Below are 57,671 nucleotides of genomic sequence, written 5' to 3'. Positions count from 1 at the left end.
AAAAAGCAATTATAATAGAAACTATATACATAACTAAGGATATAAATAATAATAGTAGTATTTTTTGTATCATTTTATTATCAAAGTTAATCTGCATAGAACTAATTATCATAGATGGTAAAAAAATAGTCATTGTCAAATTTGAAAGTTTAGATGTACAGTGTTCATCTAATAAGTTGAATTTTCTGACAAAGTATCCTACTAAAATAATTATAAATAAAACTGCAACTTGAACAAAAATATTGCTGAAATTCATAAAATGTCCCCCCTATATATACATTATATACCAACTCAATAATAAAATCTAATGATTATAAAATTTAAAATTCAATATTACAATATAGTGACAAAAGGTAAAAATTCAATATTATAGCATTAATTATGGTTTATAATGTATAATAATGTTTGAGAGAATATATTTTATAAAATGGGTAGGTAGCGAATAATGAAAAACACAAAATTTTCTATAAGAAAAATAAAAAATATATCTAGTGACCCCAAAGTTATACATACTAAGGGAGCTCTTTTTGAAAAAATGGGAAAGACAGAAAGTGCAATAGAATTATATAAAAGTGCAGCATTAGATAATTATGTAAAATCTCAATATACTTTGGGAAATATATATGAAAATAAAAAGCAATTTAAAGAAGCAGAAAAATGGTATTCAATGGCATATAAGAATGGAAGTGAAGATGCTGCATTTGATTTGGGTAATATGTATTATAGATTAGATGGATATGAGTATGCTATATACTGGTATGAGAAAATAGCTACTATAGGATATTTACAAGCACAAAATAATTTAGGTGTATGCCATTTTAAAATGAAAGATTTTATAAGATGCGAAAAGTGGTTAAAAGAAGCAGCAGATAATAATCTAGGTAAGGCTTGTTTTAATCTAGGAGTATTGTATACATTTTTAGAAAAAGAAGATGAGGCATATGAATATTATAAAAAAGGTTCTGTACTTTTAGATGATGATGCGAAGTATAATCTAGCAATACTAAATGGAAAGAAGAAGGACAATAAATCTACAGTAAGTCTATATAAGCAATTGTATAAGTCTGGTCATATGAAAGGTTGTTTTAACTTGGGTATGATTATGGAAATCAATGATAATTTGGAAGAAGCAGAGAGATATTATAAAAAGAGCGCAGATAGAGAAGATGTAAAATCTGAGTATAGACTTGCATATGTATATGATAGAAAAGAAGAATTAGGAGACGCAATTTATTATTATGAAAAAGCAATAGAAAAAAATCACACACTTTCTAAATATAGACTTGCAAATTTATATAATAGAGAGAATGAGATAGAAAAAGCAAAGACTTATTATAAAATGGCAGCAGAAGATGATATAACAGAAGCTAAAAACAATCTAGCAGGTATATATTTTGAAGAAAAAGATTATGAAAATGCTATAAAGTACTATGAAGATGCTATAGCTGTTGGATGTAAAAGTTCTCTTGAGAATCTTGGAGACTTATATTATCAAAATCAAGATATAGAAAAAGCAGTTTCATATTATTCTAGAATTCCAAATAATGTATCGTGTCAAATAAAATTAGGGAATATATATGAAGATTTAAATAACATAGAAGAAGCTATAAGTTGGTATAAAAAAGCATCTGAAAATGGAGATACCAAATCTAGCTATAGATTGGGATGTATATATGAGAATTTAGGAAATACAAAAAATGCTAGAAAGTATTTTGAGATGGCAAGTAGTAAAAATCATATGAATGCGCGTATACATTTAGGTAGAATTTATTTTAGAGAAGGAAAACTAGAAGAATCTAAAATGATGCTTGACACACCTGCTAATGAAAATAATATATATGCTCAACACATGGTAGGACTTATTTATGATATGTTTTACAAAGATTATGTTAATTCCAAATACTGGTATGAGAAGGCTAGAGCACAAGGTTGTGTTGAATCAATATATAATTTAGGGCAAATTTATTTAAAATTAAATGATGATGCAGAAGCTGAAAAATATTATAAAGAAGGTATTAAATTTGGGAGTAAGAAGTGTGAATATATGCTTGCAGGACTTTACTACAAAAAAAGTTTAGATATGTATATTTCTCTAGCAGATGAAGAATATGATAACTGTGGAGAAATAGTAGAAGATTTCCCTAAACTAAATATAAACTTTGATGAAATATTAATTCCACCATTTAAATTACAGGAAGAAATACTTGATGAAGAAGAGTATGTTCCAATTTATATATTGAACATAAAAGAAAGTTTAGACTCAATGTTGGAAGGTCTTGAAACTGAAATGAGTATAGATGAAGAATATGATAATTAAAAAACCTGATAAAAAGAGTATTTTTAAACTAAATAAAAGCCATTGGAGTAAATGTAAATTAATTAACTCTAATGGCTTTTTCTTATTAATATTTTATAATAGCTTGTTTCTTGACATAAAAAATGTAATTATTATGCATATTATAGAAGTAATGAGCATAATTATCCAAAATCCATTTGGGTTATCAGAAAATGGCATATTGATAACATTCATACCAAAGAATCCTGATATTATTGTAGGTATTGAGAAAATTAGTGTAACTACTGTTAAAAATTGCATAACATTATTTTGATTATTACTTATAATTGCACTGAAAGCATCCATAATTCTACTCAATATATCTCCATAGATTTTAGCCATATCAAGAGCCTGTCTATTTTCGACTATAACATCTTCTAAGAGGTCTTCATCATCTGGATATTTCTTTATACCAGCAGTTCTAACCATCTTGTTTAAGACCAATTCATTGGACTTTAAAGAGGTAGAGAAGTATACCAAAGACTTTTCTAATTCCAATAGTTGTACTAGTTCTTTATTTTTCATAGATTTGTAAATTTCTCGCTCTATTATGATTGTCATTTTATTTATTTTTCTTAAGTAATGCAAGTAATAAGCTGCATTTTTATGAAGAATTTGAAGCAAGAAGCGAGTTTTTTTAAATGTAAAAAAATCTTTAATATGACCAACTATAAAGTCATTTAAAATCTTAGTTTGTGCATTACAAACTGTTATAATAGCTTCTTGAGTTATTATAATACCTAAGGGTATTGTAGTATAATGAGAAGAATTAGAGTCACTTTCGTCTACTGGTATATCTATAAGTATAAGAGTATGATTGTCTTCAACATCTATTCTTGAGCGCTCTTCTTCATCTAGTGCAGATTCTATGCTTTCTACATCTATATTTAATAAATTAGAAATTTCGTTGATTTCACTATGATTAGGTTCAACAAGATTTATCCAACAGCCATCTTCAAAAAAACTAAGTTTCTCTAATTTTGAATCTATAGTTTTGTAATATCTTATCATGGCAACACATCCTTTATTCAGTTTTATATAAATCTCATCATTTAATAGTATCTATTAATTAACTAATTTATATAACTGAATATCTGTATTAGTTTTAAAGTTAGATATTATTAAGTGATGAAATTGTAAAAAATTCTCTCCGCAACGGACTAGTATCCATTGCTCATCACTCTCCTTATTTATTATTTTATACATGCCTATATACAAAAGAAGTATTTTAAGCACTCTTTAATATAATACCTTTTCCAGGTATATAAATCAAGTTTTGATTTAGTCAAATGATATTTTTGCCATAATTTACATGTAAAACATAACAGTCATATTTAACTTAGATAAAGTATATATATACTCTGAGTGAAAATATTAAATATATTAGAAAATGAATAGGTATCTATATCCTTACTCCTTTATAATATGTTTAATAAAAAATACTTTGTTTTTCAAAGTAAATTCTAGTAATAATTTATGATGAAAATAAAAGTATTATCAATATAATAGAATGAGAGGTTATTAGAGGTATGAGTGAATTTAAAGAGATTATGTCAGAAGAAATTAAAAGTAATCCATTTAAGTTGATAGGTAAAGACTGGACATTGATAACAGCTGAAAAAGAAGGTAAAGTAAATACAATGACTGCTAGTTGGGGTGGACTTGGAGTTATGTGGGGAAAAAATGTTGCTTTTGTAGTAATAAGACCACAACGTTATACTAAAGAATTTATAGATAATACAGATACATTTTCTCTTACTTTTTTTGATGAAGATTTTCGTGAAGAACTTTCTTATTGTGGTAAAGTATCTGGTAGGGGAGAGGATAAAATATCTAAAATAGGATTTAATATAGAATATTTGAATGATACACCTTATTTTAAAGAGGCAAAGTTGGCTATTATATGTAAAAAAATGCACTGCCAAAAAATTGACCCACAATGTTTTATTGATGAAGAGATAGATGGAAGATGGTATCCACAAAAAGATTATCACACTCTATATGTAGCTGAGATAACAAATGTACTTGTAAAAGAAGATTAAATAATATGCAATGATAGGGTTATATCAGTAAGCAGTATTATAGAAAGCAAAGAAAATTTAATTATGATATATAAGTGATTGAGTTTTTATACATGAAATTTTCTACAATTGATTGGAAAATAAATTAAGTAAGAGCAAGTGAAATTTTGAAATATACTATTAATAATGGTGTAAATTATATTTATATAGTATCTTAATAAAAATAAAGATGAGAATATAAATAAGCTAAGGATATAAATATGTTAATATAGATTGATTAGTAACATATTTAAAAATCCTTAGCTTAATAAAAATTTAATTTGTAAATTTTCAAATTATAATTCAGAAATTAATTCATTGATAACATCTTCAACAGAACTTAACTTATCAATTTTATACGCATTATTGCCACAGAATAAAAGTGAATTTTCCACATCTCCTTTAACAGCATTAATTAATGCTTGAGAAATACAGTATGGTGTTTCTTTTGGATTGCAAGGAATCAAACAGTTGTAACATTTTTTTATCTCTGGACGATTAGTTTTAACATCTTCTATAAATTTATTTCTTATAGCACGTCCAGGAAGACCTACAGGGCTTTTAACTATGTGTACATCTTCTTCTGTAGCATTTATATACGCCATTTTAAAGTTTTCATGTGCATCACACTCATAAGTAGCAACAAATCTCGTACCAACTTGTACACCACTTGCTCCCATATCAATATATTTTTTTACATCACTACTAGAAGTTATGCCACCAGCAGCAACAACTGGAATGTTCTTGCCAAATTTTTCTCCATAATTATTTGCAACTTTTAATATCTCAACAAATTCTTTATCATAGTCTATAGAATCTATGTTATCAAGCTCCTCATTAGAGTATCCAAGATGACCACCAGCTTTTGGACCTTCAACAACTATTAAGTCAGCAGTAGTTTTCTCTTTTCTATCCCACATTTTTAAGATTACACTAGCAGCTTTTGCAGTAGAAACTATAGGTGCTATTTTTACATTACTTCCTTTTACTAAAGATGGTAGTTTATTAGGAAGTCCAGCCCCTGATATTATAAGGTCTACACCAGCTTTAACAGCTTCTTTTACATATGTTTCATATTCTTTCATAGCGACCATGAAATTAATGCCAATAATGCCACCATTTGAAATTTCTTTTGCTCTGGAAATATGTTTTTTTATAGCTCTTAAATTTGCATTTATAGTGTTAGTCTCAAAATCTTCCTCATCATAACCAATTTGAACTCCAGAAACTACACCAACACCACCAAGCTTAGCAACAGCACCAGCAAGTGATGATCTAGATATACCAACGCCCATTCCACCTTGAATTATAGGAACTTTTGCAACTAAATCTCCAATTATTAACTCTTTTATGATAATCCCTCCTCAATGTAAACATGTTTAAAGAACTAGATTATAATACTTAATATTATTACCTAGTCCTAATTATTATACTACAAATTATAATAAAAGAGTAGTTATATTTTATATGTGAGACAATAATTATAGAATATTTAAAACTGCTCCTTTAGAATCACAACACAACTCTTTTATTTCCCAATTAGATTTTAAGTTTGATAGATAATCTCTCATATTATGCACGAAATTATCATCATTTTCTTTTATTAAAGCCATTATAGTAGGCCCAGCTCCACTTAAGAATACGCCAATACTATTTAATTGTTCAGATTTTTTAACAATATCACTGTAGTTTTCAATTAAAGTACCCCTATAATCTTGATGCAATTTATCTTGACAAGCTACTTTAAGAAGCTCAAAGTTTTTGTTTAACAGTGCAGACACAAGTAAAGCGACTCTACTAACATTAAACACTCCATCAGAATATGGTATTTCTTTTGGTAAAACACCTCTAGCTTTTTCAGTTGACAGTTTGAAATTAGGTATCATTGCACAAAATTTGAGTTCATTAGGGATTTCTATAATATCGTAGTGTATATTGTCATTATCAGTAACAGAAACAACCATATTACCTAAAATAGCAGGAGCAACATTATCTGGATGTCCCTCTATTTCTGAAGCTATATTTAACAACTGGCATTTATCTAAATTAGCATTTGATAGAGCATTTGCAGCTATAACGCCAGCAACTATACAAGAGGCACTACTACCAAGACCTCTACATATAGGGACATCACTTTGGATTTTTATTTTGATACCAGTAGGTATTTTAGCTGGCTTAACTCTATCAAAGAAGTATTTCATAGATGTATAAACTAAATTATTTTCATTTTTGTAGGCATCTTCGCAACCTTCTATTTCAAGACCATTTTCAATTTCTTCAACATAAAATTTATTATATATATTTAAAGCAATTCCAAGACAATCAAATCCTGGACCTATATTTGCACTTGTTGCAGGAACTATAATTTCTAACATAATAATCACCTATACCTTTAAGAATTTTTCTATAGCTATTTTTAATTCATCCTTTTCATAAATATCTTTATGTAGTATTTCTGCATTTTGAAGATTTCTAATAGGTTTTGGTATATCTACCTTAGCAATATTTGATAATCTATCTATTATGGCAAAATCATCAAGATTTCCAAAATTGGAGTCTATAGATTTTAAAACATCTTCAGAAAACTTAAATGGGCTTGCAGTACTTACAACAACAGTTTTTGTATCATCAGAAGTTTCTTTTTTGTATTTTTCATAACAATTATATGCAACAGCAGTATGAGTATCGATTAAATAATTGTAATTTTTAAAAATATTATTTATCGTGTTTTTAACTTCTTCCTCATTAGAATATTCACCATAGAATGAAGCCAGATTCTTTTTCATATCTTCATTTATTTTATAAACTCCATCTTCACTAAGATTAGATAGAAGTCTGCTTACAGTTTCAGTATTTCTATTTGATATTTCAAATAATAATCTTTCTAAATTACTTGAAATTAATATATCCATAGAAGGTGAAGAAGTCAATTTCAATGCTCTATTTTTATCATATATACCAGTTTTAAAGAAGTCATAAAGTACATTGTTGTCATTTGATGCACATATCAATTTATTTATTGGAAGTCCCATTTGTTTAGCATAATATCCAGCTAAAATATTACCAAAGTTACCAGTTGGGACTACAAAATTTATTTTGTCATTTAACTTTATTTCATCACTATCTACCAATTTCATATATGAATAAAAATAGTATGCAACTTGAGGAAGAAGTCTTCCTATGTTAATTGAATTAGCAGAAGATAAGATATAATTACTATCTAATAGTTTTTCATTAAATTCCTTATTAGAGAAAATTTTCTTTACACCAGATTGTGCATCGTCAAAATTTCCTTTTATACCAACTACATATGTATTTTTTCCAGTTTGAGTCTTCATCTGAAGTTTTTGCACTGCACTTACACCATCTTCTGGAAAGAATACAATTATTTTTATCTTGTCTATATCTTTAAAACCTTCAAGTGCTGCTTTTCCTGTATCTCCAGATGTAGCAGTAAGAATTACAACATCTTTTTCTAAATTATCTTTTTTAATAGATGTTTTAAGAAGGTGAGGCATTATAGTAAGTGCCATATCCTTAAATGCTAAAGTTGGACCATGATATAATTCTAAGAAATAAGCATCATTTACTTTATTTAATGGAGCTATACTAGTGCAATCAAATTTTTCGTCATATGCATTTGTTATACAATCTTTAATCTCAGATTCAGTAAAATCGCATAAAAATTTACTAAGTACAAAAAATGCTATTTGGGAATACGTTAAATTTACTAAATCTATAAGTTCATTTTTTACATTTGGAAATTCACTTGGAACATAAAGACCACCATCGTTTGAAATTCCTTTTATTATTGCTTGTGATGCAGTTACTTTTTCTTTGGTGCCTCTTGTACTTGAATAATACATTTCTATAATCCTCCATATATTTTAAATTTTTAATTAGCTAATTAAACTAGATACAGAATATTTTAAAAACTGAATTTAGGTAATAAAAAAAGACCCTCATCCCTAAAAAAGGGACGAGAATCTGTTTCCCGCGGTTCCACCCAAATTGATTTTAAAAAATCCACTTGATACTTTAACGTAAGTAGTAAAACGTCTATTCTTACTAAAATCATAAGATAACTTCAGATAGAAGCTCATAGGTAGTTTTCAATCTTTCTAGTTAAAGAAACTTTTCAGCTAATAGTTTCCTTCTCTGGTAACCGATTCAGATTTACTCTTCCTAATCAAAGCCTTTCAATATTCTTAATATTATTAATTATTCTAGAATATAAAACAGACAAAGTCAAGTATTAATATAAAAATTTGGAAAAAATATTTTTTGAAATGTAAAAAAACTGTAATCAAATTGACTTATATACAGAATATTTTTTTAACCTTTTTAAATCTATAAAAACTTGAATTTTCATAGAAATGAAGTGGATTTTAATAAAAATTAATTAGAAGATAAGAGTTACATATCTGTAATATTAAAATTTTATGTTACACCATATTACAAAAAAAGTTTACAAAACTTTAATTTGAAAAATGTAATTATATGGTATATCATATAAATATAGATAAATAGCGTTAATATTTAAACGATTAATTGTACTTGAATTAATAAAAGTATATAATTTTTAATTTGAAAAAAAATACTATTGTAAAATTACAAATATGTTCAAATTAAATTCACAAGTATTTCACATAATAAGAGTATACTGTAAACAAAAGGAGGTATTAAATATGGGAATAGTACTTATAACAGCAGCATTAGTTTTGGTTATGTATGGACTTTCAATTCTATCATATATATCAGAAAGCAATATATTAGAAGACACTGTAAATGATAACCAATAAGGTTTTAAATTATATAAATAAGTAGAACTGTAAGTAAAAATTACTTTTTATTTACAGTTTTTTTATATATTTATTAAATAAAGTTAACATATAAATAAATAAAGTTAAAATGTAAAAAATAATACTTTATTTATAGCTATCAGTTTTTAAATTAATCCTTTCTATAAACTAACAAAAATAATGTTTTGTTTATAGTATATATGGATAATAATAGTAAAGTATAAGAATAATGAGAATAATATATAAGAAATAATAATATAAAGAGAGGTAAATTGTCATGGTAGATATTATTGTAATTGGTGCTGGACCAGCAGGTTTAACTTCAGCAATTTATGCTATGAGAGCTGGTTTAAGTGTAACAGTCTTTGAAAAAAGTATTTATGGAGGTCAAGTTGCAAGTACATCTGAGGTAGAAAATTATCCAGCAGTTCAAAAAATTTCTGGTATAGAGTTTTCTACTAACATATATAATCAAGCAGTCGATCAGGGTGTTGATATTCAGTTTGATGAAGTAGAAAGGATAAGTTTAGAAGGTAAAGTAAAAATTGTTAAAACAGCATCAGGAGAACATAAAGCAAAGGCTGTTATCCTTGCAAATGGAGTCGAAAGACGTAAATTAGGATGTGTTGGAGAAAAAGAGTTTACAGGTAAAGGAGTATCTTATTGTGCAACATGTGATGGAGCCTTTTTTAAGAATAAAGAAGTTGCAATAGTTGGTGGAGGAAATACTGCATTAGAAGATGCTTTATTTTTAGCTAATAATTGTACAAAAGTGTACTTAATTCACAGAAGAGATGATTTTAGAGGTGAAGAAGTATTAGAAAAGTCAGTAAAGGCAAGAAAAAATATTGAGATACTTTATAGTCATGGTGTAGAAAAAATAGAAGGTGAAAAGACAGTATCAAGAATAGAAGTAAAAGACTTAAAAACTGAGGAGAAAAGAACTATAGATGTAAGTGGTATTTTCATTGCTATAGGACTTAAACCTAACAATAAAATGTTTGAAAATGTACTTGAGTTAGATGAAGGTGGGTATATAGTTTCAGATGAGTCTTGCACAACATCAGTTGAAGGTGTATATGTAGCAGGAGATAATAGAACGAAGTTTTTACGTCAAATAATAACAGCAGCTTCAGATGGTGCTATCGCAGCTGTTCAAGCAGCTAATTATATAAATGTTGAATAAATATAACTCTTAAATAAAAATAGCCATATAACACTATAAAGAAAATATATCTTTAAGTATTATATGGCTATTTAGTAAATAGATATTAGAATTTATTTACCTTGTCTAGACTTATTATATCTTAATCTATCATGTTCATTTAATAATCTTTTTCTAAGTCTTATAGAATCTGGTGTGATTTCAACTAATTCATCATCTTCTATAAATTCTAATGCTTCCTCAAGAGTGAATATTCTAGGAGGTGATAATTTTATAGCATCATCTGAACCAGAAGCACGTACGTTACTCATTTTCTTGTTTTTACAAGGATTAACTACCATGTCATCTTTTCTAGAATTCATACCAATTATCATGCCTTCATAAACTTCTACACCAGGGTCTACAAACATCGTAGCTCTATCACTTAAAGCATTAAGAGAATATCCCATAGTAACACCAGGCCCTTGTGCTATTAAGACACCATTTCCTCTTGAAGGTATTTCACCCTTAAATTCTTCAAATTTTTCAAATGAACGAACTAGAGTACCTTCTCCACGAGTAGCATTTATAAACTCACTTCTATATCCTAAAAGACCACGAGTAGGAGCTAAGAATTCTATTTTTACATAGTCTCCTTCTATTGACATAGACTCCATCATACCTTTTCTCATGTTCAATTCATTTATAATAGTACCTGAATAAACTTCTGGACAGTTTACAATAACTCTTTCTACTGGTTCCATTAATTTTCCATCTTCTTTATGCATTAAAACTTCAGGCTTAGAAACACCAACTTCATAACCTTCACGTCTCATATTTTCAAGAAGTATAGATAAATGAAGTTCTCCACGTCCAGAAACTTTATATCCATCAGTAGTATCAAGAGGTTCAACTTTAAGTCCTACATTTACTTCAAGTTCTTTTTCAAGTCTGTCTTTTAAATGTCTAGTTGTAACGAATTTACCACTTTTTCCAACAAATGGAGAATCATTTACTAAGAAGTTCATAGAAAGAGTAGGCTCTTCTATTTTTATCATTTCCATAGGAAGTGGATTATCTAAATCACATAGAGTTTCTCCTATAGATATATCAGGAATACCAGATATAACAACTATTTCTCCACTAGTAGCTTCATTCACTTCAACTTGTTTTAAACCTTCATATACAGAAAGTCTTGATACTTTTCCTCTAGATACAACAGAACCTTCTCTACAAATAGCAACTTGTTCATTGCTTTTAAGTGTTCCTTTATAGATTCTACCTATACCAAGTCTACCTACATAATCATCATATGCAAGAGCTGATATTTGGAATTGTAGAGATTCATTGTCGTAATCAGGATAAGCTTCAACATGATTTACAATAGTTTTAAATAGTGGAGATAGGTCTTCACTGTCATCATCCATTTCAAGTTTAGCTATCCCTTGTTTAGCTATTCCATATATTATAGGGAACTCACATTGTTCGTCTGTTGCATTTAAGTCTACAAATAAATCGAAAACTTCATTAACTACTTCTTCCGCTCTTTGGTCTTTTTTATCAATTTTATTGATAAATAGTATTGGTTTTAAACCGAACTCTAAAGATTTTTGTAAAACAAATCTAGTTTGAGGCATTGGGCCTTCGCTTGCATCAACTAGTAAAATAACTGTGTCAACAGTTTTCATAACACGTTCAACTTCAGAAGAAAAGTCGCTATGTCCTGGTGTATCAACTATATTTATTTTATAGTCTTGATAGTTTATTGCACAGTTTTTTGAATATATAGTTATGCCTCTTTCTTTCTCAAGGTCGTTACTGTCCATAACGCAGTCTTTAACTACTTCATTTTCTCTAAAAACACCACTTTGAGAAAGGAACGCATCAACTAGTGTTGATTTTCCTGCATCAACGTGGGCAATAACTGCGATATTTATAATTTTATGTTTTTGTGACATTTTTGTTGCTCCCTTCGATTAAAATAACTTATTAATTATATCACAATATATTATTAGGTACAAGGAAAAATAGATTAAAATGCATTAATATAATTTAAATTAGGTAAAAATGTTGATTTCAAATATATAAATTTATTTTGTTTAAAAAAAATTTTTAGACAAATAATAAATTTATAAATGAACATACTAATTTAAAAGTAGAGGATGATATATATTGGAAGTAACTAAAATAATCATTAAATATTTTACAAGTGAAAGTGATACTTTCATAAAAGAGGAAGTAGATAATTTTGAAGAACTTTTAAGATGTTCTAAAAAGTTTATTGAGGGTAAAAAAATAGAAGAAGATGTTTTATATATAAAATCTAAAGAAAACTACAAAGTAAATGTAGTTAAGTTTATAGAAGTTAAAGAGTTGGAGATAGTAAGAAAACAGCAAATACCCCCATACATGTAATAATAGAATTACTATAAAATGGAATGCATGGAAATAATTTATTGTAAAAAAAAAATTACAAAGCTTATATTTGGGTATAACTGTATTAATTAGACATTAATTAGGAGGAACTTAAATATGATAAGAGTATGCCCAAACTGTTCAAATGTGGATGTAAATAAGCTAAAAACTTTAGTTGGAGAAGAAAATGTGAAGACTGGTTGTATAGGTCAATGTAGAGCATTTAAAAAAGAAGCTGTAGGAATAATAGATAATGAGCTTGAAATAAGAGAAACAGAGGAAGAATTTTTTGAAGCATGTAAGAAATAAACTATACATGTAAGAAAAAACTACAGTAGAAAATAAATTATATAAAAGAGAGCATATAAATTGAGTAAGTATTTAGCAATTTATTTGCTCTCTTTTTATGTACATATTTAATTATGAGTATACTTTTTTATTAAATACAAATAAATATAACTAAATTAAATTTATTTATTAAAAAAATATTGATTAAATATACCTATAGGGGGTATAATAAATACTATAGATTTCCAAATAAAGAATTTATCAATATTACATATCAAAATAAAATATACAAATTAATTGAAAATATATTGAAAGAGAGGAAGAGTTTATTATGAGTTCAAATAAAATAGTAGAAAATTATAAAATCACAGGTATGACATGTGCAGCTTGTGCAAAGGCAGTAGAAAGAGTAACTAAGAAATTAGATGGAGTATATGACCAAAGCGTAAACATAGCTACTGAAAAACTTAAGATAGAATATGACAATTCTAAAGTTAGCTTTGATGACATAAAACAGGTTGTAGAAAAAGCTGGATATGGAATTATAAAGGAAGAAAGTAATAAAAAAATTGATATGAAAATTGATGGAATGACATGTGCAGCCTGTGCAAAAGCTGTAGAGAGAGTAGTAAAAAAATTGGATGGAGTAGAAAGTATTAGTGTAAATATTGCAACTGATAAAGCTAATATAGACTATAATCCATCAAAAGTAAAATTAGCTCAGATAAAAGCAGCTATAGAAAAAGCTGGTTATAAACCAATAGAAGAAGTAAAAAATAAAGTTGATGTAGATGAAGATAAATTAAGAAAAGAAAAAGAAATGAATACTTTATTTATTAAATTCATAGTTGCAATAGTATTTGCAGTACCTTTGTTTTATATAGCAATGGGTCCTATGATAATAAAACCTATAGGACCATGGCCTTTACCAGAAATTCTAAATCCTATGACAAATACTTTAAATTATGCATTAGTTCAATTGATTTTAGTAATCCCAGTTATGATAGCTGGATATAAATTTTATATAAATGGGTTTAAAGCACTTTTTTCTTTAAGTCCTAATATGGATTCTTTGGTTGCAATTGGTACCTTGGCAGCATTTTTATATAGTCTATATACAACAGTACAAATAGCAAATGGACAAATTCAGGGTATGCACCATCATCAGTTGTATTATGAAAGTGCAGGAATAATAATAGCACTTATATTACTTGGTAAATATTTAGAATCAAAATCAAAAGGAAAAACATCAGAAGCAATTAAAAAACTTATGGGGCTACAACCTAAAACTGCAATAGTAATAGTTGATGGTAAAGAAATAGAGACTCCTATAGAAGAAGTTGGAATAGGAGATATAATACTAGTAAAACCAGGGACTAAAATACCAGTAGATGGAGTTGTAATAGAGGGATATACATCAGTTGATGAATCTATGCTTACAGGTGAAAGTATACCAGTAGAAAAAAATATTGGAAGTAAAGTTACAGGAGCTAGTATAAATAAAAATGGTGTTATTAAATTTAAAGCTGAAAAAATTGGTGGAGATACAGCTCTTGCTCAAATAATAAAATTAGTTGAAGATGCACAGGGTACAAAAGCACCCATTGCTAAACTTGCTGATACTGTTTCTGGATATTTTGTACCAATAGTAATTGCAATAGCTATAGTATCATCATTATTGTGGTTTTTAGTGGGTGGAAAAGATATAGTATTTGTACTTACTATATTCATATCAATACTTGTAATTGCTTGCCCTTGTGCATTAGGATTGGCTACACCAACTGCTATAATGGTTGGAACTGGAAAAGGTGCAGAAAATGGAATACTGATAAAAGGTGGGGAAGCACTAGAATCTGCTCACAAAGTAAATACAGTAATATTTGATAAAACAGGTACAATAACAGAAGGAAAACCAAAAGTAACAGATATTGTATTAAATAATGTGAAAGAAGAATACCTAATTAAGATTGCTTCAAGTGCAGAGAAAGGTTCAGAACATCCTCTAGGAGAAGCAATAGTTAGATATGGAGAAGAGAAAAATATACAGATTGAAAAAGTTGATAACTTTAAAGCTATACCAGGTGCTGGTATACAAGTCACTATAAATAATGAAAATATATTACTTGGAAATAGAAAGCTTATGAACGACAATAATATTAACCTTAAAGATTTAGAGGAAAAATCTAATATACTAGCAAGTCAAGGTAAGACACCTATGTATATTGCTGTAGATGGAAATTTATCAGGAATAATTGCAGTTGCAGATGTGGTTAAAGAAAGTAGTAAAAAAGCAATAGATATTCTTCATGATATGGGAATAAAAGTTGCAATGGTAACTGGAGATAATGTTAAGACTGCAAATGCTATAGCAAGTCAAGTAGGTATAGATATGGTATTAGCAGAGGTTTTACCAGAAGATAAATCAAAAGAAGTTGAAAAATTACAAAATCAAGGTAAGTTTGTTGCAATGGTAGGAGATGGAATAAATGATGCACCAGCTCTTGCAAAAGCTGATATAGGAATAGCAATAGGAAGTGGAACAGATGTAGCAATTGAGTCTGCAGATATAGTGCTTATGAAGAGTGATTTAATGGATGTTCCAACTGCGATTAAACTTAGTAATGAAACTATAAAAAACATAAAGCAAAACTTATTTTGGGCATTTGGATATAATACAATTGGTATACCTGTAGCAGCAGGATTATTGTATATATTTGGAGGACCTCTTTTAAATCCAATGATTGCAGCAGCAGCCATGAGTTTAAGTTCAGTTTCGGTAGTTTCAAATGCGCTTAGACTTAAAAATTTCAAAGCATATAAAAAAAATTAGAATAATAAATTAAGTAAAAATGTATTTAAAAGAGCTATCTTTAATTAAAAGGATTAATTTACAAATTAAGATAGTTCTTTTTTCATGTAAAATTCACAACAATGAGATAAAATATAAGTAATATAAGAAATTTTAAAATAGAAAGGATTGATAGGATGAACTCGTCAATACTTGTAATCGAAGACGATTCAAACATACAAGAATTAATATCAGAGTTTTTAAGTGCAGAAGGCTATCAGGTTGAGTCAGCAAATGATGGATTAGAAGGTATACAAAAATTTAAGCAAGGAAGTTATGACTTGGTAATATTAGATATAATGATGCCAAACTTAGATGGTTATGGAGTTTGTAAAATGATAAGAAAATCATCAAGTGTTCCAATTATATTTTTGACTGCTTTAAACGATGAAGGAGATCAACTTAAGGGATTTGACTTAGAATGCGATGATTATATAACAAAACCATTTTCATTTAATCTTCTCATTAAAAGAGTAGAAGCTATCTTGAGAAGAAGCAACAAAACGATAAATGATAAGTTTATAGTTTTTGAAAAATTAAAGTTAGATTTAAACACATATATTGCTGAAATAGATGGAGAGCCTATAGAACTTACATTAAAAGAATTTAATATATTGAAAGCTTTGATAGAAAAATATCCACAGGTTATAACTAGGGAAGGTCTTTTAGATAGTATATGGGGTTATGATTATTATGGAGATACTAGAATTGTTGATGCACATATAAAAAATATAAGAAAAAAAATATCATTACCATATATTAAAACTGTAAAAGGAATAGGATATACACTTGAGAAGGATATTTGATAAGTGGGAAAAATTAAGTATAAAGTATAAATTATTTTCCATAACAACATCATTATTAATAGCATTAGCTTTAATAATATACCTAATTTTATATTTTTTATTGCCATCATATTATCATGAGTATAAAATTGAGTCTCTTCAAGAAAGCTTAAAATCTCTAGTAGATAGTTCAATTCACTTTGATACATATACTTTAGAAGAAAGACTCTATTATATGGCTAAAGACCAAAACCTTGCTATTTTACTAAAAGACAACCAAGGAAAAATTGTATATGGTAAAAATGAAGTAGTTATTTTAAGATATAGTAAGTATATGATTAATAGTATTGAAGATGAGTATAGAACATCTATACCTATATATACAAAAGACTCAAAAGACGGGCCATATAGTTTAGAACTTGTTATGCCATTACAGCCAATTGACGAAGCAAATGAAGTCATAAGAAAGTTAATGCCATACATTATATCAATAGCGATATTAATAGCAATTATTGGAGCATATATATATTCAATCGTAATAACAAAGCCTCTTATAAATATAATAGAGAGTGAAAGAGAACAGGAATATAGAAGAAAGGATTTTGTTGCAACGATATCACATGAATTAAAAACTCCAATAACCATAATAAGTGGTCAAATTGAAGGAATGATTTATAGTGTAGGTAAGTATAAAGATAGGGATACTTACTTGAAAAAATCATATGAATGTACACAAGAGCTAAAAGATTTAGTAAATGAGATGATAGAGGTTTCAAAATCAGAAATACTAGAAAAAGATTTAAAATTAGTATCAATAAATATAAGTGAACTTTTAAATAGACTGGTAAAAAGACAAGTATTTTTAATAGAAGAAAAACATATGAAAACTATTCTAAAAATAGAAGAAAACCTAGAAATTAAGGCAGACCAAGAGAGAATAACTAAAGCAATTAATAATATAATAAATAATGCTATAAAATATTCTCCTGAAGGCTCAGACCTTATAATTAGACTTTATGATAAAAACAATCGAATAAACAAAAAAACTTCTAATCAAAGAGTTATTTTAGAAATTGAAAATACTGGTGTAACTATAGAGAAACGTTACTTAGAAGAGATATTTAATCCATTTTATAGAATAGAAAAATCTCGTTCAAGAAAAACTGGAGGAAGTGGTCTTGGTCTTTATATAGTCAGTCAAATTTTTAAAACTCATGGGTTTGAATACAGTATAAAAAATAAGGAAAACTCTGTAGTATTTACGGTTGAATTTAAAAATTAGCTTTAAAACATATATAGAGTATCTTTTCATAAGTTGGAAAATGTCAGCATAGCCTGTATTTACGAGTTTTGATAAGGATGGTAGTAGAAAATTAGCAAAATCAAGGCTTTGCAGACAGCAGGCAGACAGTGTGATTATATAAAACTGAATATTATGATAGAAAAAGGACGCATTTTTGAAATCTGCGTCCTTTTTCTATTGGATTTTGCTTATCCTTGAAAAGTCAGCAGGAAGTAAAGAACATCATTGAATGGGCTTCATTGATGGCTTTTGATTAAATGGGTTTTAGAGCCGTGTTACAGTCATTTTTAGATACCGAAGATACAAGGCATCTTACTTAGAGGATGGGCAAAATCTAGCGCTGGATAAGGTAGATTTTGGTTATCTCATTGAGCATTTATACAGGCAGACTGGAACTGAATATGAGTTATTCCCTGCTGAAGAAGAAATTTGAGAGGGATTTTTTGGATAAATTGCAAGGTTAATGCAAGGTTCTAGCAAGATTAATGTAAGATTAGAGTGTTATAATGGGAATCAGAATAGGGGGAATGTATATGAACAAATACATAATTGAAACGAAAAATCTTACAAAACAGTATGGTTCACAAAAAAGTGTTGCTGACCTGAACATCCATGTACAGAAAGGGAGAATTTACGGTCTGCTTGGTAGAAACGGAGCAGGAAAAACTACCACAATGAAAATGTTGCTTGGATTAACACAGCCTACTTCTGGTGAAGTGAAGATTTTTGGAAAATGCTTAAAAGACAATGAAAAAAAATTGCTGCCACACATAGGAAGTCTGATTGAATCGCCTGGTTTTTATCCGAACCTGACTGCTACGGAAAATCTGTGTATTTTTGCTACTTTACGTGGAATTCAAAACCGGAACGCTATCAAAAATGCTTTGGATTTAGTAGGTCTTCCCTATAAAGACAAAAAGCTGTTTTCTCAATATTCTCTGGGAATGAAACAAAGACTAGCGATTGCTCTTGCTATTATGCACGAGCCAGAATTATTGATTTTGGATGAACCAATTAACGGTCTTGACCCTATTGGAATTGCAGAAATACGCTCATTTATCCATGACCTATGTAAAAAAAGAGGAAAGACCATTTTAATCTCCAGTCACATTTTATCAGAGATAGCTCTGCTGGCTGATGATATAGGAATTATCGACCACGGAGTATTATTGGAATAAGAAAGTCTATCTGAACTGGAACAGAAAAGCAACAAACATATTCATTTTACGATTTCTGATACAGCACAGGCAGGAAGAGTTTTGGAACACATATTCCATGAGCAGCACTTTACAATTCAAGATGACCACAATTTAAGACTGCATAATCTTGATTTATCTGTTGGAAAAATTGTAACTTCGTTTGTAGAGAATGGATTAGAGGTTTTTGAAGCACATACTTGCGAAGAGACCCTTGAAGACTACTTCAAACGAGTAACCAGAGGTGAGGTAATTGCTTAAACTTATAAAATGTGAATTTTGGAAGTTAAAACGCAAAAAGTTATTATACGCACTTTTGTCATTATCATTATTCTTTCCCTTAATTTTAACATATATGGCAAAATCCAGAACAAACACAGATATGACAGAACATTATCTTCAAACAAGATTTGATTATGTCTATACAATGATGTTAGGTTATGGATTGGTTTTTTTACTGCCTTGTTTAATTGGTATTATTGCAGCTATTCTTTTCTTTATAGAAAGAGACTGTAATACTTCAAAAAATATCAGGACAATACCTATTGCAAATACGCAACTTATCATGGCAAAAATCTATATGTTATTTATTTTTGGAATTGCTTTTTGCCTAATAAATACCTTATCAGTTGCATTGTTTTCCAGTTTGTTTCATGCAGGAATGGTTTATGGTATGTCCTATAAGTTAATGATGAGTTTAGTTTTTGCTGTGCTTATTGTAGTGGCTTCTTTACCGATTGTTTTTCTGATTATTTATTTTAACAAAACATTTTTATTGTCCATCTTGCTTGCATTTTTCTATTCTATTTTCAACTGGGGAATATTGGGGACTGTGGGAACCTCCATAAGTGCTTCTAAAATCACTTTTTTAAATTTCTTTCCAGTTATATGTGTTATGAACTGGGCGAGCGGTTCCATGATGAATAATCTGCAAAAAGATAATCTTTTACCAGAAGCATACGATATTGTACCAACCACCAGCCATACAGTTTTACTCATGGTGATTACTGTTACTATCTTCTTATGGCTGATAGTTCGATTCTACAAAAAATGGACGAGGTAATATATATGGAAAATATAGTAAAAGTTGAATTTTTGAAATTAAAACGATATTCTGTAATAAAGGCTGGAATTATTATGACAACACTTTCTCCACTACTGTCATTATTTTATTCAACAGCTAGTGGTGGACAATCATGGACATTTGAATATTTCATGCAACAGGTTATGACTAGTAATTGTACCCTTTTCTTCCCGATTATTATTACATTGATTGCTGTATATATCATAACACGGGAATATACAGACGATACCATAAAAAGCCTATTAACAATTCCTATTCCTTACAAACAACTACTTTCCAGCAAATTACTTGTGCTACTACTCTTAACAATTTATTTCAGTTTTATAGGATGTGTTATAGCGTTAGTAATCAATATAATTGCTGGATTTCCAGGAGTAGGTTTTGGCAATATCATTAATATGTTTATTCATATTATCGGAGCAAACATTTTTGTATACATTGCTGTTTTACCCATTATCTTACTTTTCTGTTGTTCAGTAAATAACTTTTTGGGTGGTGTTGCACTTGCTTTTGTGTATGGATATTTTGGAACTTTTGAAGGAACATTATTAAATTATTATCCAATTAAAGCAAGTATGATTTTAATGGATTCTAATTGTAGTGCGGAGTATGGATATACTTATCGTATTTTTCCTGCTTTAATTGTACTGCTGTTCATTTTATTGATTTCTGGAATTATCCTTGCTGGCAAAAAGAAAGAAACTAGTGTATTAACGATTACTAAAAAGAAAAAAACAGCAAGAAAAAAGGGATGGTAATAATTTAAAAATAAGCCAACAGAAGATTATTCTTCTATCAGTTTATATTGGATAATTTTGTAAATTAAATATTGATGTGCAATACAATATCTTTACATATATAGTATTTTCTACATTAAAAAGTAGAAGTTTCAATAATAGTTCATTGTAAAATCATAAAAAATTCATACTAAAAATGTATTATGTAAATAGAAATAAAAAATTTTAAACCATAAAATAACACCAAGCTATAATGATGATATAACCTAATATCCTCCAATTAAATCATCATTATAGTAATTCCCAACAATTAAATGCAATGAATTTAAGAAATAACATCGAGCATAGAGTATATATGCTTGATGTTATTTTTATTTTAAAACGAAAAATAGGTAATCTTTATTAAAAGTTATATATTCAGATAGTCTTAAATTACATTTAATAACTTAAAAATTATACTTGATAGAGCAAATAAATATATACATTTTGGGAAAAATAACTGTAGGAAGTATTATATTTACAGAGGAGGTAGTTTTGATGGATAGACTTAAAAGAGATATGAAAAACATGAAAGAAGATTTAAAAGAAGGTGCTAAAAAGACAGCTTATGTAATGAAAAATACTGCTGAAGACTTAAAAGATGACGCTCAAGGTGCTATGGTAAATCTAGAAATGAAGAAAGATGAAATGATGGAAAGATATGAGCAAAAGAAATTTGCAAAAGATTTAGAAAAGCAAATGAAAGATGAAATGAAATAAAGTTTTGTCTATAGATTTAGGTACTATTATCAATAATAGTTCTTAGATAAGAAATACTATAAAAGGTTTTACAGAAGAAATAGACTTTCTAAAAATAACTGTATTATATTTAGAAAGTCTATTTCAAGTATGTTATATTTAAATCATATCAATTTTAAAATTTTAAATATTAAATTTGATTATTGCTGTAATCATATAGAATTAAGGTTTTTAAGGATATTTACAAAATAATGGTTTATCTCTTTAATCTATTTGAAAAATATATCATTAAGTTTATAAAACATTCACATTAAATTCTGATAAAGTATTTACTATGTCAGGAGTAGGTGATTTTTCTGTAATTATAGAACTAATGTCTTCTAAATGAGCAAATTTAAAGTTTCCATCAAATTTAAATTTTTTATCTTCCATAACTATAAATACTTTTTTACTTGAATTTATTATAGCTTTTTTTGTAAGTCCATCTTCAATTTCAAATGTTGTAAGAGAAGAATTAAATACATCTATACCACAACTGCCCATAAAAGTTTTATCAAATTTATATCTTGATATAAAGTCTATTGTCGGAGTACCAACAAATCCATCTAAGCTAAGATTTAATAAACCACCAGTAGAAATTACATTTAAATTATTGGGCTTTGAAGTAACTACATTTAGTATATCTAGCATATTTGTGACCAATGTTACTTTCTTATTGCTTTCAGCTAACAGTTTAGCCAACAATATATTGATTGTAGATATATCTAAAAATATAGTTTCTCTATCTGAAATTAGATTAAATGCTTTTTCTGCTATTATTTTTTTTGTTGGTATATTAATTTCTTTTCTATCTTTTGTATCTTGGTTTTCAAGGGTTTCTCTGACTAGTACAGCTCCACCATAAATTCTTCGTATTGAAGAAATTTTTTCTATATTTTTTAAATCTTTTCTTATACAATCTTCAGTAACATTAAATTTTGAACTGAGTTCTTTTACAGTAACTCTTCCTTCTTTTTTTAGGATATTTAATATAGCTTGAATCCTTTCTTCCGCAAACATCTTTTACCTCTTTTCCTGAATATAGTATTATAGTAAATATTATAAGATAAAAGATAAAATATCAACTATTTTAATATGGAATACAACATTAATTTAATATAAAAAGTATATTATTCTTAATAGTTTATTTAAAACTTAATAAATAAAGAAATTATAAAAATATACAACAAAATCAAACAATAAAAAAACATAAAAAACAATAATAAAAAAGTTGAAAATAATACCAAACCAATATATAATAAGAATAAATAAAATAAAAAAATAAAGTTTAAAGGGGGATATTTTAATGCAACTAATCTTAGATACAGGTAACATAGAGGAAATTAAAGAGCTAAGTACTTATTTACCAGTTGATGGTGTAACAACAAATCCAAGTATTATTTCAAAGGAAAAAAAGAATTTTAAGCAACTTATAAGTGAGATTGGTGAAATTATAGGTGAAGATATGCCTATACATGCTCAAGTATTAAGTACAAAGTATGAAGATATATTAGATGAAGCATTATATATAAGTAGTTTGAGAGAAAACATATATGTGAAAATACCTGTAACACAAGATGGTTTAAGAGCTATAAAAGACCTTCATAAAAAAGGAATAAAAATAACTGCCACTGCAATATTTACTGCTCATCAGGGATTTTTAGCTGCAAAAGCTGGAGCAAATTATGTTGCACCTTATGTAAACAGACTTGATAATATATCTGGGGATGGTGTATCTGTGGTTTCAGAGCTTATAAAAATAATAGATACTTATAATATGGATACAAAGGTACTTGCTGCTAGTTTTAAAAATGCACAACAGGTTATAGAATTAATGAAGTGTGGAGTACACAGTGTTACAGTGCCATATGATATTTGTAAATCCATGATGAATCATCCATTGACAGATTGGAGTGTTGATAAGTTTATAGAAGATTGGGAAAATACTTTTGGAAAAGGTAGCAAAACAAATAACATTTAATTTTAGAATAAAAAATTAGTTTTTATGCAATTTTATAAATAGATTTTTATAAAAAAGATGAAAATATGAATTAACTTAAGATAATAATGTTCTAAATTATTAAAAAGAAAATTCATATTTTCATCTTTGTTAAACTTCTAGACCTATAAATCTCCACCAAGGGAAGGTTATACAGATTATTATAAAATAGGTTAAAGGAATTAAAGTCAAACCATACTTAAAAATAACCTTACTATTATATAGATTCTCACCATGTCCAACCATTATTGTTGCATGATGAAAAGGCAATATGTATTGTATACTTACTACAATATAAACAAAAAGGCAAAGAACAATACTATTTTCTTTCAATATATGTAAACTTCCAAGTAATGGTATCACCACAGAGGATGTAGTGACAGCACTTCCAAGGCATATATTCAGTATTATTGTCAGGGTTATTAAAAATAATATTGAAATAGTTTTTGAAGAGTTTGGAATTAATTTTATTAAATAGTTTCCCATTATATCAACAACTCCAGAATACTTTAGTACTCCTCCAATTGAAAACGCTGCTACAAAAAAAATGAGAACTTTCCAATTTATTTCTTTTAAAGTATTGAAACCAATTATTCCTTTTAACAACAAAAGAAGTACACAAATAGACATTATAATTAGTGTATTTAAATTATGAATAAATTGAGTTAAGAACATAAAAAACATTATTCCTAAACATAAAAATACATGTTTTTGTTCATCACTTAATAAACAAAATTCTTTTTTTAGATTAGAATATGAAAATTGAAATTTATTAGAATTAAGATTATCATAAGAAGTAAATTTTATTAAAGATAATTCTTTTTTAAAAACAATTATAAACAAAAAATAAGTTATAAAACAAGTGATTATAGTTGGAACAGACATATAAAAAGCCCACTGCCCCCAGTTTATATTACAATTTCCAAGTTCTAGGACTACATAGTTTAAAAGAGTATCTCCATTTACAAAAAACATTGATGTAAATGTAGATGCTGTAAATATACTAAAGAGAAGTATAGATTTTGAATCATCAGCTAAGTGTTGTTCTTTAAAAAATTCTTTATAAAAAGCTGACACAAGAATGACTCTTGGAAATGGCTGTGGTATGAAAAATATTAATAATACACCTAAAATATATGATAAAAAAATCATTTTTTTAGGGGTATCTACAGTATTTAAAATTAATTTTTCAGAAATAATTTTTGCAACACCTGTCTTTGCAACTGCATTAGTAATTATGTAAGCAAGGATTATTATATAAAAATTTTCTGTAAATAAAAATTGTAAAATGACTTTCAAAGGTGCAATATTAAAAATAAAAGCTAATATTACAAAGACTAGTGCAACTACAGTTTTTTCAACAGAGTCTACAGCCCATATTAAGATAGTTAAAAACGATAAGCATATAGAAAATTTTATATTGAAACTATAATTTAGAAAGAAGTAAAGAATTATAGTAACCATAATAGTCATGCAAAATTGTTTTGGTTTAAGAATAATATCCATTTTTTGTATCCACCTCCATAATTTATTATATCATAATGAAGGTGAATACATTTTATTAAAAGATTATTCATTAATTCTATGATTTACAATAGCTTTAGTTTTCCAATAACCTTTTTTATAATAGATGACTGTAACAATAAGACCTAAAGTCCAACCAAAAGGTATACCCATCCAAATTCCATCTGTTCCAAATAATCTAGAAAATAAATAAGAAGCAGGAATTCTTCCAAGCCATAAAGATACGACTGAACTCATCAAAGCAAACATAGAATCACCAGCACCTTTCATTGCACTTGAAAGTACAAAGGAAGTACCAATAAATAAGAAAAAAGGTCCTATTATAAATAAGTAAGAAGAACCAATTTTAATGACATCTTTGTCTGTATTAAATAGAGAAATTAAGTTTTCTCTAAATAATAAGATTAAGGCAACGACAACAATTGCTAGAATTAAAGCCATTTTTATAGATTCACGAATTCCTTTTCTAACCCTTTCATTTTCTCCAGCACCTATATTTTGAGCAACAAAAGTGGAAACAGCAGAACCAAGGTTCATGATAGGTAAGCTTATAAAGTTTTCTATTCTAAGACCAGCTCCAAAAGCTGCCATGGCAGATGTACCATAACCATTAACTAAAAATTGAAGAGCCATGTTGCCAATTGAAAATAACATCTGTTGAACTCCACTTGGAAGTCCTAATCTAAGACCATCTTTAAATATTTTATTGTCATATACAATTCCTTTAATCTTAAATTTAAGTACTTCATGTTTTTTATTTAAATATATTATGCTAATTATAAATGATACTGCTTGAGCCATTATAGTGGCAAGTGCAACACCTTCAACTCCCATTTTCAAGACAACAATAAAAGTTAAATCTAAAACTATATTTAAAATTGTGGCTATTATTAAAAAATAAAGTGGAGTTACTGAATCTCCAAGTCCTCTAAGTATTGCACTTACTGAATTATATCCAGCAGAAAATAAGATTCCACCAAATATTATAGTAAGATACAGTTTTGATTGATTAAAAACTGATTCTGGAGTATTCATAAGCTTAAGCATAGGACCTCCAAATACTATTCCAATAACACTTATCAATATAGAGCCAATAAATAAAAGTATATATGTAGTATCAATAGTAGCTTTTACTTTTTTTAAATCTCCTGAACCATAAAACTGTGAAATTAAAATAGAAAAACCAAGACTGACACCCATAAGCATTGCTACAAGCAAAAACATTATAGGGTTAGCACCTGAGACTGCTGCCATAGCTTCTTTACCAATAAATCTACCAACTATAATACTGTCAGCAGTATTGTATAGTTGTTGAAATAAACTACCAATAAGCATAGGCATAGCAAAAAAGAATATAGATTTTCCCTCATGACCTGTAGTTAAATCTTTCACCCTTATTCCTCCAAATTTAAAAATTATTAATTATCAATTTGCTATAATAAATATAATATAATCTTAACATAAACTTTATATCTGTACTATAAATAAATTGTATTAAATAATCATATATTTTATAAAAATGTAAAGAATATAAGTATGACGTAGATATAGAAAATTAACATTTAATATAATCGAATATTAATACAAATTTATTCTAATATATACGCATATATTGACAAAATTAACTATATAAATTAAAATAATATTCGTAAAGAAAAATTCATGTTTTATATTGTATAACATATAATTTTGACAATACGGGTCATAAGTTTCTACCGGAATACCGTAAATATTCTGACTATGTATACTATTATTTAGTTAAATAAATATTTATTTAACTAAATTATGAAGGATACGACTCAGCTTATTAGTTACTGCGTCGTTTTTTTGTAAAATTTAATAGGAGGTGTTGTTATGCAAACAACAAACAGTAGTACCATGCAGAAACTTTTTCCAATTTTGACTAATAAAAATGTCGACATGAAGAAAGAAGTAATTGCTGGTGTAACTACTTTTTTAACTATGGCTTATATAATAGCTGTAAATCCAAACATTTTATCAGCAACAGGGATGCCAGCAGGTGCTCTTGTTACAGGGACATGTCTAGCAGCAGCATTTGGATGTATTTTAATGGGAATGGTTGCAAATCTTCCTTTTGCTTTAGCATCAGGTATGGGTCTTAATGCATTTTTTGCATACACAGTAGTCTTACAAATGGGGGTTCCTTGGGAAGTAGCTCTTACAGCGGTATTTGTAGAAGGTATCATTTTTATAATATTATCAGTAAGTGGAGTTCGTGAAGCTGTTGTAAATGCAATACCAAAGAATATGAAGCTTGCTGTTACAGGTGGTATAGGTATATTTATTGCACTTATAGGTTTAGTTAATTGTGGAATCGTAATTGGAGATCAAGCTACTCTTATAAAGATGGGGAAATTTACTCCAGCAGTAATAATAGCTTGCATAGGATTAATAATTGTAGCAGTATTAGATAAAAAAAGAGTTAAAGGTTCTATCCTTTTTGGAATAGTAGTAAGTTCATTACTTGCTTGGGGATTTGCATTTATGAATCCAGAATATGCACAAAAATTAGGTATATACTTACCTAGTGGAATATTCAAGTTTGAAAGTTTAGCACCGATAGCAGGTAAAATAGATTTAGGATATGTATTACATCCAACAAATATAGGTGGTTTCTTTGTAATAGTTTGTACATTCTTATTTGTTGATTTCTTTGATACAGTAGGTACATTAGTAGGGGTTTGCTCTAAAGCAAATATGCTAGATGAAAAAGGAAATGTTCCTAATGTAGGTAGAGCTTTGCTTACAGATGCAGTTGCAACTACAGTAGGTGCAGGGCTTGGAGTATCTACAGTTACAACTTATGTTGAGAGTTCAACAGGAGTTATTGCAGGTGGTAGAACTGGATGGACAGCAGTAACAGTGGGTGTTTTATTCTTAGTTGCAATGTTTTTCTCTCCTGTATTTATAGCAATTCCATCATGTGCTACAGCACCAGCTTTAATTTATGTTGGGTACTTGATGCTTGGTACAGTTAAAGATATTGAGTTTGACAATATAACTGAAGGTGTTCCAGCTTTCGTTACTATTGCTTGTATGGCATTAACTTATAGTATAGGTGATGGTTTAACTCTAGGTATATTAACTTATGTTTTTGTAAATGTATTTTACAACATATTTGGAGCTAAAAAGGCTGAAGATAAGAAACATGTTTCAGTAGTAATGATTGTTCTTGCTATATTATTTATAATAAAACTTTGGCTATTATAATAGATATTGTTTAAAAATTTAATTCAATAAAATAAAGAACTGTAATTTCTAATCTATTTTGAGAAGAAGTTACAGTTCTTATTTTTTTGTATTACTTAGATATATCTACTAATTTTCCCTTTTCTAAGGTTTTAGGCACAATTGTTATATTAAATTCTTTTTGCAATTCTTTTATAATATCTAATTCTTTTTTTGTTATTATTGAAATAGTATCTCCACTTCGGTTTCCTCTAGCAGTTCTACCACATCTATGCAGATATTCATTTTTACTATTTGGAAAATCTAAATTAAAAACATGGCTTATATCTACTATATCAAGTCCACGAGCAGATAAATCTGTTGTAACTAAAATTTTTGCTTTTCCAAGTTTAAATTTATTTATTGCATTTTTTCTATCCTCTTTTGGCATATTTCCAAATATTCCAATTGCTTTATAATTATGATAGTTTAATTTTGATACTATAACATCTATGTTTTTTTCATTGTTTACAAATACAATAGCTCTTTTTGGGTTTGTAGCAGCTAATGTTTTTCTAAGAAAATTAAATTTATCTCTTATTTCCCCTAACATATATGTATGATTTATATTAGGATTTATCTGTGACTTTTCTTTTGTTTTTATTAATTCAAATTCTTTCATAAATTTATCACAAATTTTTATAGTACTATCTGTAAGACTTGCAGAACAACCTATGATTTGTCTATCTCTTAATGTAGTTTTTATTATGTCTTCTACACAAGTTATGTTTTTACCATTCAACAAATTGTCCACTTCATCTAAAACGATAGTTTTTATGTTGTGTGATTTTAACTTCTTCTGCTTTATTAAGTCTAAAACTCTTCCACAAGTTCCTATTACTATATGTGGTTTTATAGCCTTTATATTTTTTATTTGTTTTTGTATATTAACTTCTCCAATTAAGGATAGTGAAGTCAAAGGAGTTTCTGAGTTTTTTGCTAATAATTCAATTTGATTTGTAATTTGCATTACTAATTCATGTGTTGGTGCAAGTATAAGAGCCTGAGTTTCTCTTTTTGATGTATCAATTCTTTCAAATATAGGTAAAACATATGCAAGTGTTTTTCCTGTTCCAGTTTGTGAGTTGATTAATAAATCTTTATTTTGCATTATATTTTCTATAACAAGTGACTGAACTTCTGTTGGAGAAGTTATGTCTTGTTTTTTAAGTCCATTTATTAGAGTAGAACTTATCTTTAATTGTTCAAATGTGTTCATCTTTTGCTCCTTCTATTAAAAACTTATATTATTGTAGTTAACTATTTCTTATTATACATTGTTTAGTCAAATCGAACTATACATTATTTTATAATTATGTGCAATTTAGAAGTAAATATAGATGTTTTTTGTATATTTATATTGAGTTCAGTATTTTTACAATTGTCTAATACTTAAATTTAAAAATTTAGCAAATTGTAGTTGCAATTGTTTAATACTTGTTATATATTATATATAACAAGTATTAAAACTATAATATATAACATGGAGGGAAATTATGTTAAAGATAAGTAATGTATCTAAATCATATAAAAATAAAAAGGTAGTAAATAATATTTCATTTGAGGTAAATGATGGAGAGATTTTTGGCTTTATAGGTCATAATGGTGCAGGAAAAACTACTACTATTAAAGCAATTGTTGGGATACATGATTTTGAGGGAGGAGAAATACTTATAAACTCTAAATCTATAAAAAAACAATCTGTTGAGTGCAAAAAGGAAATGGCGTATATTCCTGATAATCCAGATTTATATGAAGATCTAACTGGAATACAATACCTTAATTTTATAGCAGATATATTTGAGGTAGATAAAAATGAAAGAGAGGAATTAATAAAATACTATTCAAATAAATTTGAAATTAATAGGGCATTAGGAGATTTAATATCTTCGTATTCACATGGAATGAAACAAAAACTAGCTATAATTTCAGCTTTAATCCATAATCCTAAAATTCTAATTCTTGATGAACCTTTTGTAGGTCTTGACCCAAAAGCTTCCTTTATATTAAAGGAAATCATGAAGGAGTTTTGTAAAAAAGATGGTTGTATATTTTTCTCAACGCATGTATTAGAAGTTGCTGAAAAAATCTGTGATAAGATTGCCATAATAAAAGATGGAAATATAATTGCTTATGGAACTACTGAAGAAGTGAAAGGAAACAATTCTCTTGAAAATATTTTTATGGAATTAATAGAAAAATAAAATGCTATTTTTACAGAATATAATGTCTAAAGTGAGGTATGATAAATTATGAGTAATCTAAGTATATTAATAAAAACTAATATAATAAATGAGTTTAAATTGAATGCTTTAAAAAATATAGACAGCAAAGAAAAACAAAAAATAATAGGAATGATGTTTTCAATAGTTGTTGTAGTAGGGCTATTAATATTTTATGTAACAAGTTTAAGCCTTTCTCTAGTTGATATTTTAAAACAAATAAATCAAATGGAAATGTTGCTTGTGTTTGGCTTTGGATTATCAACAGTAATGGCAATTGTTACATCATTATATAAAACTTCATCATATCTATTTCAAGCGAAGGATTTAGAGTTATTAACTAGTTTGCCAATAAAAGAATCTACTATATTGGCTAGTAAAATATTAATGTTAGTTGGAACTAATTATTTGTTTTCTTCAGTGTGTATGATTATACCAGCAGTAGTTTATTTTTTTAATGCCAATGTAAGTATAACCTATTTTCCTTACTTAATATTATTATTTTTGGCTCTGCCATTACTACCAATAGTTGTTTCATCAATAATTTTCTTATTTATAGGACAGTTATCATCAAAGCTAAAATATAAAAATTTAGTGTTAATCATAGGTAATGTAATATTAATTTTGGCTTATATTGTACTTATGTCAAAACTAAACTCTATATCAGTTGAGTTATTAAAAAATAGTGCATCTATTTCAGAAACAATTAATAAAATATATCCACCTATATACTATTTTGTTGATGCTCTTAAAACTGGAAGTATAGTTTCATTTTTAATGTTTATGGCAACATCATTAATACCATTCTTTATCTTTGTGACTCTGTTTGCAAAAGGATTTACAAAGATAAATGCTAGAATGGGTGAAAGTTATAAGACTAAAAACTATAAATTTAAAAGTCAAAAAATTTCAACACCCTCAAAGGCTCTATTGAAAAAAGAATTTAGAAGATATACTTCTTCATTTATTTACTTTTTGAATTCATCTATTGGTCTGTTATTTTTAATAGTGGCTACAATCGGTGTGTTGGCATTTGGAGCTGATAAAATAGGTGAGTTACTAAAAATGAATATAGATTTTAGTATTATAAAAATACAGTTATTAGGTGCGTTTCTATTTATAATAGTAATGAACTGCACAACATATTGTTCAATTTCTTTTGAAGGAAAGAATCTATGGATACTAAAGTCTTCTCCAATAGATGAAAGGGAGATATTTTGGTCAAAAATATTGATGAATTTTTTATTAAATGCACCATTATCTGTTTTATGTCTAATATTAGTGTCTATAAAACTAAACTTTGAAATTCAGTTCGTGATGGTAGCAAGTTGCTTGATTGTAACTATGTCAATGTTTGTAGCTTTAATGGGATTGTTATCAAATTTACTTTATCCAAACCTTGATTGGAAAAATGAAGTGGCGGTAGTAAAAAGAAGTGCAAGTATGATAGTTACAATATTAGTATCATTAATTTATATAGTTATACTTGGAGGCACATATATGTTATTGAAAGTTTCATTTCTAAATATATATTTGATTTTAGCAAGTGTGCTTACACTTATATTAGACTTTATGCTATGGAGAATTATTTCCACTAAAGGAGTAAAAATATTTAAAAATTTATAGATATATTTGTGTTAAAAATAGACTTATTTTTTAAAGTATTGCAAAGAATATGCTAAGTAGTATACTATTGTATAGTGATATGAAAAAATTTAGGAGAAAATAAATGAGAAAATTATCCAAAAAAGAGAAAGATTTTATTCAATATGGATTTCTGATATTTTTGATATGTATTACTACTTATTTAGTATCAACCACTTTAGATGTAAAACTAATACCTAAAATTATAAGTCTAGTAAATAAAACCTATATATTTCTTGGCATACTAATAATGTTAATATATATGATAATTGAATCTATTGTGACACATTTGATAATAAATGCAGTTCAAAAAACAAAAGTAAAATTTATAGGTATCAAAATGGCTACAATGGGATTTTATTATAATTTAGTTACTCCCTTTGCATCTGGGAGTCAGCCAATGCAAATATATGCACTTACAAAGTATGATGTTAGTCTCAGTAAATCTGTAGCCATAGTTACTAATAAGACAGTTGTATTTCAAAGTACAGTTACTATATTTTGTGGAATTTTAATTTTATTGAATAAGTCATTATTAATGGAACAAGTGCATTCAGTTAGAGTTTTAATCGCCGCTGGGATGACCATGAATGTAAGCATGCTATTAGGAGGACTCTTAATAGTATTTAGTCCTAAGCAAGTAAAAATGATAGCAGAGGTTTTGATTAATTTTTTATCTAAATTTAAAGCATTTAAGTTTTTAGATTTAAAAAGAGATAGAATAAATCATTATATTGATGACTACAATTATTCTATAAAAATATTTATCAAAAATGTAAGGATTTTATTTTTAAGCATATTGCTTACTGCACTACAACTTATAGCATACTTTAGTATAGTTTATTGTGTATATAAAGCTTCAAATTTAAAAGGAGTATCATATATACATATAATGACATTGCAAGTATTTTTATACATGGCAATATCACCAGTTCCAACACCAGGAAATGTTGGAGCAAATGAAGTTACATTTTTTACCATGTTCTCAAACATAATTCCAAAAGAATTATTGGGATATTCAGTGCTTTTGTATAGTGGATTTGTATATTATATGTTATTAATAATTTCAGGATTGTTTACATTCAGAACACATTATACATTGAATAACTGGAAACATGATAACAAAAGTAATTCTAGTTTAGGAGAAGTTATTGAAAAAGTTTAATTATTAGAAAATAAAAAGAAATATAAATTACTTAGTTTGTAAAATTTAATCGATAAAATTATTATTAGGGAAATTCTAAATATAAATATACTGCTAAAATAAGCTGTATTGTATTGAGATATTTCCCTTTTTTGATTAAAATTATAGAAATTTGAAATAATAAGTAATAAATACAAACTCTATATTATTTAGAAAAGGAGAAAATATGAAACAAAATAAAGAAAATGAAAAACAAATGAGTAATTCTAATATTAAAAAAAATAGTGATAATAAAATCGAAATTGCTGAAGAACTATATCCAAATAAAAATATAGGTAGTATGCTTGGAGATAGAATAGATAAGAAAAAAATCAATCGTCCAAGTTAATGAAGTAGTTGAAAATGGTGTGTTTTAAAAAAATAATATAATGAGATGTTTTATTGTTAAATTTAAACTTATTTTAATGATAAAAAAAGTCGAAAATCGTCTAAAATGCACCTGTATGGGGGACAACGTTATTTTATAGATGCATAAAACTTGACAAAATCAACCTTTTCTTGGCAAGAAAAAAAAGATAAAATTATATGAGCGTTATTTAATTGTCAAAAATGAAGGTAAAGTTGCAAGTGATAAAAGATATGATTGATAACATTTATTTCTGTGCTATAATTGTATAGTAAAATGAATAAATGAATATGTTGTATACATGCATATTAGGAGGAGAGACTGACATGGAATCATCTATACATACAATTGCCAGCAATAATTTATTGATAATTTTTGCTATTGTGAGTATAACTGGAATAATTTGCAGCAAACTTAGCGAAATCGTAAAAGTTCCAGATGTTGTATTATTTTTACTTGTAGGTATTTTAATAGGACCATCATTTTTGAAATTTATAGATATTCGTGGATTCCAAATAGAGAATCAGCTGATACTTACATTTGGTTCTGCATTTATATTATATTTAGGTGGAAAAGAAATAAGTTTAAAGGTTTTGAGAAATGTAAAGATATCTGTATTTTTACTAGCTACTGTAGGAGTAGTGATATCTGCTTTTATAATGCAACAAGTAATAGGATTTACTTTTGGAGTAAGTGCAATGACTGCTTTATTAGCAGGAACTATAATAGCATCAACAGACCCTGCTACTCTTGTACCTATATTTAATCAAGTAAAGATAAAGGATAGAGTAAAACAAACTGTAATAAGTGAATCAGCTTTTAATGATGCAACAGGAGCTATATTAACATCAGCAGTGTTAGCCGTAATTTTATCAAATAAGTTTTCCTTAAGTGCCAATATTTATGAATTAGGTACAATGGTTGTTGTAGGAATTGTAGTTGGTCTAATTACAGGAATACTGCTTTTGAAATTGGTTAATGATAAGCCATATGGTATATTTAAAGATTTTGCACCAATAATATCTGTTATTTCAGTTGTGGTTGCATATGAATTATCTACAAAATTAGGCGGAAGTGGATATATGTCTTGCTTTATTGTAGGTATAATAACTGGTAACAAGAAAAACTTTAAAATATGGTTAAGCCAAAAATCTTATGATGCAGATTTTTATGTTGCTGAGACTTTAGGAACTATTTGTCGTATGGCGATATTCATAATATTAGGTAGTCAAGTTAATTTGGCTCAGTTAGGTAAATATTTTGTACCATCTGTAATTGCAGTGCTAGTATTAATGTTTATAGCAAGACCAATTTGTGTCTTAGTATGTGCACTTGCAGACAGAGAAGCAAAATGGAGTAAAAATGAAATATTGTTCATGATGTGGGTAAGAGAAACTGGTGTAATCCCAGCTGCACTTTGTGGTATTATTTCAGCAATGAAAGTTCCTGGATATGAAGTAATTTCATCAGTAGTATTTATGTCTATATTAATTACATTAGTAATACAAGGAAGCACTACAAAATTGGTAGCTAAAAAACTTGGATTATTAGAAGAAGAAGTGATAAATATAAGCGAAAAGGTATCAACTTTTTAGTTTTTCACTTTAAAGGATACATAATAATGGCTATTTTAAGGTTATCTAGTGATAATTATTGAAGTAGCTATTTTTTATGTAAAAATGAATTTACATAATTTACATATTGCATATATTTATTATCAAAATTTGTTGAAGCTGTGATATAATTAGTTGTATTTAAAATAAGAATAGCGAATAAGGGAGGAAATTTATGTTTACGGTTATAGATATTGTACAACCAGATACAGTGGAAGAGGCGTACTCAATTTTAAATAAAAGAAAAACTAATCAAGTAATTGGTGGAAGTGCTTTTTTAAGAATGGGGAAAAAAAGAATAGGAACAGGAATAGAGTTATCTAACCTAAACCTAGATTATATAAAAGAAGATAAAGAGTATGTTGAAATTGGTTCTATGACTACTTTTAGAACATTGGAAACAAGTTCAATAATAAAAGATAATTTTGGTAAAATAATAGAAGATTCAGTTAAAGATATAATAGGAATTCAGTTTAGAAATGTAGTAACAGTTGGTGCAACAGTCTTTTCTAAATATGGGTTTTCTGATTTGATAGTGGCATTGCTTTCATTAGATACAGAAGTAGAGTTATATAAGGGTGGGAGAATTAGCCTTGAAGAGTTTTTAGATAGAGATTATGGGAAGGACTTATTGACTAAGGTGTATATAAAGAAGGAAAATAAAAAAGCCTCTTATAAGTCATTGAGAAATGCAAAAAGTGATTACCCTATTTTGAATGTGTCTGTTTCAAAAGATGGTAAGAAGTTTAAGTTATGTGTAGGAGCAAGACCTCAAAAAGCTATGATTGCAAAAAAAGCTAGTGAATTTTTATCTAATAATGAAATTAATAAAGCTAATATAGATAGGGCAATAGAAATAGCTTCAGAGGAATTAACATTTGGTTCTAATATGAGAGCATCTAAAGACTATAGAAAAGCTATGAGTAAAGTACTTTTAAAAAGAGCTATAATGGAGGTTATTTAATGTTAGTAAAGCTTAATATAAATGGAAAAATGAAAAATATTGATATAGAGCCAGAAGAATATTTGGTTGATACCTTAAGAAAAGTTGGCAATTTAAGTGTAAAAAGGGGTTGTGATACAGGTTGTTGTGGTCTCTGTACAGTTTTAATAGATAAGAAACCTACATTATCTTGTGCGACATTAACCTTGAGAGTTTTAAATAAAGAGATAACTACAATTGAAGGTTTAGAAAATGAAGTTAAAGAATTTAGTGAAGTTTTGGTAAAAGAAGGAGCTGAACAATGTGGTTTCTGCTCTCCTGGCTTTATACTTACTGTACTTGCAATGAAAGATGAGCTTAAGAACCCTACAGACGAAGAAATAAAACATTATTTAACAGGAAATTTATGTAGATGTACAGGATATATGGGACAGTTAAGAGCTATCAAAACTTATCTGGAGGTAAAGTAGAATATGAATATAGTTGGAAAAGGAATTGAAAAAATAGATGGAATGAGTATAACAACAGGAAAACCTGTATATACTGATGATTTAGCAGCAAAAGATGCTTTAATAGTAAAGATACTTAGAAGCCCTTATGCTTATGCAAAGATAAAAGATATAGATACATCAAAGGCAGAAATGGTTGATGGTGTTGAATGTATTTTAACATATAAAGATGTACCAAAATCTAGATTTACACTTGCTGGTCAAACCTATCCAGAGCCATCACCTTATGATAGGCTAATTCTTGAAGATGTTGTGAGATATGTTGGTGATGAGGTAGCCATAGTTGCAGCTATAGATGAAAAAAGTGCAGTTAAAGCAATGAATCTTATAAAGGTAAATTATGAAGTACTAACACCTGTTTTGAATTTTGAAGAGGCAATCGGAAATAAAACTATAGTACATGATGAAGATAGACATTGTAATTTTGAAATAGGTATGCAGAGAGAAAAGAATATAGTGTCACATCATGACTATACAAAAGGTGATATAGAAGAAGTATTAAGTAATTGTGACATAGTGATTGAAGAAACATATTATACTCAAGCTCAAGCCCATGCAATGATGGAGACGTATAGATCATATAACTATTTAGATCATGCTGGAAGACTAGTTGTAGTAAGTTCAACTCAAATACCATTTCATGTTAAAAGACATCTATCCCGTGCATTAGAACTACCAGCTAGTAAAATTAGAGTTATAAAACCTAGAATTGGTGGTGGCTTTGGTGGTAAACAAACTGCTTGTGTTGAGATTTTTTCAGCTATTGTAACTTTAAAAACAGGTAAGCCAGCTAAAATAATATATGATAGAAAAGAAACTTTTAATTGTTCGACTAGTAGACATGCAATGAAACTAAAAGTTCGACTAGGTGCTACTAATGATGGAATAATAAAGGCTATCGATATAAATGCACTTTCAGATACAGGAGCATATGGAGAACATGCTTCTACAACTATTGGCTTAGTTGGGGAAAAGACTTTACCAATGTATAATAAGGTTGAGGCAACAAGATTTATCGCAGATGTAGTTTATACTAATAAAATGCCAGCAGGTGCACTTAGAGGGTATGGAGCTTCTCAAGGCTGTTTCGCTGTTGAATCAACTATAAACATGTTAGCTGACAAATTAAAAATGGACCCAACGGACTTGAGATTAAAAAATGTAGTAACACAAGGTGAAACTACCTTTGCATATGGAAAAACTTTAAATAGTGTAGACTTAGTAAAATGTATAAATAAAGGGAAAGAACTTATCGGATGGGATGAAAAATATCCTTGTAAGCATCTTGAAAATGGAAAAGTTAGAAGTGTGGGTATGGCAATTACTATGCAGGGTTCTGGTATACAAGGGCTTGATAAATCTTCAGCTGAAATAAAACTAAATGACTGTGGAGACTATACACTTATGATAGGTTCTACTGATATGGGTACAGGAAGTGACACAATTCTAGCTCAAATGGCTGCTGAAATTCTTGAGACAAGTATTGAAAATATAACAGTTATATCAGCAGATACAGATTTGGTCCCATATGACCCAGGTTCATATGCTTCAAGTACCACTTATGTAACTGGGATGGCAGTAGTTAAGGCAGCTCAGGATTTAAGGGATAAAATAATATCTGCTGGAGCAACTAAACTAGGTGTAGATAAAGACGAATTAGAATTTGATGGTATAAAATTAACTAGTAAAGAATGCAGTACTTCGTTATTTGACATAGCAGTTGACTCTACAATTGGACCAAATACTAATCAATTAATAGGTCTCGCATCTCATGGTAGTCCAGTATCACCACCACCTTTTATAGCTGGTTTTGCAGAAACTGAAATTGATAAAGAAACTGGAAAAGTTGACTTATTAAATTATGTAGCCATAGTGGACTGTGGAACAGTTATAAATAAAAACTTAGCAAAGATACAGGTTGAAGGTGGAATTGTTCAAGGTATTGGAATGGCAATGTTTGAAGAAGTTAGATATACAGAAAAAGGTAACATGGATACAAACACATTTATGCAATATAAGATTCCAGCTAGATGTGATATTGGAAATGTGGAAGTTGATTTTGTTGAAAACTATGAGCCAACAGGACCTTTTGGAGCTAAATCTGTTGGAGAGGTTGTTATAAATACACCTTTACCAGCAATACAAGAAGCTGTTTTTAATGGTGTTGGGGTTAGAGTAAATACACTTCCTATTACACCTGAAAAAGTTTTTATGGAAATGAATAAGTAAGTATTTTATACAGATTTTAGACTAGTTTTACATGTTAAACAACCAGTTATGTCATACCTGTTGAAAGATATTTAATAAGTAGTTATTATAATATTATGAAACTTTACTTGTAAAATATAAAATTAACTAAGGGGATGATGTTTTGGCTGGAAATCTAAATAATATGAGAGCAGTAAATAATTTTAGAGGAGATAATAACATTTTAGAATGTTTAGTCAGCTTTGAGGGTCGTTCAATAAGTCAGAGAAAAGCAAGGGTATTTTTTAAGGAAATGAAGAATCAAATAGAAATCGACTTCGTAGAAGAAGAAATTTCTAAACTTGTTGAAAATGTTGTTTTAAATACATCATATCAAGAAATGTTATATGATGAAATAGAGAAACAGCTGGAAATTGATTGTGTAGGAACTTGGATGATATTATCTAAATTAAAAGATGCTAGAGTTCATTGATTTTAAAATAAATTATTAGAGCCTAATTTTAAGGCTCTTTTTTAATGTTTTTAATTAAGATATAAACTTATTTTAATTTATATATATGATAATTATAACATATATTTAAAATCTAACTATTTAATTTTATATGTATTCTATTGTATAATATAAATTAGATTAATAAAATAGTTCGTTAAAATAATTTATTTATTTTAAATTATTGTTTAAGTTTATAAATTTTGTATAAAATAAAATTATATTATTAATTTTTAGCAATAAAATTTTCACTAGGAGAGATATATGAGAAGAAATAGTACCAATATAGCAGTAACAGCAGTTGTTACATCAATTTATGCAGTTTTAACTTTATCATTAGGATTTATAAGTTATGGACCAATACAATTTAGGATAGCCGAGATTATGATGCTTCTAGCATTTTTAGATAAGGGATATATAGTAGGTCTTACATTAGGTTGTTTTTTAGCCAATGTAATAGGTCCATATGGTGTACCTGATATAATTTTTGGAACATTTGCCACATTTGTAAGTGCAAGTTTAGTGTATATTACTAGAAAGTTAGGCGGTCAAAATAAAAGCACATTAATTATAGCTTCTATATGGCCTACTATCATAAATGCAATTGTAGTTGGATTAATGTTAAATATATTTTTTGGACTTCCTCTAATATTATCGATGATACAAGTAGGTTTTGGAGAATTTGTAGTAGTAACCTTGGTAGGAGTACCATTCTTTTGTTTTTTAATGAAAAAATATAGAAATATCATTGATATTAAGTTTTAGAGTGCAGAAAGTTATTTTGTAGATTAAAAATTAGTGTGAATTAAGAATAGTATTATTATAAGGGGGATTTTATTTGTCAAAGATAAAGAGATTAACTGATGTTTGGACATATATTAATGATAGACAAAAGTTTACAATCAAAGAGTTGTCAGAGAAGTTTAATCTTTCAACTAAAACTATTCAACGATATTTAATAGAATTAAATGAAATGGGGCTTCCAATTAAAGCAGAAAAAGGTAGAAATGGAGGTTATAGGGTATTAAATAATAGCTATATACCTCCTGTTATATTTACAGAAAAAGAAGTTATGTCTATAGTTTTTGCATTTAAGTCACTACAAGTTTACAATTTTTCACACATAAAAAAAGAAATTGATTCTATAATTAAAAAAATAAATTATAATCGTGAAAGTAGTGCAAAAATAGGTATAAACAACATTGAAAAATATATTGAGTTTATAGCTAATTATAAAAATATTGATGCCAATATTGTGACTGAATTTTTCAGGTCTTCATCAAACTCTTGTGTTTTAAATATCAAATATAAATCTGGAAATCAGTTGCTGGAGAAAAAAATATGCCCAATAGGTATATATTTAAATGAAGGATTTTGGTTTTCACCAGTGTATGACTATGAAAGTGATAATATTATACTAATACATATAGACAAAGTACTGGAAATTGAAAAAGTAGGAGAGTCTAAAAAAGCATGTATAAGTTTGAAAAGTTGGCTAGATTCAGTATATAGCAAGTTAAATGAAGAGATGGCAATTACTAAGAAAACTAGTGAAATTGTTCATTTGCATGTATTACTCACAAAAGAAGGTATTTCTAAAATAACTAGAAGTTTTTTAGATTTGGATATAGAATTAAATGAAAATGGAAGTGGAACAATTAGTAAATTTATAAAGTATGAAGAAATAGATTGGTGGATATCTACATTATTTTCAATAGGAAAAGATGCTAAAGTTATAGAACCAAAATTTATGAATAAATTACTTTATGATAGGGCTAAAGAGTTAAAATATTTTTATGAAGAAAATATGATATAATATTTAAAAATGTTAAAATTAAATAATTATTAAGGAGATATATATTATAATGGAAAGTTTTAATAAGAATGCTAAGATAATTGGTATTGGAGCTAAAGGTATTAATATAATAAATGAAATAGAAGAAAAAGTAAAAATAAATATGGATATAGAAAAAATTACTATGAATCAAGAGGTTGAAAAAGAATATGTTAGAAGTCTTTTAGATGGAGTTGACATATTATTTTTAGCATATTCAACTGAAGATAAACAAAGTCGAGAAGTTATAAAAGCTATTTCATACATGTCTAATGAAAGACGAATTTTATCTATAGGTATAAATTCTTCAGAAGAAGAAAATAAAGATGACTTAGGAATTAATAGAGAATTTAAAGTCAATGAAAATAGTATTTTAAAATTTGTTGATTTGATGAATGTTATGATAGAATCTATTTCAGACTCTTGTATGATAAATATAGATATAAGTGATTTAAAAGAAGCTATTATAAGTGATAAAGGGATTAAGTATTCTTTTGAAGAATTTGAAGATTCAAAACAGCACAGTGAAATAGTAGATATTTTATTTGAAAATATGGAACATTTTGGTGAAGAATTTATTGGGAAAAAAGGTATAGTTTTTGTTGAAGGAAATGATAAATTTTCACTAGTTGAATTAAATGATTTGATGAATAATATTCAAAGTAAGGTAGAAGAAGGCTATGAAATAATATTTTCTTTATACTTAAAAGAAAATTTAGATGGAAAGATTAAAGTGGGAATGTTATATAATTAATGTATTTTAGATATTAAGGAGAAGTATATGTCTGAAAATATAAATGTTACAGAGTATTGGCTAATGGAAGAATTTTTTTATCAAGAGACAGATACACCACAAATTTTTAAAGAAGAAAGCATAATTGCATTGGGATTTGATATAAAAATAAATTTAAAAAAAGTGCTTAATATGGGAAAAAAATCTGAAAAATACATTAATGAGAACTGTAATGACAAAGATTTTATAAAAAAATTTATTTCAGTTAAAAAAGGAGATTATTTTCTATATAAGGCATATCAAAATGTAGAAGAAAAAATTAAGTATAGTGTTCTTATTGGTATTGTTGAAGAAAGTTTTGAAAATGGTTATGAATTAAGTCATATCTTGGGTCATACATTACCTATAAAATGGATGTACACATTTGATACAGTTTTAAATTGTAAAATATATACGAGTGAGTTTTATAAATTAAATAATGAAGATATAAATACATATTTAGACATTATTAAATTGCAACATAATAAATCATTAAAAAAAAGAATAGAAGAAAATGACAATAATAAATGGTACCTAAAAAACTATTATTATATAGATGTAGATAAGTGTGTAGAGAATGAAGAACTGTTTATTCAACCCACTAATTTAGAACAATTAGAAAACTTGAAAAATATAAATACAGATGATTATATTCTAGTATATAATAGCGAAAAAGTAAGTTACGAAAATGACCATACAATGAAAAGCTTATTTGGTGTTTGTCAAGTTAAAGAGGGTTTTGATAAAGACAAAATAACTACTTCAGAAGGTGGATGTTTTTTACCTGTAGAATGGATAGAAAATGAAAAAGAGAATATTGATGGAAATGCATGGGTTATCTTTGAAAATAATAATTTAGTTGAAAAATATATAAAAAGATGTATTAATAAAATTCCATTAAATACCATACTTTATGGTCCACCAGGGACGGGTAAAACATATAATGCAAAACAAATAGTTTATAATTTAATAAATGAAACTAGTTTAAAAAATAATGATTGTACAAGTTATGTAGATTATAAAAATAATGTAGAATTTTGTACTTTTCATCAATCATATGGATATGAAGAGTTTATAGAAGGTCTCAAATCCGATGGTGAAGGTAATTTTAAGCCAGAAGATGGTATATTGAAGGAAATATCTATAGAAGCATGTTACGATGGGTTGAAACTTGAAAAGAAGCTAAATCTTGAGTTAGAAAAAGATACTTTAACTATAGAAGATGTAAAGGCAAGAAAAAAGATGTTGGTACTTGATAATATAAAAGATGTTGAGAACTTTAATTTTGAAGAATCAGAAAACTATGTTTTAATAATAGATGAAATCAATAGAGGAAATATATCTAAAATATTTGGGGAATTAATAACATTATTAGAAGATGATAAAAGACTTACTAAATCAAATCAAACTATCGTAAAACTACCATATTCAAAAGAAAGATTTTCTCTACCTCCAAATTTATATATAATTGGTACTATGAATACATCAGATAAATCCATAGCTCTTTTAGATATAGCTTTGAGAAGAAGATTTGCTTTTGAAGAAATTATGCCAGACTATGATTTATTGTCCGTTGTAGATGGAATAGATGTTAAAAATATGCTATATACAATTAATAAGAGAATAGAGTTTTTATATGATAGAGACCATGTTATTGGACAGGCCTACTTACTAAATGTAGAAAATATTGATGATATAGTGGCCGTATTTAGAAAAAAAATAATACCACTTCTTCAAGAATATTTCTATTATGACTCAGAAAAAGTAGGACTTATTTTAGGTGGTATAGGTAAAAATGAAAAGGACAAATATATTGTTTATAAGGAAGAAATCACAGCATCTAAATTATTTAAAAATAATAATTCATCAATAATGGAAAGTAAAGTTAATTATTGTATAAAACGAAATATATCTATTGAGGAGTTAAAAAATATATATGAGTAAAAATATATATGTAAAGGAAACTTATGAATGGATAAAAGTAGGTAATGGTGAAAATGAACTTACAGAAACTGAATATGAAAAATTACTTAAATATCTGGATAATAATAATGATGTGTTAAAGAGTAATATAATAGATATCAGATATAAAAAACTGAGATTCATAAATTATGTAGGTGTTATATATTTTGAAAATGTAATATTGGAGATACTTCCAAAGCTGTCATTAAGTAATGATATTGTAAAAGATAGAGAAATGCTATTACAAATGCTTTCTACATGTAATAAGATTCCAATTATAATAAACGAAAATATAAAATCAAGTTTAAAAAATTATAATCTCATGAATTTTTTTGTTATGTATTTTATTGAAAGTATGCAAATGCAAATTAAGAGAGGGATTTATTTTGAATATATAAATAAGATAGATAATTCGAATGTTGTAAAAGGCAAGATATTAATAAGTAAATATGCAAGAGAAAAAAATATATCTCCAATGAAAATAAAATGTGAATATGATGAGTATAGCGAAAATAATTTTTTGAATCAAGTTTTAAAAAAGGCATGTGTATCTATATTATGTAGAGTAAATGACAATTTAATTCAAAATAAGATAAAAAAAATTTTGAGTTATTTTTATAATGTGGACTTAGTTTATATAAATAGAGAAGAACTATTGGATTACAAATTTTATAAAAATAATGATAGATTTAAAGATTGTTACTCATTGGCGAAACTTATACTTTTAAATTTATCGATGGATAACAGCGAAAATAATCAAGATGCATTTTCTATATTATTTGAAATAAACATTTTATATGAAGAATATATCGGAAACTTAATAAAAAATATATGGAATAATGAATTTAGAGAAACGTATATACAAGATAAAAGTAAATTTCTTTTAAAAAATGAGCAAACAGGAAAGAAAACTTTTAATTTAAGACCAGATATAGTTTTATATGATTCAAAATATGAATCTGAAATCATAATTGATACAAAATGGAAAGCTATTGAATTGGATTCAAATATCTTCTATAGATCAAGTGATATATATCAGATGTATGCATATATAACATCTTATGAAAATGCAAAAAGGTGTATATTATTATATCCTTGTATTAAAAAAGATAAAAATTATAGCTCTTGGAGATTATTGGAGTCGTTTAAAGGTAAATTTATAGAAGCAAAAACTGTAAGATTGGATAATATAAAAAACACCATATCTGATTTGAAAAAAATAATTTTTAATTATAAATTTTAAAAATAAGAATTATAAAAATAATAAAAATACATTGTATAAAGCAATAAACAATTTTATAGCATATAAGAACTATAAAAAAATAATAAATGAAAATTTTTGTAAACTATTTTAGATGTTAAACATGGCACTATAATTGCTTATTTAGCATAGAATGCTTGCAAAATAAAGAAAGTATACCTGCTAAATTGAAATTTAAGTAGGTATATTTTTTCTTAAGCTTCATTTGAAAATTAAAATATTATTGTAAAATTATAACTAAGCTTTTCTGTTATGATATAATTAAATAGATAATTTAAATGATGATTATATATAATACTTATTTGGAGTTGATATTTTATGGATAAACACAGTGATTCAGTAATGTATGGTGGAATGGAAGTATACAATATTTGGGGAACAACAACAGTAGACTCTATAATTGGGGAGTCTGATGTAATGCTTGCTCTTAAAAATAGAATTTGTAAAATTGGAAATAGTGATTCTACTGTAGCGATAACTGGAGAAAGTGGCACTGGAAAAGAGTTAATAGCAAGAGCCATTCATCTCGCAGGAAACAGAGGGAATAAAACATTCGTTGCTATAAACTGTGCTGCTATACCAGAGCCCTTGCTAGAAAGTGAACTTTTTGGGTATACAAAAGGAGCTTTTAGTGGGGCAGATTCAAAAGGCAAAATTGGTAAATTTGAATTAGCTAATGGAGGAGTTGTATTTCTAGATGAGATAGGGGATATGCCAATTCAATTACAATCAAAGCTTTTGAGAGTGTTACAGGAAAAGAAGTTTACAAGAATAGGTTCAAATGAACTAATTGATATAGATGTTAGAATTATATCAGCTACTAATAGAGATTTATTTGAGTTGGTTAAAGAAAATAAATTTAGAGAAGACTTATATTATAGATTAAATGTAATACCTCTAGAAGTACCTCCTCTTAGAGATAGAGGAGATGATATACAAATATTAATAAATAATTTTATAGATAAATATTCAAGGAAGATGAAAAAAAATGTATACCATATAGAGCCAGATGTAGAACATATGCTGCTTAAATATCCGTGGCCAGGAAATATAAGAGAATTAGAAAACACTATAGAATTGGCTTTAAATCTTCTTGAAGAAGATGGGATAATACATAAAGGTATAATAAATAGAAAGATAATTGAATATTTTAAGTTGAACAAAATAAATATAAAATTACTTGAGGAAAGTGACTATGAAATAAATATGGAACAAGATATACTTACCCTTGAAGAATTTGAGAGAGCATATATAAAAAAGGTATTAAAGTTTTATGGAAATGATACTAAATCTAAAAAGTTAGCTGCTAAAAAGCTTGGAATATCGCTAGCAACATTGTATAGAAAGATAGATGTATAGTAATTATTCTTTTAATTCTCAATTCTAAAATTTGAAATTATAAAATTGATAAAAATCACTTGAAAAACTATTTTCTAAGTGATTTTTTTTGTAATAAGATTTTATTATCCAAAAATAAAAAAAATTTGAAAGAATTTAAAAAAAGAAATGCTTTATCAAATTATTAAATACTAACAAATATAATAAAAATTATATATGTAAAACAATTTTGTTAAAATATTGGCATTATAATTGCTTCATATTAAATCAAGATGACAAAATAAAAAAGAAAGGATGTTGAATAATAACTGTCATTAAAAAATAGTTGGGAGTGATAACCTTGAGTAAATATCAAAAAAGTGTATCTATGTTTGATATTGATGGAAGGCCACCAATTTTAAAGTGTTTACCACTATCAATGCAGCATATACTAGCAATGATAGTTGGAACTGTCACAGTACCTATAGTTGTGGGAGGAGCTGTTGGTGCTAGTGCCACACAAATAACACTTTTAGTGCAATATGCATTAATAATAGCTGGAATATCGACACTTATACAACTATATCCAATAGTAAATATTGGTTCAAGATTGCCTATAATTTTTGGAGTCGGTTTTACTTATGTGCCAACACTCGTAGCAGTTGGAGGAAGTTATGGACTAGCGAGCATATTGGGAGCACAATTAATAGGGGGAGTGGCTACAGTATTAATAGGAATATTTATAAAAAAGATAAGAAAATTTTTCCCTAATATAGTTGCAGGAACAGTAGTTTTTACAATTGGATTATCTTTATATCCTATAGCAATAAATTATATGGCAGGTGGTGTAAATAGCCCTACTTATGGCTCTATGCAAAATTGGGCAGTAGCAGCTATAACACTAGTGGTAGTTATAGGTCTTAGTCAATTTGCAAAAGGTTATGCAAAATTGGCAGCAATATTTTTGGGAATTATAGTTGGATATTGTGTATCTTTAGTTTTGGGCATAATAAATTTTGACCCTATTAGAGAGGCAGCTTGGTTTGCTATACCTAAGCCACTTGAATTTGGACTTAAATTTGATATACCAGTAGTAATCTCTGTAGTAATTGTAAGTATAATCAATGCTGTTCAAGCAATTGGAGATTTGTCAGCTACTACAATGGGAGGTATGGATAGAAATATAACAGATAAAGAACTGTCAAGTGGAGTAATAGGAAGTGGAATTTGTACTATGATAGGTGCTTTGTTTGGAGGTTTACCACCATCATCATATAGTCAAAATGTAGGTATGGTAGCTATGAACAAAGTAATAAGCAGATTTGTACTTGGAATAGCTGGTATATTTATGTTATTATCGGGGTTTGTACCTAAGTTTGGTGCATTGATGACAACTATACCATATTCTGTTTTAGGAGGGGCTACAATATCTATATTCAGTATGATAACAATGACAGGTATAAAGTTAATTATTACAGAAGAATTGTCATCAAGGAATATTACTATTGTAGGTTTGGCAATAGCTTTAGGTATGGGAATAACATCAGTTCCGGCAGCACAGGAAGCATTTCCTCCATTTGTAAAGTTAGTATTTGGAGAATCTCCAATAGTAATTGCGACATTGGTTGCATTTGTTTTAAATCTAATAATACCAAATAAAAGTCTAGAAGATGAAGCTAAAGAAAGAGCTGTTATGGAAAAGGCTAATTAAAAAATGATAATTTAAAAGGGTTGTTTAAATTATTTTATTATGAGATTGTTAGATTACTTCAGATAGCTATTCATTTTAATAAGAAATTTAATAAAGAGTATACATCAGACATTTAATGTTTAGTCAAAAAGAAAATCGGGGAGGGTATATTTGCACGTTTGTTAAATTTTTATAAAAATAGCTCAGTTTAGCTGTGGTTATCGGTTGAGCAATAAATTCATGGTCATAAAAATATTTATAGAAAATAATTATAAAATATTTAGTCAAGATATTTATGTATGGGAGGATTTATTTTATGAAAACACGTAATACTTCAAAATATGATGTGGATGGGATACCACCACTAAAGGAATCGGTACCTTTAGCTTTACAACATTTGTTAGCAATGATAGTAGGAAATATGGTGCCTGCAATATTAATAGCAAACGTGGTAGGACTTAACCAGGGGCAAGCGACGATGTTGATTCAAGGCTCTATGTTAGCAGCAGGTTTGGCAACGTTTTTACAATTATATCCAATACCTTTATTTAAAGGATTTAAATTAGGTTCAAGATTACCTGTAATGATGGGAATGAGTTATGTATTTTTAGGGGCCTGTCTTTCTGTAGCAGCTAAAGACGGTTTAGCAGCTCTATTTGGAGCACAAATTGCTGCTGGGGTAATCGTATTCTTTGTAGGATTTGCAGTTAAGAAAATTAGACATATATTCACTTCTATAGTTTCTGGAACTATAATAGCATGTATGGGACTTGGATTATTTGCAACAGCTATAAAGAATTTAGCAGGAGGAGAAGGTGCACAAACATTTGGAAGTCCAATAAATTTTATAGTAGGAGTTATAGTTGCTTTTGTAATAATAATGATAAATAAGTATGGTAAAGGCTTAGTTAAAAACTCTTCAATATTAATTGGAATATTAGTAGGATATGCTATATCTTTAGTTTTAGGATTAGTTGATTTTTCTGCAGTTAAAGGTGCAGCTATAGTATCTTTGCCAACACCAGCAGCTTTTGGATTGGAATTTAGACCAGAGTTAATAGTAATGTTTACTATTATTTACATAATAGGTATAGCTGATATGATGGGTGCGTGTACAATAGCAACAATAGGTGCAATGGACAGAGAGGTAACTGATGAAGAGTTATCATCAGTTGTTTTAGGAAACTCTGTAACTTCTATAATTTCATCACTATTTGCAGCTCTTCCAACTGGAGTATTCAGCCAAAACACAGTAATTGTATCTATGAATAAAGTTACAAGTAGATTTGTAATAGCATTAGGAGCACTTGTATTATTGCTAGCAGGAATATCTCCAGCATTAGGAGCAATAATGACAACTATACCATCTTGTGTTGTTGGTGGAGCAACTTTAGTAGTATTTTCATCAATAGCAATGTCTGGTTTTTCTATTATGAGTATGGATGGTTTTACTGAAGAAAATAATCTTATAGCAGGAGTATCTATAGCAACAAGCATGGGTCTTACAACTGCTCCACAAGTTTTAGACCAATTTCCAGCAACAATTGGAACTGTTCTAGGAGGCTCAAGTATAGTTTCTGGAGCAATAATAGCTATATTACTTCAAACACTATTTAAACTAAAAGGAAGTAAGAAAGCTGAAAACGTTACTTCAAATCTTGAGGAAAATATTGGATAAATGTATTAGATATGATATGAGAAAGCTATGTGATAAAATGTTGTAATGAAAGTATTAAAAGGGGGATTTAAGATGATTGATATACTAATAAAAAATGCAATAGTTGTTACAGTTAATAAAAATAGAGAAGTTATATTTGATGGAGCAATAGCTATTCAAGGTGACAGAATCTTAGATATAGGAAATACAGATGATGTTGAGGTGAAGTATACTGATGTTAAAAAGGTTATAGATGCTAAAGGAAAAGTGATATTCCCTGGATTTATAAACACTCATAATCATCTATTCCAAGTATTATTAAAAGGTCTAGGAGACGACATGGCACTTCATGAATGGTTAAACACAATGATGTTTCCATCAGCAAAGTTCTTGACAGAACAAGATACCTATGATGCTGCAATGCTTGGATGTATGGAAGGTTTAAAAAGTGGTATAACTACAATGGTTGATTATATGCATACACATAATAGACCAGGACTTACAGATGGAATAGTAAAAGCATATAAAGATTTAGGTATAAGAGGAGTAGTTGGTAGGGGCTGTATAGATTTAGGTATTCATAAAGAGCTTATAGAAGACGTGGAAACGGTTGAAAAGGATTTGAGAAGAGTATTTGAAAAATATCATAATTCAGAAAATGGAAGAATAAAAATTTGTGTAGCACCTTCTTCAATGTGGGCTATATCTGAAGAAATGGGTAAAATGCTTTGGAATATAGTCAAAGAGTATGATTCATACTTCACAGTTCATATTTCTGAAACTGAATTTGCAAGAACAGCAACAAAAGATATACATGGGGAAATAGATATAAAATTACTTGAAAAATGGGGAATAGTAGGTCCAGAGGTTGTAGCAGTGCATTGTGTATGTATAACTGATGAGGACATGGAAATGCTTAAAAAGTATGATATAAAAGTTTCTCATAATGTTGCAAGTAATATGTATCTTGCTTCTGGTGTTGCACCTGTTCCAGAAATGTTAAAGAAGGGTATAAATGTAAGCTTAGGTCTTGATGGTGCAGCAAGTAACAATGCACAAGATATGGTAGAACTTATGAAATTAACTGCTTTACAACATAAGGTAAACAATTGTGACCCTCTTGCAATTTCTGCAGAAAAAGTCCTTGAAATGGCTACAATTGAGGGAGCAAGAACTCTTAGAATGGAAGATGAAATAGGTTCTTTAGAGGTTGGAAAAAAAGCTGATTTAGTAATATTTAACTCAATGCTTTCTCCAAAATCAATACCTCTTCACAATCCTGTATCAACTTTGGTATACTCAGCTAGTATGCACAATGTAGAAAGTGTCTTAGTTGATGGAAATATAATACTTGAAAATGGTAGAGTTACTACAATTGAAAGTGAAGAACAAGTCTTATTGAATGCTCAACATGCAGCAGAAGAATTATGTAAGAGAGCTAATGTAACTAATAGAATGGAAGGGCATAAGTGGAATAGCTTATACTAGTATAAAAACAAACTTGTAATAATATTCTATTACAACATTAGTTTATCTGTAGGAGGAGAAAATGGAAAAAATAAAATTAAATATTAATGATTACATGTATGAAGTAGAAGTTGAAAAGAATGAAACTCTTTTGCATGTACTTCGTGAAAAATTAAATCTAACTGGAGCGAAACAAGGTTGTAATAGTGGCAGTTGTGGAGCATGTAAAGTTTTGATAGATGGAGTAGATATAAAATCTTGTAAACTTCTTGCAAGGAACTGTGAAGATAAAGTTATATACACTATAGAAAGTTTTGCTAATGGAGAAAATCTTCATCCAATACAAGAAGCTTTTATAGAAGTTGGAGCTGTACAATGTGGATATTGCACTCCTGGCATGATTATAACTACACAAGCTCTTTTAAATAGAAATTCATCTCCTAGTGAAGATGAGATTAGAGAGGCTTTTAAAGAAAATCTCTGCAGATGCACAGGATATATAAAAATTATAGAAGCTGTAAAATTATCTGCAGCTAGATTAGGAGGTAGATAGTTATGGAAAAAGTCATAGGAAAATCATACCCTCTAAAAGATGCAGCTTTAAAAGTTACTGGTCAAATGAAGTATGTAGCAGACATGAAACCGCAAAATGCACTTCATGCTAAAATGCTTTTAAGCCCAGTAGCACATGCAAAAATAAAAAGTATAGATACAAGTGAAGCCGAGAAAATCGTTGGAGTTAGAGCCATAGCTACACATCTCAATACATCACAGAGAAAATATAATGGTTCTTTACGATTTTATGAACATAATATACCTGAAAATGAAGTTATTTTTTCAGATACAGTTAGATTTGTAGGTGACCGTGTAGCAGCAGTTGCAGCAGAAACACCAGAAATAGCAGAAAAAGCTGTAAAACTTATAAAAGTAGAATATGAAGAATTACCAGCTATATTTACTATACAAGATGCAATAAAAGAAGATGCTATATGTATACACGGAGATTCAAACATGGTTTCTCAAAATAATATAAATGGTGGAGATGTAGAAAAAGGTTTTAAAGAATGTGACTACATCTTTGAAGACGAATACTCTACTCCTGCTATACATCATAGTGCAATAGAAACTCACAGCGTAATTGCACATTATGATTATAATGATAAATTGATTGTACATACACCTTGCCAAAATACATTTGGTTTTAGAATAATATTATCTCAAATTTTTGGGATGTCATTAAATAAGATAAGAGTTATAAGACCTGCTATTGGAGGTTCATTTGGTGGGAAATTAGAAATGACAATTGAGCCAGTAGCAGCAGCATTGTCAAAAATGACGAGAAGACCAGTCAAAATGGTTCTTACAAGAAAAGAGTCTATGATATCAACAAGAACTCGTCATGGGTCTTTTGTAAAACTAAAAACTGGTGTAAATAAAGATGGAGAAGTAATAGCACAGGAGATAAAAATATACACAAATACAGGTGCATATGCATCAAGTGCTTTAAATGTTATAGGAGCACTTAGCCATAAAGTGTTTAAAGTCTATAAAATACCAAATATAAAATTTACTGGAATACCAGTATATACAAATACACCAATAGCAGGTGCCATGAGAGGTTATGGTTCACCTCAAATATTTATGGCTCAACAAGCTCAATTTGCAAAAATAGCTAAGAAAATAGGTATGGATTTAGTAGATTTTCAAAATAAGAATGCTGTAGAGCCAGATGATGTTGATATAATCTTCCACGGTTCTCTTGGCAATCCTAGAGTTCTTGATTGTATTGAACAAGGTAAAAAAATGTTTAAATGGGATGAGAAGAAAGCTCTTCCAAAAGAAGAAGGAAATTATTTAAGAGGTATAGGTATGGCAATAGGTGCACATGGTAATGGAGTTTTTGGTGCACATAGAGATGTTGTCACATTGACTCTTAAATTAAACGAAGATGGTACACTAACACTACTTACGGGAGCACATGATATGGGTAATGGTGTTGTAACTATGCAAACAATGATGGTAGCTGAAGTTTTGGGAATAACTCCTGATAAAGTTGATACTTTTGAAACTGATACTGATGCATGTACATTTAATCTTGGAGATTATGCAAGTAGAGGTGTATTTGTAGAAGGTGGAGGAGCTAAAAAGACAGCAGAAAAATTAAAGACTTTAATACTGGAAGAAGCAGAAAAATTACTCGAAATTTCAAAAGAAGAGCTATATCTAGACAATGGATATGTAATCAGTAAACTTGATGAAAATATTAAAGCATCATTATCTGATGTTGCAGTATATAGTCAAAGTAAGTCTTTGAGAGAATTGACAGTTGTTGAAGATTACTCTTCTCCAGCAGGTATTACTTCTTATGGTGTACATTTTGCTGAAGTTTTAGTAGATAAAGAAACTAAAGATGTAAAAGTAGTTGATTTTGTAGCTGTACATGATGTTGGTAGAGTTATAAATCCTCTAAATTTAGAAGGTCAATTAGAAGGCGGAATTCATATGGGGTTAGGTTATGCGTTAAGTGAAGAGCTAGCCTTTGATGAGCAAGGAAGACCTAAAGCTACTGATTTTAAAAATTATAAATTATTTAGAACTGTCGATATGCCAAAGTGTCAAGTTGCATTTGTAAATAGTTATGAAAAAGCTGGACCTTTTGGTGGCAAGAGTATTGGTGAATGTGCAGTTGTACCAGTTGCACCTGCTGTAGCAAATGCAGTATATGATGCAACTAATGTAGAGATACATTCATTGCCAATAAAATTAAAATAATAATACTTAAACTTAAAATGAAACTTTATTAAAGTTATAGAAAGTAATAAAAATAGATTTATTTGATGAGGAGATATTGTTATGGCAAAGATATTAGGTATTTGTGGAAGTCCACGTAAAGGAGCAACAGAATATGCAGTATTAGAAGCTTTGAAAGAAGCTGAAACTATACCTGGTATAGAGACTGAGTATTGGTCAGTTAGAGGGAAAAAAATAAGTCCTTGTGTGCATTGTGATGCATGTATAAGAAAAGAGACTATGTGTATCATAAAAGATGACATACAAGAATTAGAGCAAAAAATATTAGAAGCAGATGGAATTATAGTGGGTTCTCCAGTGTATGATATGAATATAACTGCTCAACTTACAGCAGTATTTAATAGACTTCGTCCTATGTATTTAGTTCATCCAGGAAAACTTCAAAATAAAGTTGGGGCAGCTATAACTACTGGTGGAACTAGATATGGTGGTCAAGAATTAACAAAACTTCCTATAATAAATTTCTTCTTAATGCATGAAATGTTAGTATCTGGAGGCTTAGGAGGATGCTACATAGGCGGTACAATATGGAGTAAAGATGGAAAAGCAAAAGGGGCTCAAGAAGACGAAACAGGTATGGACACAGTAAAAAGACTTGGAAAAGGTGCTGCAGAAGCAGTTATGGTTTCTAAGTTTGGTCTTGAAAAATGGAATCTTGTAAAAGAAGAATTAGATGTTAAAAAAGATGAAAAATCACCTCTTAGAGACCATTAAAAAGCAATTACTTCTTCAAAAAAAATAAAGACATATGGATATGTGAGATATAAAGTTGACACTCTAAGGGAAAAGGAAATATAGCATTTTACTTTAATCTGACAGATGATAATTACAAATCTGCAATTATTTATGTGAATGCCAAAAGTAGTATTGTTTGTTTCACTTTATCACAAAATTCCATAACTGAAAACTAAGTTGATACAGTTACAAACTTATATACATACGAGTTGAATTTTTACTATTCGCTCAATAAAAAATAGTGATGTAATAAAATATTACATCACTATTTTATGTCTTTTATTAAATATTTTATAGATTTATATGTCAAAAAATACATAAGGAATACGTTTTAAGTATTAATTTTTAAATTTTAAAAATGAGAATTAAAAAGTGAGAAGATGAAAAAGGTTTTTTTATTATCAAATTCTATATACATTAGATAACCTAATAGATAAAAGTAAAAAAAGTTGAAAGTATTGCAAATTCTATGCTAAATAGCCACAGAAAAATATTTGATATATATTAAGTGTTGGCATGTTAATTGCTAATATATAGAGTATAAAAATTTAACAATAATTTGGAGGTATTTTAGATGCTAAAAGAAATTAAATGGAAAGTAAACAATCTGCCAAAGGGCGATAAAGAAAATTGTATCAAATTTTTAAATGAAGAAGAAATAACTAAGGTTAGAAACTTCCATAAAAGCTTTCCTCAATATAAAGAAACTCCATTAGCAAACCTAGAAGGTTTAGCAAAAAAATTAGGTGTTGCAGGAGTATATGTTAAGGATGAATCTTATAGATTTGGATTAAATGCATTTAAAGTTTTGGGTGGTTCTTACTCTATGGGTAAATACTTAGCTCAAAGATTAGATACAGATATATCAGAGTTAGGATATGAAAAATTAACTTCAGATGAAATAAAAGAAAAATTAGGAGAAATAACTTTCTTTACAGCTACAGATGGAAATCATGGTAGAGGAGTTGCTTGGACAGCTAATAAATTAGGTCAAAAATCTGTTGTATTAATGCCAAAAGGTTCTTCTGAATTTAGATTAAATAAAATCAAGGGAGAAGGTGCAGATGCTAGTATAACAGACTTAAATTATGATGACGCAGTAAGATTAGCTAATGATTATGCAGAAGCTGATGACCATGGAGTAATGGTTCAAGATACAGCATGGGATGGATATGAAGAAATACCAGCATGGATAATGCAAGGATATGGAACTATGGCTCAAGAAGCTATAGAACAATTAAAAGAATATGGAGTAGATAGACCAACACATGTATTTGTGCAAGCAGGAGTTGGTTCGCTTGCTGGTGCAGTTCAAGGATATGTTGCTTCAATATATGATGAATGCCCAATAACAGTAGTAGTAGAAGCTGATGAGGCAGATTGTTACTATAAATCAGCAGAAGCAGGAGATGGAAAACCAAGATTTGTAGGTGGAGATATGCCAACTATAATGGCAGGTCTTGCTTGTGGAGAACCAAATACTATAGGATTTGAAGTATTAAAAAATCATGCAGCAGCATTCGTTTCAGCACCAGACTGGGTTTCTGCTAAAGGTATGAGAACATTGGGGAATCCTTTAAATGGTGATGAAAAAGTAATCTCTGGAGAGTCTGGAGCGGTTACAACTGGTCTTTTAATAGCAGCTATGGAAAGAGAAGATTTAGCTGACTTAAGAAGAGATTTAAAGTTAGATGAAAATTCAAGAGTACTTTTAATAAGTACAGAAGGAGATACTGACCCTGATAAATACAGAAGTATAGTTTGGGATGGAGAGTATCCAAGCATATAGATAATTATTAAAATATTATCTTTATCAAATAACCATTTACATATTAAAAAGATTATAAGTTCTAAAATTTAGAAATTATATAAATTATAAAGGCTTAAATTAAAATATACATTTATAAAATCTAGGGGGATAACGAAATGCTAAACGAACAAAGAAAACAAGAAGTAACTGAGATATGTCAAAAACTAATCCAAAATCCTAGTTCTTCTGGAAATGAAGAAGGGGTTGTAAAAGCAATAGAAGAATCTTTTGAAAAATTAGGCTTTGATAGCTGGTCAAGAGATAGATATGGAAATATAGTAGGATGCATAAAGGGAAATAGACCAGGTAAAAAAATATTATTTGATGGTCATATAGATACAGTTCCAGTTCCAGATGCAAGTAAATGGACTGTTCCTCCTTTTGAAGGAAAAATAGTAGATGGAAAGATATATGGTAGAGGAACTTCTGATATGAAAGGTCAGTATACTGCAATGATGTCTGCTGTAGCGTATTTTGCTAAAGACACTAATAAAGACTTTGCTGGTGAATTATATGTAGCAGGAGTTGTTCATGAAGAAATATTTGAAGGAGTTTCAGCTAGAGAAATAAGTAAAGCTGTTAAACCTGATTATGTTGTAATCGGAGAATCTTCAGAACTAAACTTAAAGA

At 28.2% G+C, this 57,671-nt stretch carries 46 protein-coding genes, 1 pseudogene, 1 riboswitch and 1 other annotated feature (1 of these 49 running past the window's edge); of the genes and pseudogenes, 37 read left to right on the top strand and 10 right to left on the bottom strand.

Going from position 1 to position 57,671, the window contains the following annotated elements; genetic code table 11:
• Window positions 1-256, bottom strand: partial view of an AEC family transporter gene (locus IR151_RS12115; RefSeq protein WP_227434776.1) — the 5' portion only. The gene continues 671 nt to the left of window position 1, outside the view; only the first 256 of its 927 coding nucleotides appear in the window; the start codon lies at window positions 254-256; its stop codon lies off the left edge, out of view.
• Window positions 257-445: 189 nt separating this feature from the next.
• Between IR151_RS12115 and IR151_RS12110 the strand changes: the two genes are divergently transcribed.
• On the top strand, window positions 446-2,317 hold the full coding sequence (locus IR151_RS12110) for a tetratricopeptide repeat protein (protein WP_227434775.1): 1,872 nt from the start codon (window positions 446-448) through the stop codon (window positions 2,315-2,317).
• A 93-nt stretch (window positions 2,318-2,410) separates the two neighbouring features.
• Here the strand turns inward: IR151_RS12110 and IR151_RS12105 are convergent, their stop codons facing one another.
• Complete coding sequence (locus tag IR151_RS12105; RefSeq protein ID WP_227434774.1) at window positions 2,411-3,346, bottom strand: magnesium transporter CorA family protein; 936 nt, start codon at window positions 3,344-3,346, stop codon at window positions 2,411-2,413.
• A gap of 518 nt (window positions 3,347-3,864) precedes the next feature.
• Here IR151_RS12105 and IR151_RS12100 point away from each other — a divergent pair.
• Entirely contained in the window at window positions 3,865-4,377 is a 513-nt protein-coding gene (locus IR151_RS12100; protein ID WP_227434773.1) for a flavin reductase family protein, read from the top strand.
• 314 nt (window positions 4,378-4,691) lie between these two features.
• On the opposite strand, the gene IR151_RS12095 is transcribed toward IR151_RS12100, so the two are convergent.
• From IR151_RS12095 to thrC, 3 genes are all read right to left on the bottom strand, one after another.
• Window positions 4,692-5,750: an NAD(P)H-dependent flavin oxidoreductase gene (locus tag IR151_RS12095; RefSeq protein ID WP_255606541.1), complete on the bottom strand. Its 1,059-nt coding sequence runs from the start codon at window positions 5,748-5,750 to the stop codon at window positions 4,692-4,694.
• A 126-nt stretch (window positions 5,751-5,876) separates the two neighbouring features.
• On the bottom strand, window positions 5,877-6,770 hold the full coding sequence (gene thrB, locus IR151_RS12090; protein ID WP_227434772.1) for a homoserine kinase: 894 nt from the start codon (window positions 6,768-6,770) through the stop codon (window positions 5,877-5,879).
• A gap of 9 nt (window positions 6,771-6,779) precedes the next feature.
• Entirely contained in the window at window positions 6,780-8,261 is a 1,482-nt protein-coding gene (gene thrC, locus IR151_RS12085; RefSeq protein WP_227434771.1) for a threonine synthase, read from the bottom strand.
• A gap of 106 nt (window positions 8,262-8,367) precedes the next feature.
• Window positions 8,368-8,597, bottom strand: a binding site (T-box leader).
• A gap of 877 nt (window positions 8,598-9,474) precedes the next feature.
• On the opposite strand from thrC, the gene trxB reads away from it, so the two are divergent.
• Window positions 9,475-10,383, top strand: a complete 909-nt coding sequence (trxB, locus tag IR151_RS12080) for a thioredoxin-disulfide reductase (protein WP_227434770.1) — start codon at window positions 9,475-9,477, stop codon at window positions 10,381-10,383.
• 92 nt (window positions 10,384-10,475) lie between these two features.
• Here the strand turns inward: trxB and typA are convergent, their stop codons facing one another.
• The gene (gene typA, locus IR151_RS12075; RefSeq protein ID WP_227434769.1) at window positions 10,476-12,299 is read right to left on the bottom strand and encodes a translational GTPase TypA; all 1,824 of its coding nucleotides are present in this window, start codon (window positions 12,297-12,299) and stop codon (window positions 10,476-10,478) included.
• A gap of 214 nt (window positions 12,300-12,513) precedes the next feature.
• On the opposite strand from typA, the gene IR151_RS12070 reads away from it, so the two are divergent.
• The 9 genes and pseudogenes from IR151_RS12070 (at window position 12,514) to IR151_RS12030 (ending at window position 21,756) form a co-directional block, all read left to right on the top strand.
• Complete coding sequence (locus IR151_RS12070) at window positions 12,514-12,756, top strand: hypothetical protein (RefSeq protein WP_227434768.1); 243 nt, start codon at window positions 12,514-12,516, stop codon at window positions 12,754-12,756.
• A 117-nt stretch (window positions 12,757-12,873) separates the two neighbouring features.
• The gene (locus tag IR151_RS12065; protein WP_227434767.1) at window positions 12,874-13,065 is read left to right on the top strand and encodes a DUF1450 domain-containing protein; all 192 of its coding nucleotides are present in this window, start codon (window positions 12,874-12,876) and stop codon (window positions 13,063-13,065) included.
• 310 nt (window positions 13,066-13,375) lie between these two features.
• The gene (locus tag IR151_RS12060; protein ID WP_227434766.1) at window positions 13,376-15,874 is read left to right on the top strand and encodes a heavy metal translocating P-type ATPase; all 2,499 of its coding nucleotides are present in this window, start codon (window positions 13,376-13,378) and stop codon (window positions 15,872-15,874) included.
• A 155-nt stretch (window positions 15,875-16,029) separates the two neighbouring features.
• On the top strand, window positions 16,030-16,698 hold the full coding sequence (locus IR151_RS12055) for a response regulator transcription factor (RefSeq protein ID WP_227434765.1): 669 nt from the start codon (window positions 16,030-16,032) through the stop codon (window positions 16,696-16,698).
• A complete protein-coding gene (locus IR151_RS12050) occupies window positions 16,682-17,959 on the top strand; it encodes a sensor histidine kinase (protein WP_227434764.1) in 1,278 nt (425 codons plus the stop codon). The genes IR151_RS12055 and IR151_RS12050 overlap by 17 nt, the downstream gene beginning before the upstream one ends.
• A gap of 554 nt (window positions 17,960-18,513) precedes the next feature.
• Window positions 18,514-19,437 (top strand): annotated as a pseudogene (locus IR151_RS12045) (ABC transporter ATP-binding protein).
• Entirely contained in the window at window positions 19,430-20,239 is an 810-nt protein-coding gene (locus IR151_RS12040) for an ABC transporter permease (RefSeq protein ID WP_227434763.1), read from the top strand. Before IR151_RS12045 ends, IR151_RS12040 begins: the two are co-directional and overlap by 8 nt.
• Before the next feature lie 5 nt (window positions 20,240-20,244).
• Window positions 20,245-21,018 carry an ABC transporter permease gene (locus IR151_RS12035; protein WP_227434762.1) on the top strand — a complete coding sequence of 258 codons (774 nt, stop codon included), beginning with the start codon at window positions 20,245-20,247 and terminating at the stop codon, window positions 21,016-21,018.
• Between the two features lie 516 nt (window positions 21,019-21,534).
• On the top strand, window positions 21,535-21,756 hold the full coding sequence (locus IR151_RS12030; RefSeq protein ID WP_227434761.1) for a hypothetical protein: 222 nt from the start codon (window positions 21,535-21,537) through the stop codon (window positions 21,754-21,756).
• 273 nt (window positions 21,757-22,029) lie between these two features.
• On the opposite strand, the gene IR151_RS12025 is transcribed toward IR151_RS12030, so the two are convergent.
• Window positions 22,030-22,794 carry a DeoR/GlpR family DNA-binding transcription regulator gene (locus IR151_RS12025; RefSeq protein WP_227434760.1) on the bottom strand — a complete coding sequence of 255 codons (765 nt, stop codon included), beginning with the start codon at window positions 22,792-22,794 and terminating at the stop codon, window positions 22,030-22,032.
• 286 nt (window positions 22,795-23,080) lie between these two features.
• Here IR151_RS12025 and fsa point away from each other — a divergent pair, with 286 nt between their 5' ends.
• Window positions 23,081-23,755, top strand: coding sequence for a fructose-6-phosphate aldolase (gene fsa, locus IR151_RS12020; protein ID WP_227434759.1), 675 nt, complete (start codon window positions 23,081-23,083; stop codon window positions 23,753-23,755).
• A gap of 129 nt (window positions 23,756-23,884) precedes the next feature.
• Here the strand turns inward: fsa and IR151_RS12015 are convergent, their stop codons facing one another.
• Together IR151_RS12015 and IR151_RS12010 are read right to left on the bottom strand one after the other, a co-directional pair.
• Window positions 23,885-25,279 carry an SLC13 family permease gene (locus IR151_RS12015; RefSeq protein WP_227434758.1) on the bottom strand — a complete coding sequence of 465 codons (1,395 nt, stop codon included), beginning with the start codon at window positions 25,277-25,279 and terminating at the stop codon, window positions 23,885-23,887.
• Window positions 25,280-25,342: 63 nt separating this feature from the next.
• On the bottom strand, window positions 25,343-26,689 hold the full coding sequence (locus tag IR151_RS12010; protein ID WP_227434757.1) for an MATE family efflux transporter: 1,347 nt from the start codon (window positions 26,687-26,689) through the stop codon (window positions 25,343-25,345).
• Window positions 26,690-26,955: 266 nt separating this feature from the next.
• Window positions 26,956-27,058, top strand: a riboswitch (purine riboswitch).
• Window positions 27,059-27,151: 93 nt separating this feature from the next.
• Here IR151_RS12010 and IR151_RS12005 point away from each other — a divergent pair.
• The gene (locus IR151_RS12005; RefSeq protein WP_227434756.1) at window positions 27,152-28,528 is read left to right on the top strand and encodes an NCS2 family permease; all 1,377 of its coding nucleotides are present in this window, start codon (window positions 27,152-27,154) and stop codon (window positions 28,526-28,528) included.
• A 91-nt stretch (window positions 28,529-28,619) separates the two neighbouring features.
• Here the strand turns inward: IR151_RS12005 and IR151_RS12000 are convergent, their stop codons facing one another.
• Window positions 28,620-29,765 (bottom strand): DEAD/DEAH box helicase, encoded by a 1,146-nt coding sequence (locus tag IR151_RS12000; RefSeq protein WP_227434755.1) that lies wholly within the window; start codon window positions 29,763-29,765, stop codon window positions 28,620-28,622.
• Window positions 29,766-30,042: 277 nt separating this feature from the next.
• Here IR151_RS12000 and IR151_RS11995 point away from each other — a divergent pair, with 277 nt between their 5' ends.
• From IR151_RS11995 to IR151_RS11885, 23 genes are all read left to right on the top strand, one after another.
• Entirely contained in the window at window positions 30,043-30,750 is a 708-nt protein-coding gene (locus tag IR151_RS11995; protein ID WP_227434754.1) for an ABC transporter ATP-binding protein, read from the top strand.
• 48 nt (window positions 30,751-30,798) lie between these two features.
• A complete protein-coding gene (locus IR151_RS11990; RefSeq protein ID WP_227434753.1) occupies window positions 30,799-32,394 on the top strand; it encodes a putative ABC transporter permease subunit in 1,596 nt (531 codons plus the stop codon).
• Between the two features lie 103 nt (window positions 32,395-32,497).
• Window positions 32,498-33,577 (top strand): lysylphosphatidylglycerol synthase transmembrane domain-containing protein, encoded by a 1,080-nt coding sequence (locus tag IR151_RS11985; protein ID WP_227434752.1) that lies wholly within the window; start codon window positions 32,498-32,500, stop codon window positions 33,575-33,577.
• Window positions 33,578-33,782: 205 nt separating this feature from the next.
• A complete protein-coding gene (locus tag IR151_RS11980) occupies window positions 33,783-33,944 on the top strand; it encodes a DNA polymerase III (RefSeq protein ID WP_227434751.1) in 162 nt (53 codons plus the stop codon).
• Window positions 33,945-34,288: 344 nt separating this feature from the next.
• A complete protein-coding gene (locus tag IR151_RS11975; RefSeq protein ID WP_227434750.1) occupies window positions 34,289-35,557 on the top strand; it encodes a cation:proton antiporter in 1,269 nt (422 codons plus the stop codon).
• 193 nt (window positions 35,558-35,750) lie between these two features.
• The gene (locus tag IR151_RS11970) at window positions 35,751-36,539 is read left to right on the top strand and encodes an FAD binding domain-containing protein (protein ID WP_227434749.1); all 789 of its coding nucleotides are present in this window, start codon (window positions 35,751-35,753) and stop codon (window positions 36,537-36,539) included.
• Window positions 36,539-36,988 (top strand): (2Fe-2S)-binding protein, encoded by a 450-nt coding sequence (locus IR151_RS11965; RefSeq protein ID WP_227434748.1) that lies wholly within the window; start codon window positions 36,539-36,541, stop codon window positions 36,986-36,988. The genes IR151_RS11970 and IR151_RS11965 overlap by 1 nt, the downstream gene beginning before the upstream one ends.
• Before the next feature lie 3 nt (window positions 36,989-36,991).
• Entirely contained in the window at window positions 36,992-39,256 is a 2,265-nt protein-coding gene (locus IR151_RS11960) for a xanthine dehydrogenase family protein molybdopterin-binding subunit (protein ID WP_227434747.1), read from the top strand.
• A gap of 142 nt (window positions 39,257-39,398) precedes the next feature.
• Window positions 39,399-39,707 carry a hypothetical protein gene (locus IR151_RS11955; protein ID WP_227434746.1) on the top strand — a complete coding sequence of 103 codons (309 nt, stop codon included), beginning with the start codon at window positions 39,399-39,401 and terminating at the stop codon, window positions 39,705-39,707.
• A gap of 282 nt (window positions 39,708-39,989) precedes the next feature.
• Window positions 39,990-40,490: a QueT transporter family protein gene (locus IR151_RS11950; RefSeq protein ID WP_227434745.1), complete on the top strand. Its 501-nt coding sequence runs from the start codon at window positions 39,990-39,992 to the stop codon at window positions 40,488-40,490.
• A gap of 73 nt (window positions 40,491-40,563) precedes the next feature.
• Complete coding sequence (locus IR151_RS11945; protein ID WP_227434744.1) at window positions 40,564-41,541, top strand: WYL domain-containing protein; 978 nt, start codon at window positions 40,564-40,566, stop codon at window positions 41,539-41,541.
• 49 nt (window positions 41,542-41,590) lie between these two features.
• Window positions 41,591-42,313 carry a cell division protein gene (locus IR151_RS11940; protein WP_227434743.1) on the top strand — a complete coding sequence of 241 codons (723 nt, stop codon included), beginning with the start codon at window positions 41,591-41,593 and terminating at the stop codon, window positions 42,311-42,313.
• 27 nt (window positions 42,314-42,340) lie between these two features.
• A complete protein-coding gene (locus tag IR151_RS11935; protein WP_227434742.1) occupies window positions 42,341-44,275 on the top strand; it encodes an AAA family ATPase in 1,935 nt (644 codons plus the stop codon).
• Window positions 44,268-45,536 carry an McrC family protein gene (locus tag IR151_RS11930; protein WP_227434741.1) on the top strand — a complete coding sequence of 423 codons (1,269 nt, stop codon included), beginning with the start codon at window positions 44,268-44,270 and terminating at the stop codon, window positions 45,534-45,536. Before IR151_RS11935 ends, IR151_RS11930 begins: the two co-directional genes overlap by 8 nt.
• 336 nt (window positions 45,537-45,872) lie before the next feature.
• Entirely contained in the window at window positions 45,873-46,913 is a 1,041-nt protein-coding gene (locus IR151_RS11925; protein ID WP_227434740.1) for a sigma-54 interaction domain-containing protein, read from the top strand.
• A gap of 346 nt (window positions 46,914-47,259) precedes the next feature.
• Entirely contained in the window at window positions 47,260-48,582 is a 1,323-nt protein-coding gene (locus tag IR151_RS11920; protein WP_227434942.1) for a uracil-xanthine permease family protein, read from the top strand.
• Between the two features lie 295 nt (window positions 48,583-48,877).
• Complete coding sequence (locus IR151_RS11915) at window positions 48,878-50,239, top strand: uracil-xanthine permease family protein (protein ID WP_227434739.1); 1,362 nt, start codon at window positions 48,878-48,880, stop codon at window positions 50,237-50,239.
• A 72-nt stretch (window positions 50,240-50,311) separates the two neighbouring features.
• On the top strand, window positions 50,312-51,706 hold the full coding sequence (locus tag IR151_RS11910; RefSeq protein WP_227434738.1) for an amidohydrolase family protein: 1,395 nt from the start codon (window positions 50,312-50,314) through the stop codon (window positions 51,704-51,706).
• A 61-nt stretch (window positions 51,707-51,767) separates the two neighbouring features.
• On the top strand, window positions 51,768-52,238 hold the full coding sequence (locus IR151_RS11905; RefSeq protein WP_227434737.1) for a (2Fe-2S)-binding protein: 471 nt from the start codon (window positions 51,768-51,770) through the stop codon (window positions 52,236-52,238).
• Window positions 52,239-52,240: 2 nt separating this feature from the next.
• A complete protein-coding gene (locus tag IR151_RS11900; RefSeq protein ID WP_227434736.1) occupies window positions 52,241-54,457 on the top strand; it encodes a xanthine dehydrogenase family protein molybdopterin-binding subunit in 2,217 nt (738 codons plus the stop codon).
• A gap of 81 nt (window positions 54,458-54,538) precedes the next feature.
• Window positions 54,539-55,210, top strand: coding sequence for a flavodoxin family protein (locus IR151_RS11895; protein WP_227434735.1), 672 nt, complete (start codon window positions 54,539-54,541; stop codon window positions 55,208-55,210).
• A gap of 595 nt (window positions 55,211-55,805) precedes the next feature.
• On the top strand, window positions 55,806-57,020 hold the full coding sequence (dpaL, locus tag IR151_RS11890) for a diaminopropionate ammonia-lyase (RefSeq protein WP_227434734.1): 1,215 nt from the start codon (window positions 55,806-55,808) through the stop codon (window positions 57,018-57,020).
• A 137-nt stretch (window positions 57,021-57,157) separates the two neighbouring features.
• Window positions 57,158-57,671: M20/M25/M40 family metallo-hydrolase (locus tag IR151_RS11885; RefSeq protein WP_227434733.1), on the top strand; the 514-nt coding region annotated here is incomplete at its 3' end.

The organism is Clostridioides sp. ES-S-0006-03 (genome assembly GCF_020662275.1).
Classification (GTDB): Bacteria; Bacillota; Clostridia; order Peptostreptococcales; family Peptostreptococcaceae; genus Clostridioides.
This window is presented reverse-complemented; position numbering and strand designations above follow the sequence as displayed.

Coding starts and splice junctions, on each gene's coding strand:
- IR151_RS11995 (WP_227434754.1), top strand. CDS start 30,043: ATGTTAAAGATAAGTAATGTATCTAAATCATATAAAAATAAAAAGGTA.
- IR151_RS12100 (WP_227434773.1), top strand. CDS start 3,865: ATGAGTGAATTTAAAGAGATTATGTCAGAAGAAATTAAAAGTAATCCA.
- IR151_RS12000 (WP_227434755.1), bottom strand. CDS start 29,765: ATGAACACATTTGAACAATTAAAGATAAGTTCTACTCTAATAAATGGA.
- thrC (WP_227434771.1), bottom strand. CDS start 8,261: ATGTATTATTCAAGTACAAGAGGCACCAAAGAAAAAGTAACTGCATCA.
- IR151_RS12035 (WP_227434762.1), top strand. CDS start 20,245: ATGGAAAATATAGTAAAAGTTGAATTTTTGAAATTAAAACGATATTCT.
- IR151_RS12030 (WP_227434761.1), top strand. CDS start 21,535: ATGGATAGACTTAAAAGAGATATGAAAAACATGAAAGAAGATTTAAAA.
- IR151_RS11985 (WP_227434752.1), top strand. CDS start 32,498: ATGAGAAAATTATCCAAAAAAGAGAAAGATTTTATTCAATATGGATTT.
- IR151_RS12025 (WP_227434760.1), bottom strand. CDS start 22,794: ATGTTTGCGGAAGAAAGGATTCAAGCTATATTAAATATCCTAAAAAAA.
- IR151_RS11925 (WP_227434740.1), top strand. CDS start 45,873: ATGGATAAACACAGTGATTCAGTAATGTATGGTGGAATGGAAGTATAC.
- typA (WP_227434769.1), bottom strand. CDS start 12,299: ATGTCACAAAAACATAAAATTATAAATATCGCAGTTATTGCCCACGTT.
- IR151_RS11905 (WP_227434737.1), top strand. CDS start 51,768: ATGGAAAAAATAAAATTAAATATTAATGATTACATGTATGAAGTAGAA.
- dpaL (WP_227434734.1), top strand. CDS start 55,806: ATGCTAAAAGAAATTAAATGGAAAGTAAACAATCTGCCAAAGGGCGAT.
- IR151_RS11915 (WP_227434739.1), top strand. CDS start 48,878: ATGAAAACACGTAATACTTCAAAATATGATGTGGATGGGATACCACCA.
- IR151_RS11895 (WP_227434735.1), top strand. CDS start 54,539: ATGGCAAAGATATTAGGTATTTGTGGAAGTCCACGTAAAGGAGCAACA.
- thrB (WP_227434772.1), bottom strand. CDS start 6,770: ATGTTAGAAATTATAGTTCCTGCAACAAGTGCAAATATAGGTCCAGGA.
- IR151_RS12005 (WP_227434756.1), top strand. CDS start 27,152: ATGCAAACAACAAACAGTAGTACCATGCAGAAACTTTTTCCAATTTTG.
- IR151_RS11990 (WP_227434753.1), top strand. CDS start 30,799: ATGAGTAATCTAAGTATATTAATAAAAACTAATATAATAAATGAGTTT.
- IR151_RS12065 (WP_227434767.1), top strand. CDS start 12,874: ATGATAAGAGTATGCCCAAACTGTTCAAATGTGGATGTAAATAAGCTA.
- IR151_RS11975 (WP_227434750.1), top strand. CDS start 34,289: ATGGAATCATCTATACATACAATTGCCAGCAATAATTTATTGATAATT.
- IR151_RS11940 (WP_227434743.1), top strand. CDS start 41,591: ATGGAAAGTTTTAATAAGAATGCTAAGATAATTGGTATTGGAGCTAAA.
- trxB (WP_227434770.1), top strand. CDS start 9,475: ATGGTAGATATTATTGTAATTGGTGCTGGACCAGCAGGTTTAACTTCA.
- fsa (WP_227434759.1), top strand. CDS start 23,081: ATGCAACTAATCTTAGATACAGGTAACATAGAGGAAATTAAAGAGCTA.
- IR151_RS12015 (WP_227434758.1), bottom strand. CDS start 25,279: ATGGATATTATTCTTAAACCAAAACAATTTTGCATGACTATTATGGTT.
- IR151_RS11920 (WP_227434942.1), top strand. CDS start 47,260: ATGTTTGATATTGATGGAAGGCCACCAATTTTAAAGTGTTTACCACTA.
- IR151_RS11935 (WP_227434742.1), top strand. CDS start 42,341: ATGTCTGAAAATATAAATGTTACAGAGTATTGGCTAATGGAAGAATTT.
- IR151_RS11970 (WP_227434749.1), top strand. CDS start 35,751: ATGTTTACGGTTATAGATATTGTACAACCAGATACAGTGGAAGAGGCG.
- IR151_RS12055 (WP_227434765.1), top strand. CDS start 16,030: ATGAACTCGTCAATACTTGTAATCGAAGACGATTCAAACATACAAGAA.
- IR151_RS11910 (WP_227434738.1), top strand. CDS start 50,312: ATGATTGATATACTAATAAAAAATGCAATAGTTGTTACAGTTAATAAA.
- IR151_RS12105 (WP_227434774.1), bottom strand. CDS start 3,346: ATGATAAGATATTACAAAACTATAGATTCAAAATTAGAGAAACTTAGT.
- IR151_RS11900 (WP_227434736.1), top strand. CDS start 52,241: ATGGAAAAAGTCATAGGAAAATCATACCCTCTAAAAGATGCAGCTTTA.
- IR151_RS12110 (WP_227434775.1), top strand. CDS start 446: ATGAAAAACACAAAATTTTCTATAAGAAAAATAAAAAATATATCTAGT.
- IR151_RS11980 (WP_227434751.1), top strand. CDS start 33,783: ATGAAACAAAATAAAGAAAATGAAAAACAAATGAGTAATTCTAATATT.
- IR151_RS11950 (WP_227434745.1), top strand. CDS start 39,990: ATGAGAAGAAATAGTACCAATATAGCAGTAACAGCAGTTGTTACATCA.
- IR151_RS11965 (WP_227434748.1), top strand. CDS start 36,539: ATGTTAGTAAAGCTTAATATAAATGGAAAAATGAAAAATATTGATATA.
- IR151_RS11930 (WP_227434741.1), top strand. CDS start 44,268: ATGAGTAAAAATATATATGTAAAGGAAACTTATGAATGGATAAAAGTA.
- IR151_RS12060 (WP_227434766.1), top strand. CDS start 13,376: ATGAGTTCAAATAAAATAGTAGAAAATTATAAAATCACAGGTATGACA.
- IR151_RS11960 (WP_227434747.1), top strand. CDS start 36,992: ATGAATATAGTTGGAAAAGGAATTGAAAAAATAGATGGAATGAGTATA.